Raw genomic sequence first — 56,592 nt, forward strand, 5'->3', positions numbered from 1 at the left:
CTGGTGAGCGAATCGGCTGATCCCACCGCCTGGAAAACCTCTGACCTGCACGTCAAGCCCGGCGGCCCCGCGGCAGGCACTGGCACGCCGTTGCCCCAGGACGTCGCCGATGCGCTCGGGCTCAGTGCGGGTGGTGCAGTCGATCGCGGCGCCCTGGTCAACGCCGCTTGGCGGGATGGCTCCCAGAACCAGAGCGCCCCGACTGCTGCGCAGAGCGCTGCGCCGTCCTCTCAGCCCGACGGCAAGGCTGACGCATCTGAGACATCCCAGACGGCCGAGACATCCCAGACAGCCGCCGCCGAGCAGCCGACGCAGGGTGTCCTCACACCCTCCGGGGCCGACGGCGTCGCGGTGTCGCAGGATGGGCAGAACGGATCGCTGCGGCAACCCGCTGCTTCCGGCGACAAATCCCTGACGCTGAAGCAGATCGCCGGTCGCACCGCTGCCGGCCTGGGCGTGACTGCGACGATCGTGAGTGCGGCCGTCTATCTGTTCCGCGCGCGGCTGTTCTAGGGCTCGGTCTTGCTCGTTGCGGTTCTCACCCGGGGGCTGTGCGATGCAGAGGAATGGTGATGACGTCCACGCAGCGAGCCGACTCGGCACAGGTCGCGCAGGGTGAGGCCGGAGACGACTCGAAGGCCTTCTCACAGGCCTTGGCCCTGGTCGTCGGCGAGCGCTATCCGGTCGGGGAGCGGATGGTTACCGTCACGCCTCATCTCGCGGAGGCGACCGTGCGTGCCCGGGAGGTGCTGATCGATGTGGCGGCGCACCGCGAAGTCATCACCTACGGCGAGCTCAGTGAGGCGATCGATGGTCTCGTCTTGCCTCGGCACATGGGCCCGCTGCTCCACATGCTCGGTCATGACTGCCGTCTGCGCGATGAGCCGCTCCTGCCGGCGCTCGTCGTCAGTGCCGCCACGGGTGAGGTCGGCACGTCCGACAGCGCCTGGGCCTCTCCGGCTCGGCGGGCCTGCTGGATGCGATGGAGGTTGTGAAGGTCATGATGCAGCCAACCGGGCGCCATCGCCTCATAACGAGTTGGAAACGAACTAGCGAGGGCGATGGCATTCTTTTCCGTGTCGTGGTAAATTTAACTCGCTTTTTATCCATTTGTCCCTGTGAGAAATGCACAACATGACATGTTCAGTTGTGCATCTCGATTGGTGATGGCGGTATGACATTCGAGGAACTTCTCAAGCTCACTCGCCGGCAGGTTGTTGCCATTGCCGTTGGTCTTCTTGCGGCTCTCCTGCTGTCTCTTGTGGCGGCCTTATTGACTCCCGTCTCGTACAAGGCGTCCGCGGATGCTTATGTTCGCGTCGCAGTGCAAACGGACTCGGCTCTGCCGCAGCAGACGGACTCCTACTTCGCGGCTTCTCAGATCGCTGCGAAGAAGACCGAGGCACTCGTCCCCGTGTTCACGTCTGAAGTTGTGGCGCAGGCGGTCATCGATTCCCTGGGACTCGACATGAACTCGACTGAATTGGCCCGGTCCCTGTCGGTGACCAACAAGACCAACACGTTGACGATCAACGTCACCGCGACCGCGCCGACCGCCTCTGAGGCTCGAAGTATTGCTGATGAGACCGTGCGTCAATCTGGAGAGCAGGTCAAGCTCCTGGAGGGAGAGGACTCGCCGGTCGAGGTCGTGCTGATGTCGCCCTCGAGCGTATCCGGCACGACCCGTTCGCCCTCGATTCTGACGTATCTCGGCGTCGGCCTCGTGGGTGGCGTTCTGCTCGGCTATGCGCTCGCGCTCGGGCGTGAGGCATGGGATAAGCGCATCCGCTCCGCGGCGGATGTCGCCAACATCATTGATCGGCCTGTTCTCGGCGTCATTCCCGTGTCTCATGCCATTGCAGATGGACAAGTGACGACGGATGGCGGTTCCGGAGCGGAGGAGGCATTCCGCAAACTGCGCACTAATATGCGCTATGCCAATGTTGATAAGGGCGTCCGCACGTTCGTGGTGACGTCGGGAGTGCAAGGCGATGGCAAGTCCACCGTCGCCTGCAATCTGGCCCGCGTCATGGCGCTGGCGGGCCGATCGGTCGTTCTCATCGATGGTGATCTGCGCCGTCACAGGTCCCACGATGACTCCAAAGCCGGCCGTCGTCGTCCTGGATTGACTCAGCTTCTTGTTGGAGCGACCTCCCTCGACAGTGTGCTCGTGCAAACCGCGGTGCCCGGTTTGCAGATCATTCCCGCAGGTGATCCTCCCCCCAATCCATCTGAGCTTCTCGGCTCCGAGCGCATGTCGGACCTCGTGGGTTACCTCGCGTCATCTCATGTCGTGATCATTGATGCGCCGGCAGCGCTGCCGGTCACCGATGCGGTGGCTCTTGGCGCGCACACGGATGGGGTCCTTCTGGTGGTCCGCGCTGGCCATACCACGGACGAGCAGTTGGAGCAGGTGACCGAGGCGATTCGCCAAGGGGGCGGGTCCGTGTTCGGTGTTGTTCTCAATCAGACGCCATCATCGGATCGTCGTCGCGTTGAGATCGGAGAAGCGGCTACTGCTCCGCTCTCTACGTCCCCCGTGCGAGCTTCCTCTCGTCAGGGGGCCGAGCCGACGGGGCAGCGCGCGGTCGGGTGGTCCGCGGGTGCGGCCGCCGCCGGACAGATGCCCGTCAGGGCCAGGTGAGTTCACATCTGGCGCCTAATGAACATGTCGAACCCACGGCAGAAATCTCCGGATTCGCACATCGCTTGTTCCAAGAGCAGCGTTTCCCGTTTCCGATCGGTTGGCAACCGATATCGCGTTCGCTTTTTCGACGGGGCGTGCTGCACTTCTTGTGCTCAGCATGAACCTGGAATGAGCGCCGGTCTTTGGCGAGAATATGCGGCTCGGCGCGGTCCGCCGAGTCAGGGAAAGGCGACGAAGAAACTCGAAAGATGGTGCGGGCGCTTGATCGCCACGTCGATGCGCGTGACCGCCGAACCTCTTCATCAGTGCCGCAGCTCTCCCTGAGGTCGCCGCTCTGCGCTGCCTCGACGCCCTTTTTAACCCTGGAAAGACCATGTCTCGCACCTACACCGCTCCCTATGACGCATCGAATATCTCCGGCGCCCGCGTCATAACTGGATTTCAGCACTCGCTCCGCGTTGGCGACTTCATCATCATTTCTTTCGGCATTATGGCCAGTCACCTCGTGGGGCTTGATGGTGAAGGGGCTCTGATCGCTCCGAATGCCGGCCATGCCCTGCCCAACGACATGTCGCTTGATATCGCCGTTGGCATCAGTTGGTGGTTTCTGCTGACGGCCATGAGTTCGTACCGTGAACGTATTCTCGGGTATGGGCCCGACGAGTACCATCGCGTGCTTCAGGCGTCCGCCGTCGAATTCGGGAGTCTCACTGTGCTGGCCTTCCTGACCGACGCGCAACTGCCCGGGGCCTACTTCCTAGTCACCCTTCCCGGCGGTGTCGCGCTGCTTCTGGCCTGGCGCTGGGTCGCGCGTCAATACTTTGTGAGGGCTAGAAGAAGGGGCGCCTTCACGCAGCCTGCGTTCGTTATCGGCTCATATAGGTCAGTCTCGGCGGTGATTGCGACCATCAGTCGGCGTCCCGAGCTCGGTCTGAACCCCTGCGGCGCCTTTCTCTCAGATGACGAACCGCCGCGCCTTGAGGAGACGCACCTGCCCGTCCCCGTTATTGGAGGCGTTGAGAATATCGACGAGGCCATGGACGGGGCGGACGGGATCGCCTTGCTGGTCGCTCCAGCCTCGGGGCTCACCTCGCGGGCCCTGCGCAGGATCGGCTGCTCTCTGGGAGCCACGAGCCGGCTCATGGTGGTCCACTCTGTTCTTGACGCGTCCGTTTCGAGCCGTCATCTGCGATCAATCGGCGGCATGGCTCTGCACGAGATCCAGTTCGGCACGTTCGGCAGAGTGAGGCTGAGCATGAAAAGGCTGATCGATATTCTGGTGTCCACTCTGCTGATCGTCCTTCTGATCCCGATGTGGATCGTCATACCGGCGATCATCTGGTGCGACGACCGCGGACCGGCCTTCTTCCGTCAGACCAGGGTCGGCAGGAATGGCCGGGAGTTCAGAATATGGAAGTTCCGTACAATGCGCGTGAACGCCGATGCCGAACTCACTACCCTGCTCAGCCAGCAGGGGGCGGGCGACAAGCCCCTGTTCAAAGTGGCCGGAGATCCCCGCATCACCAGGATCGGTCAATGGCTGCGACGCACGTCATTGGACGAGTTCCCGCAGTTGTTCAACGTCTTCGAGGGCTCGATGAGCCTGGTGGGGCCGAGGCCCCAGGTGCCCAAGGAGGTTGAGCTGTACGACGAGAATGCTGCGCGTCGGCTGCTGGTCAAACCTGGGATGACGGGGCTGTGGCAGGTCAATGGACGATCCTCGCTGAGCTGGGAAGAAGCACTCCGTTTCGACTTGTTCTACGTGGAGAACTGGACATTCCTCATGGACCTGGTCATCCTGCTCAGGACCGTCAAGGTCGTCCTCGCCCAGGAGGGCTCCGCCTGATCCCGTCGTATGCAGCCGCTCAGTGCCGCCTGACGTCGAGGCCGTGCAGTCCTCGGAGAAGCGCTCAGCACCGGACGGGTCCTCAATCTTTGTAAGCCCTCGTAGTCAGTGGTCGTCAGGCAGCGTCAGCGACTATCGGGGAGCGTCAGTGATTACTGTCCGGTGAGCTTCACGCGGATCCGGTGCGCCCACGTACTCCAGCGCCGCGGCGTCGCCATCTGGCCGATGGCCCTGAGAAGCCCGTAAACCGCCATCGGGTGCCCGTCGAAGTGCTTGAGGAGGATCCTGCAACGGGAAACCAGCTGCGTCCTGCGCTTCTTATCGGAAATGCCGCCGTCGCCGGTCCGGCAGCGCACGAGGGATTGCGGGATGTTTGCAGCGTCTGCCTGCTTGAGCATCTGCGCGAAGAGGGCATAGTCCTCGGCCGCCGGGTAGGCCGTCGGATAGCCGCCGGCATGGTCATAAGCCTCTCTGCGGAAGATCGCTGCGGGATGGGTGATGGCGCAGTTGACTCGCATGCGCTTGCGAACCGCAGTCGGATCGACTGGTTGCTCCAGCCGGTAGAGGAAGGAGCCGTCGGGCGAGACGAAGTCCACCCACGAGCCCACCAAGACGATATCGGGATGCCTGGAGAGGAAGTCCCGCTGCGTGGAGAAGCGCTCTGGATGGCAGGTGTCACCGCAATCGAGACGCGCGATGAACGCGAAATCCGCGGGTGCGCTTGAAATCCCGGTGCGCAGCGCCACGGTGATCCCGCTGTTCTTCTCCAACTCGATAAGCCGGACCGGCGTGTCTGCGACCTTTGGGGGAATGAAGTCCCGCGCAGGGTGCTGTTGCGATCCGTCATCGACGACGATGATCAAGTCGGTCCGCCTCATTCTCACGCTCGTCAGAGACACGACAAGGTCATCACCCGCCTCGTAGTAGGGGATCACCAGGCAGATTCTGTCTGTAATCCCAGTACCCCCCAGACTCCCTGTACGCCCAGTACTCCTGCCGGCGGCACGGTCCGCAGACTGCATCATGCCGCCAGGGCCTTCGAATACAGCATGGTCAGGGCGTCGGTGAGCCGCTGCGGAGAGTAGGCGCGCAGAAGGGGCGTGTTCCGGGCTCTGGCGTCGGCGAGTGCGTCGGCGGATCCGAGCATGTCGGTGACAAGCGCTGCGACGCCCCGGGGGGTCGACGACATGAGAAGGTCAGTGTGCTCCACGGCGGCGATCCGTCGGGCGACGATCGGGGCCCGGCAGGCGGCTGCGTCCAGAATGCTCAATGGAAACCCCTCGTAACGGGCCGAATGGACGTAGACGGATCCGCGGAGAAGCTCCTCCACTCCGGATGGACTCAACCAGCCTGTCACACGGATTCTCGCCTCAGTCAGTAGCCGACGCAGGTCGCCGTCGCCATCGCCGATCCATACGGCCTCAAGGGGCACGTCGTCCTTTCTGAGTTCAGCGACCACATCGGCGAAGAATTTCGGGTCCTTCTGCGGAGCGATCCTTCCCACCATCGCCACGCGCCGGACATCGATCGGCCCGGAGTCCGATTGCCCTGGCGGTGTTGGCGATGGTGTCGGCATTGTCGGCATTGTCGGTATGTTCGGGATCTCGACAGCCGGTAAACGCCGTGACATCGTTCTTACAACGGCGCGTTCATGGGGGGACAGGATTCCGATGGCCGCCGTCCTGGCCATGAGAAGGCGCTCGGCGAGCCGGAATGCACCGCTTACCGGGCGTCGAAGGGATGGGTCGTCGAACTTGAAGCAGTGCGGCTCGTACACCACCGGCCGACCGAATACGCCGACCCGTGCATACACTCCGGCCCAACTCGAATGCGCATGGACGATATCTGGATTCACCTGCCGTGTTGTGAGGGTTGTCGCCCTGATGCGAGACAGGTCGGATGCCGGGAGCTCGGTCGTGGATGCCCACTGGGAACTCGCCGGCGTCTCCTCGCCGGTCCACAGGAGGTGGTGCTCCGCTTGCGGCAGTGCCTGCGCTCTCAGCTTGACGGCCCTGCCAACACCGGCCCCGAAGCACTCGGTGACATGGAGAATCCTCAGCGGTCGTTTCGTGCCGTCGGCCTCCCGGACCAGGCCGGGGGCCAGTACTGTCGCCCTCATGAGAAAAAATCACCTCCACATCCGGCCGTCGCCGAGGCGCCGGACCGCATTATCCGAATCTCCGGATCCACTGATCGAAGTCGTAGTGCTCCAGCAGCTCTTGACTCGCGGGCGGGGAGTCTACCCGCATGAAATCCTCGATCCTCTCGATATCGAGATGATCGAGGGTGAGGACCCGGCCCGGATCGTAGAGGGGCTCTGACGATATCTCGTCGGAGAAGCTTAATATTTTCTTGCCCATCATGAAGGCTTCGATCGGGCGCAGGGACATCCCGTTCTGGCCGGCCTGGGGGAGCTCGACAATCGCGCGAGACCTCCCCGTCAGCCGGAGAATCTCCTCGTATGGAATCGGATTGATCGGCTCTAGGAGGGGGTATGAGGATATTTCTTCCTTGCTGAGGCCGGTGACGCGGAAACAGAAGCTGAATCCATGGTCCCTGAGACTCTCCGCCAGTCGAGACAGGCTGCGGGCTCGCCCCTTGTTGGTGCCGACGAAAAGAAAGTCGTAGTCATCCTCGGAGCGGAAACGGGCGATCTCTCTGAAAGAATAGTTCGTATTGTACTTGAGTCCGAATCGGTCGCAGTCATGGCGGTCGAACGACCATGACTCGCAGACATCGGACGGCAGCTTCGCCGGGTCGGTGCCCGGGCCGGATGGGTTCCAGTACCAGCAGATGATGCGTTTCTTGGGCCAGCGCGAGCGAATATACCGGGTGGCTGGAATCGTGAGATCGGCACCCTCGATCAGTACGATGTCGGCATCGTCGACCAGGTGCTCCCAGGGCTCGAACCAGATAGATTCCTTGGGCAGCCGTGTCCGGAAGTGAATGCGTCTGGCTACCCGCATGAGGAGATGCGGCTGCGGCTTCAGAGAGTGCGCGACGAAAACGCCGCGGTCGATGAGACGGCTGCTGTAGTAGTCGTCTCCTGCGAAGAAACCTGCGTTGAGTATGAGCGTTCTAGTCATCGAGCGGCGTCAGTCCTCCGATGAGGGATTGGTTGGTGCGGCTTGAGTGCGTGGTCGGATGTGCGTCTCCCATGTGTCTTCTCGATCGACCGATGGCGAGAGCGGAGAAGGCGATCTTCGTGGCATTGGCGGTTGCTGCAGCCGTCGTCCCCGCCCAGAGCGCCGGCGCGTTCGCCAAATAGCATACGAGAATGCATACCACTGTGAAGGTCAGTGACCATGCGACCACCAGGAATTGATTACGGTACTCGTTGAGCGCCAGCAGACCTGCATTGAGCACGTAGGTGCCGGGGTCGAGAATGGCGGCTGCGGTCAGGGCCGCGATGAGCCAGGGCGAGAATGTGAAACTGTGGCCGTACACGGATTCAAGCAGGAATGGCCCGATGAGGAATGCCAGGGTCGAGAGCAGAATGCCGACCAGGCCGATTCGGATAGTGGTCTGTTTGAGGCGGTGCAGCAGCGGTTGGAATCCTTGATCTGAGGCAATGGATTGGTACTCTCCGATGAACATCGAGTTGAGTGACGAACCCAGGAGCGATCCGAGCGTCAGAATGTATGCCGCAGCTGCGAATCGGCCGACGTCGGCGTTATCGCCCAGGGCGGCGACGGTCCAGGTCGGGATATTCGTGATGATGACGGCCAGCATCTGGGCGAATGCGATGGGAGCGGAGATCCTGAGCAGGGCTCGGGCCGATTCGGATGTTCTTCCGGCGGCGGGCTCCGATGCGGGGCGGCGCTTCAGAACGATGATCGCCAGGATCATCGTGACCGTCGATCCCACTGATGAGCCGAAGACGATCATGGATGCGTTGGTGCACAGCGCCGCCATCAGGACGGACATGAGTGCGGAGACAAGGCCGTTGGCGATCATGATCAGGCCGTACGGAGCAAGGGCCTGCTGGCGTTGCAGAGGTCCGTAGAGGAGATCGGTGATGCCGTCGGTCACTTTCATGACCAGGACCGCCCACAGCATCGTCGGGTCGGCCTGCGTCCATGCGCCGATCCCGATAAGCAGGAGAGCCGCCGCACCCAGAAGAAGTATCCGGAGTTTCAGATAGAGGGCGAAGGAGTAGTTCCGCCTCAGGGTGATGAGGGTGTTCCTGAGCCCCCAGCCGGCCGCGATGAACAATGGGGTCGAGTAGGCCAGAAGCGCCGCGAACACTCCGGATTGCGCAACGCTTCCGTAGCGCGCGAGCAGCCAGAAGACGAACCATTGCGATATCGGTGCGATGAAGGTTCCGGCCAGAACGAGGGAGCGTGCTCCTGCTTTGGAGCTCATCGCTCCACCCGGTGAGTCTGCTTCTGCTGCTCCGCCATTCCCGGGCATCTACTGCCTCTACGGGGGGAGCGAGTCACCGCGCGTCTCCTGTGCGCCGGTGCGGCGTCGAGGAATGGGGCGCTCCAGAGGCGGAAAAGCGGGCCGCTGCAGGGAGAGGCGGTCGTCATGACAGGGTCCATTCGTAAGGAATCAGGTCTCCGTAGTGGGTGAGACTGATGAAGAAGTATGTGATGATGCCGAGCCAGAGCACTATATGTCGAGCCCGGGATCCATGAGCGAGCAGGAAGCAGATGAACATCGGCAGAGACGCCACGAAGTACAGCGTGACTCTGTCGAGAACGGCGAGTTGGAGCCCCACCACCTGTGCGCCTAGACCGAGGGAGTAGAAGCGGGTGGCGCAGCGGAGCTCGTTGGGCAGCTCTGTGGACTGGAGGAACCAGACGACCATGAGCATGAGGGCGAGGTGGATGAGGCGGCCCCGCCCGGACCCCATGTTCTGGTCCAGGTAGGAGCCGTACTTGTCGCCGACCAGGTCCGTCAGGAAGGTCGCGAGTGCGGTGCTGATGAGCAGGAGCGCAAGAAAAACTCCCCCGGACAGCAGCACAATACGGATATTGAATGTATTGCGCTGCTGGAAACGGCGCGACAGGATAAAAGCCGGCAGGACGATCAGGGTTGAGCTGTGGATGAGGGCGGCTGTGAGGAGGAATACCCATCCGAAACGGTGGCCCCGCAGGATGAGTGCCACGCCGAAGACGAATATCGATATCGCCATCGCCTGCCTCATGCCGTTGAACTGGAAGAGGTAGAGGCCGGAAACGGCGTAGGCGCTGATCGCCGGGAGCATCTTGGGGGAGATCATCCGGATCGCCTCGTACTGCAGGCCGTTGGTGACCAGGGCCGTGATGGCCAGGAACCAGTGCGTGCTCAGGCCGAAAGACCTCCAGATGAACTCCCACAGGGCGTATCCCGGTTCCACGATCGCCTGTTGCAGGGTATTGCTCCATGAGCTGGAGTCGATGGTGATGTTGTACATCGCCACGTACATCACCGTGTCGGTTCCCACATGCCAGGCGCGAAAACCCGGAGCGGCCGCAAGAACGACGATGCAGGCGCAATCGATGCCGCGCTGCACCATGGAGATCCTGCGCGGCTGTCCGTCTGTGGTGTCGAGAGCAGCCCGGAACAGCTGAAGGAGAATCGTGGCGACAATGGTCGCGAGATAGATGATCACTGGTTCCTCTGGATGGTCGCGGGCCGATCAAGGAGGAGGATGGAGGTGCGGCCGCCTGCGGCGCCGGCTCGGGGCCCTCGACATCGCGCGATGCCGATGGGGCGACGCCGGGAAGCGATGCCGCCCGGCTCTGCGGACGTTGATAGTCGGTGGGCATGTGTCCTTCTCGCAGGGTTGTTCCGGTGGAACGCGGACGCGCTTAGAAGGCCGGCTCTGGGGCGGGTGACGGAGCACCAGGCTGCCACGGCGGTGACGCGTGGGTGACAGGCGGGTGGCATGCGATGGCAGGGCGCTCGTCGACGGGCCTGATCAGAGGCGACGTGATGTCAGGGCAGCGGAATGCATCTCGGAAGTATATCGTCGGCTGCGCTTGTGCGGCGATCGGCCCGACCGGGGGCGTCGGGCAGGTCGTCGTCGACGCTCTGGATGCTGTGGATTCTGTGGATGCTGCAGACGCCGTGCACACTGTGAGCGCCGGCGCCTACGCCTTCCCCCGATGCCCGATCCCCGCCAGCGCTGTGCTGCGCCCCAGAGATCGCAGGTCTGCGGCGCGCCGCGGCTGGGAGTCGCTACCCGCAGGGAGTCCATGGATCTTCGCCTCCCATTCGGCCGGGACCGCGGCGGCGCCGAGGTAGCTGCCCGCCACGGCGCCGGCGATTGCGGCCACGGTGTCCGAGTCGTCGCTGGAACGCACTGCCCGGGCCAGAATGAGCCGCATCCATGTGCTGGCCAGCTCTGGCCGACTGGCGCGGAGGGCGACGCGAGCGTTCGGAGCCGCATGATTGGCGGCGATGAAGGACAGACAGGCCTTCCCCAGGGCGTCCACGGTGAACCCGTCGGTGGGAGGGAGTCCGGACCAGTTCCAGTTCCCGGGGTCGTAGGTGCCGCCGTCGAAGAGGTCGTGCCAGTAGCGCCGTCGTTCCTGACTCGTCTGCCCGAGGGCGGCGAGGGCGGCGAGCGGATTGGCTCCGTTGAAGGGCATGTTCTCCCAAGCCGGTGAGGTGACATTAGCGCGGATCATCTCGGCCTGAATGACGCAGGAATCGGCCGCCAGGGGATCGGCGTGCGTGAGCGAAGCCACGGCGCGTGCCGCTGCTGCCGTGGTGCGCGGGTCGTGCAGGCGGGTCAGTCCCACGATGCCGTTGCGCATGAGCGCGCCGTTTCCAGCGCTGCGTCCGCCCGAGGTCTCGTGGTAGTCCAGCGCAGCCTGACGCATCCTCTCCGAGACGCCGGGCTCGCCGCGGTGATGGGCGACGGCTTTCAGGATCGCGCGCGTCTGAATGCCGATGTCGGAGGCCGTCGAGGCGTACCAGTCGATGAAGCCGTCCGCGATGGCGTCCAGAGCCGGCCTGCTCGTCAAGTCCGCACCGGTAGCCGCTACCCGGGCGACGATCACTGACATCTGGGTGTCGTCGCTCCACTCTCCGGGTGCGTAGGGGCCCAGTCCTCCGCCTTGCATGAAGCCCTCGCTCGCCTCGGCTCCGCAGCCGGAGTCAGTGGGGGAGTGTCCGAGTTCCCAGGGCACGCCGAGTGCGTCGCCGCAGGCCTGAACCAGGAGGACGCCTTCGGCGCGGTCGAGCTGAGAGGGGGACAGCGCCGCGAGAGCACCTGTAGTTCCTGTGGTCATGCCGGCAGCCTACGTCTCAGTCTCACTGCTGTTCACTACTTCACTACTGCGCCCAACCGTGCTCAACCGTGCTCAACTGCGGCTCAGCGGGGCCCTGACCGCTCGGCTGGTCGGAGTCCCCTGCTGAGCAGCTGAACATCGCCTGTGAGCTAACCCATGGAGCTGGCGTGACCTTTTCGTTACATTTGACGCATGCTTCCAGTTAGCATGAAGATGTATGGCGTCCGGCTGTTCTGAATACGGCCTGGCGTCCCTGTGCGAGAGTCACGGCGTCCTAACTTGGCGCGCCGCTCTCCGTTTATCACCGAGTGCCGATTGGCAACAACATGTATATCCCTGAATTCATCGACGCAGGACGCGTGCTGTCAGGCTCCGCCCAACAGCACCTCGATCTGATCCCCCGGCTGCTTCTGGACGCCGCTGGGGTGGCTTTCGTGGTCATCATCCTGCTCTTCATCGGGTTGAACCTCTACGGCGTCATCTACCGCGCGCGCCCTCTGCGCGGTGCTGCCTACCGGCCGCGCCATGCACGGCCCCGGCCCCTTCGCGGAGCCGCTTCCTACGATCAGCGGCGCTTCCTGGGCGCCGGCCCTCACCACCTGACTGCGGGGAAATCATGAACACCCTCTTCCTGATCGATCTGATCGATCGCATCGCCTGGTTCGGTGCATTGGGAATGGTCATCGTGGCTCTCGTCTACGCCCTGACCCTCCTCGTCATCTCCCGACGCCGGCCCCGTCGCTCAGCCGACGAACAGCAAGTCGCCTTCGATCCCGGTATGCACATAATCGTTCTCATGCCGTGCCTCAACGAGGCCGAGGTCATCGCCGCCTCTGTGCAGCGCCTGCTCGACATCAACGATCCCGGGCTGCATGTCATGGTCGTCGATGACGGCAGCGATGACGGAACCGGTGATGTCGTCGAGTCGATCGGGGATCCTCGGGCCGAAGTACTGCGACGCATTCTGCCCAACGCCCGCAAGGGCAAGGGTGAGGCCCTCAACAACGCCCTCGCCGTCGTCCGTCAGCGCTTCTCCGGCTTCGATCCGAACTCGATCATCATCGGCGTGGTCGATGCCGATGGTCGCCTGGACCCCCATGCGATCGCCGAAGCGCGCCGGGCGTTCGCCTCGGCGGAGGTCGGCGCCGTGCAGATGGGGGTGCGGATCAACAACCGCTTCAACTCGCTGCTGGCCCGCATGCAGGACATGGAGTTCGTCGTATTCACCTCTGTCTTCCAAGAGGGGCGCAGGCATCTGGGCAGTGTCGGGATGGGCGGGAACGCCCAGTTCGCCCGCCTGTCCGCGCTCAACGCCCTGGGGCGCAAGCCGTGGACGCGCTCGCTCACCGAGGACTTCGATCTGGGAGTGCGCCTCAACGGCGCCGGCTGGACCAATGAGTACTGGGGCAGGGCTGCTGTTCATCAGCAGGGCGTGACCAATAGCCGTCGCCTGCTGCGTCAGCGCACCCGATGGTTTCAGGGCAATCTCCAATCTGCTCACCTCCTGGGGAAAGTCGCGCGTGAGCAGCGCGGACTGTCCCGGGCGGACTCCTTGTGGCAGATCCTCACGCCCTCGGTGCTCCTGGCGGGATCCTTCCTGGCCGCCTCGTTCCTGTCCGCTCTCGCTCTGACGATCGTCGCCGCAGTGCGCGGTGTGCCTCAGTCCTGGCTCTGGGTTCTGAGCGCCTACCTTCTGGCGTTCGGCCCGGGCCTCATCTTCGGGTTGCTGTACTGGCGCGTTGAGCGCAGCGAGGGGCTGGGTCTGCTGCGCACCTTCGTATATTCGCACCTGTTCGTCCTCTATGGGCTCATGCCCTGCCTCATAGGCTGGCGAGCACTGGCTCGACAGGTCACCGGCCGCACCGGTTGGGCCAAGACGGCGCGCGAGACCGAGTCGGAGGAGGAGCAGCCCGCTGTGCTGTCCGCTCTGCCTGGGGCCGCGGCCGGCGTGCCGGGATCCGTTCCGGCTCTGCCGGGGGCGCAGCCTCTGCCCGGCCCGGTCGACACCCTGGTTCCGGCGTGGCGGACGGCAGTCGTGAAGGCGGCCGGATGAGAGGGGTGAGCAAGTGGGTACTCCGTCTGACTCGACGACGCATCGTCATCGCGGTTCTTGTTGGCGCGCTCGTTCTGAGTGGAGCCGTCGCCACTGTTGTCTACGCCATGACTGATCGCTGCGAGTGGACGACGGTCCACCACGGGTATGGAAAGGTCTCCTGCACCCGGGGGACCGTGCGTCTGAGTCCGAAGACATCCACCAGCTCCGACGAGACGCACGCCGCTCTTGCGACGGTTGACGGCGTCAATATCGAGGAGAACGCCACGCAGACGATCTCGGCCACTATGCGCACCGACACCCAGCTGCGCACAGGGGATGATCCCAATCCCTGGGAGGTCGCCTGGTTCTTGTGGAACTACACGGATGACCAGCACTTCTACGCGGTCGTCCTCAAACCCAACGGCTGGGAGATCAGCAAGGAGGATCCGGCTTACCCCGGGGCTCAGCGCTTTCTCGCCTCGGGGGACTCTCCCACCTTCCCGATCGGCAGCGCCTTCGACATCACGGTGACGATCACCACTGCAGAGGATGCCGTGACCATGACGGTGAGTGTGGGCGGGGCTGAACTCGCGACCGTCACCGATCGCGAGAGTCCGTACCCGTCCGGGGCCGTTGCGGCCTACACAGAGGATGCCACCATCACCGTCGGCCCGGTCGCGGTGGAGTCCGGGCCCGTGCCCAACTGAGAGTAACAACCGACTACAAGAAGAGATGATCCCATGACTGCGCCTGACACGTCTCTGACCGCCATGCTCATCTACGGCACTCGTCCCGAGGCCATTAAGATGGCGCCCCTCGTGAGGGCAATGAGAGACGATGATCGATTCCGGCCTATTGTCGTGGTGACCGGCCAGCACCGCGAGATGCTTGATCAGGTCAACGACTTCTTCGGCATCACTCCCGATGTTGATCTCGACATCCATGCTCCCGGACAGTCCCTGACTCAGGTGACCACGAGGACGCTCACGGGCGTGGGGGAGCAGATCGAGGCGCTTTCGCCCGATGTCATCCTCGCCCAGGGGGACACCACCTCCGCTTTCGCAGCAGGGCTGGCCGCGTTCTACCACGAGGTGCCCGTCGCGCACGTCGAGGCCGGCCTGCGCACCGGCTCCATCGCCTCGCCCTTCCCGGAGGAGGCCAATCGACGCCTGCTCGGCCAGATCACCTCGCTGCACTTGTGCCCGACCGGGCGCAGTCGGGACAATCTTCTGCGGGAGGCTTTCGATCCGACCACAATCCTGGTCACTGGCAACACGGTGATCGACGCCCTTCTCGATGCGGTCACCCGACCGGTGCCGCCGAGTGATCCGGCGCTGGCGGAGGCGCTGTCCGAACCGGACCGACGGGTCGTCCTGGTCACTGCGCACCGGCGGGAGTCGTGGGGCGAGCCGATGGAGCGCATAGGGCGTGCCATCGCGCGTCTGGCGCAGAGTCACCCGGACACCCTCTTCGTCCTGCCGGCTCATCGCAACCCGCGTGTGCGCGAGGCGCTCCTGCCGAATATCGCCGGCTGTGACAACGTCGTGATCACGGAGCCCCTCGAGTACGGCCAGTTCTGCACCCTCATGAATCGGGCGGACGTCGTGCTCACCGATTCCGGCGGCGTTCAGGAGGAGGCGCCCGCCCTGTCCAAACCGGTCCTGGTCATGCGTGAGAACACTGAGCGCCCCGAGGCGATCGCTTTCGGAGTCGCTCGTCTTGTGGGCACCGACGAGGAACGGATCGTGACGGAGGTCTCCCGTCTCTTGGACGATGCGGAGGCCTACGGCGCCATGGCCAGGGCGGCCAATCCGTATGGCGACGGCCGAGCCGCTGCCCGTATCCTGGCCGCGCTGGCGGCGGCCTTCGGCCGTGGCGAGCGTCTGCCCGATTTCGATCCGGCCGGTCGCTGAGCTCCCCTGCAACTGCGCGCGGACGGACGACAGGCGGGCCCGTTCGCTCCGGCTAGCATGTCCGTGTGCTGACTCGAATCGACCTGCGTGACCAGGATCTGTCCGCCCGCGAGCTCGCCGAGGCCCTGCCTCGCGCCCGCCTGGACGTCGCCACCGCCCTGGCCGCGGTGACGCCCGTCATCGAGGATGTGCGGGTTCGAGGCGCTGCTGCTGTGCGTGATGCTGCTGAGCGCTTCGACGCCGTGCGTCCGGAGCATCTGCGCGTACCCGCAGCGGCCATCAAGGCGGCTCTGGCCGACCTTGACCCGGCGGTGCGTGAGGGCCTCGAGCTGTGCATTGCGCACAACCGCGCCGGTCATGCCGCCCAGCTCCCCGCCGAGGCCGTGACCGAGGTCGTCCCGGGAGGACGGATCACGCAGCGGTGGATCCCGGTGCGCCGAGTCGGGTTGTATGTCCCCGGAGGGCTCGCGGTCTACCCGAGCTCGGTCGTCATGAACGCGGTGGCCGCGCAGGTCGCCGGTGTTGAGCAGATCGCGCTCGCCTCTCCGCCGCAGGCCGCTCACCATGGTCTGCCCCACCCCACGATCCTGGCGGCGTGCGCTCTGCTGGAGGTCACGGAGGTCTACGCGGCCGGAGGGGCCCAGGCGATCGCCATGCTGGCCTATGGCATCCAGGCGGATGAGGCTGTTGATCGAGCCGATCTCGCGGGGGCAGCAGGTTCCGGAGGCATGCTGTGCGAGCCAGTCGACGTCGTGACAGGACCCGGAAATATCTATGTGGCGGCAGCAAAACGAGCTGTGCGCGGTGTGGTCGGTATAGATGCGGAGGCCGGGCCCACTGAGATCGCCATCCTCGCCGACGAGGGCGCGGACCCCGAGTATGCGGCCGCCGATCTGCTTTCCCAGGCCGAGCACGATCCGAATGCCGGGAGTGTGCTGATCACGGATTCTCCGGTCCTGGCCGACGCCGTCGATGCGGCGCTGGTGCGCCGTCTGGGGCAGACCAAGCATGCCGAGCGGGCCGGTACCGCCCTGAGCGGGAAGCAGTCCGGGATCGTCCTGGTGCGCGACCTCGAGCAGGGCATCGCCGTCGCCGACGCCTATGCGGCCGAGCACCTGGAGATCCATACGGCTCGTGCGCCTGAGGTCGCGCGTCGCATCCGCAGTGCTGGGGCGATCTTCGTCGGCCCCTACAGCCCCGTGCCGTTGGGGGACTATCTGGCGGGCTCCAACCATGTGCTGCCCACTGGTGGCACGGCGCGCTTCAGTTCGGGGTTGAGTGTGATGGCCTATCTCAAGGCAGTCCAACTCGTCCACTATGACGCCGCGGCGCTGAAGGCGCTGAGTGAACCGCTCGCAGCCCTGGCGGACTGCGAAGACCTGCCGGCACACGCTGAGGCTGCTCGAGCTCGTCAGGACTGAATGAGCCGTATGAGCTGAATTATTGGATTCTCTCCTGTTGGGAGGCCGGTAGATCCGTTGCGGACGCCGGCCCAGAAGTGTGCTCGCCGCGTTGCCCGATTTCATTGTGAGTCAGCTATGTGTGCGCTGTGACACATACAAGAGATGTCGTGCATGATAGCGTCGTTATCGGATCGTGACCTTGGGTGTATTGACGTTCACTTCTAAGGCTGTTTGTCCCTGTATGCGCAGTCTCTGAACGCACACGTTTCTCGATCGTCCGGCCACTGTGCCGGCACCTGGGACGCAGCAACTCATGAAGAGGACGAGCTGACATCGGAGTGCAGGATCCTTCACAACTGATAGCGAACCCTGATGGAGGTACACCATGTCCCTTCCTTTCCCTGACAGATCATGGACTCGACGCAAGTTCCCCATGCTGGCGATGTGCATTGCGGCTCTCGCCCTGGCGGTGCCGGGCGCACGCGCGATGCCTGCAGCCGTGCCCGTCGTCGCCGAGCCGGCGCCGGCGGCGGCACCCGCAGATCTCGCCGGCGATGTCGCCGATGCGGCCGCTGTCGGAGTGCCGGCTCCCGACGCCGCTAAGCAGGAGGCCCTGCCTCTCGCTCTCGATCCGGACGCGCAGGTGAACCTCAATGAGCCTGCCGATCAAGCCGGCGCCCCCGCACAGCCGCGGGACCTCGCTGCACAGGCGCCCGAGGCGCCCGCTAGTGCCCGCAGCTTCTCCAGCCAGGCCAACGGCCCGGCCAATACCCTGGTCGTGTTCGACACCGGGGGCGAATGGGGCAGGCTCGGCGAGTACTACGCGCTGGAGGCCGGCATGCTCGCCTCTCACAGCGGGGCCGTGACAACCCTGCCGGTGAACGACTATGTTGCCGGCCTCGCGGGGCGGTACACAGCGGTGGTGTACGTCGGATCCACCTATGACGGTGAGTTGCCCCAGGCGTTCCGTGACGATGTGCTGACCGGGAACGTGCCCGTGCTGTGGATGGGCTTCAATATCTGGCAGCTGGCCTCGACCCAGGCCGATCGGAACGCCTTCACCGCCCGTTACGGGTGGGATGCTGCGACGTCCTACATCGACGCGACCGACACGGTGGCGAAGGTGAGCTACAACGGTCAGGATCTGACCCGCAACACCTCGAACGCCGCTGGGATTCTCTCGCCTCACATCACCGACGCCGCGGCGGTCAACGTGCTCGGGCAGGCTCGCTGCTCGGGGGCCGATGGTGCGGAGACGACCTGCGCCTCCGTGTCGCAGTCGTCCGGCACGACTTTCCCGTGGGCGGTGCAGTCGGGCAACCTGACCTACATCGGTGAGATTCCCATGACCTACATGAGCGAATCTGATCGTTATCTGGCGGCTGCCGACATCATTCTCGACACTCTCCAACCAGGGGCGGCTGCTACGCGCACCGCGGCCGTCCGCATTGAGGACGTCAATCCGGACACCGATCCCGAGCAGTTGCGCGCCCAGGTCGATTACCTCATCGGTGAGCAGGTCCCCTTCCAGTTGGCCGTTGTGCCCATCTATACCAATCCTCTGGGTGTCGATAACAACGGGACTCCCGAGGGGCCAGTCGCGCTGGCCGACAGGCCTGAGCTCGTCGACGTGCTCAAGCACGCGGTTGATAACGGAGGGACCCTGGTTCAGCACGGCACGACTCACCAGTACGGAGAGCTCAACAACCCGTATTCGGCCGTGAGCACAGACGATTTCGAGTTCGTCCGCTCCTGGTGCACAGCCGCCCCTGAGCGAACCGCCGAACCCGTGCCATGCACGAAGACGACCTACGTGCAGATCGGTGGAGAACTGCCGAACATGTCGGCCGATGAGACCGCCGACCGAGTGGCCCGCGGACGCGACCTCTTCGCCCAGGCGGGCCTGCCCACTCCAACGATCTTCGAGACCCCCCACTACGCGGCCACTGACGATGCGTACCAAGGGATATCGCGGGTCTACTCCACTCGCTACGAGCGCTCTCTGTTCTACGCGGGCACGCTCACCGGCCAGCGCGGCGGTCCCTACGATTATGTCGGGCAGTTCTTCCCCTACAAAGTCAGCGACCCCTACGGGATGAACATCCTGCCGGAGAATCTGGGCAACTACGAGCCCGAGGCCTACAGCCAGCATCCGGCTCGCACCGCGCAGGACATCGTCGCCGCGGCGCAGGCGAATACGGTGCTCACCCATGCCAACGCGTCCTTCTTCTTCCACCCCTTCTATGACATCAATGCATTGAAGGATACTGTCGCCGGTATCAAGAGGGCCGGATACACCTTTGTGCCGGCGACCGACATGGGTTGAGCGAGCGTCCGTCCGGGTTGGCGAGGGCACGGGCTCGCCAACCCGGACGGGCAGGAGGAGACATGACGCACCATGCGGGCGATCTCAGCAGGCGCCATGTCCTGGCCTGGACGACCAGCGCCGCGGCTGTGGCCGCCACAGCCACGGTGGCAACGGTCATGGCCGCCTGCACGGGCGGGGAGAGACCCGACTCCGATGAAGAGGCGGGCGTCGCGCGCCTCGACGTCGTCGACTCCACCGGCGCTCTGCTCGATTTCGATGGCCTGCGCGAGATCCAGTCCAACGGCGCGGGGGAGGACGGCTGGGACGACCAGCTCTTGGACCCCGATACCTTGGAGGTTCTGGTCCACGCGCCCCTGTACGAGGATGACGAGTCCAGCGCCGCAGTCGACCTGCCCGACGGTGGTGCTGCGACGCTGACGATGTCATGGCCAACCAGCCACGGCTACTCCGCCCTCCTGGCGGACATCCCCGGTCCGGGTCGCTACTCCCTGGCCGAGCTCGCCGCCCGTGCCCTGCACGAGCGTCAGCAGTCACGACTCGACGCCGTCGATTCCGTCGATTCTGCGGCATCCGCTGAGGTGCGGGCTTTGCGGGATGATGCCGCTGCCGCCTTGGCTGCATGTTCCGCGGCCTCCGACCCGGCGCAGCGCGCGGCCCGCGGGGCCGAGGCGCTGGAGGCGGCGGCCGGCGCTCAGCTCGCCCTCGACGAGGCGTGCCAGGCTCTCGCGCCGGCCGACGCGGTCATCGGCGTCACCTTCACCCAGCCGCCTGATACTGCTCAGATCTCGCAAGCCGTCGGCATCGGCGACGGACAGCGGCAGATGGCGGCCAGGATCGTTGTTGATGACGCCTCGGACCCCGCTGAGATGGATGCGTGGCGCCAAACCATCACGGCTCTGCACGCCGCCGGTGCGCTGGCCCTGGTTCAGGTCTGCGACTCCCAGACGATGACGAGTTTCAATGCCCATGCCTGGGATGAGCGAGTGGCGGCGCTGGTCGCCGGGCTGCCCGAGGCGGATGCCTGGGAGGTCGGCAACGAGCTGGGCGGATCGTGGCTCGGGGATGACGCTGTCGACAAGACTCTGCGGGCAGCTCGAGCGGTGCGCGACGATCCGGCGACGGCCGCCACCATCGTGGTGACCCTCTACTACCAACTCGGTCAGGAGTCGGCCGAGAACTCCGTTCTGACGTGGGCGCGCAATGAACTCCCCTCTGAACTGCTCGATGTCACCGACGTGCTCGGCCTGTCCGTCTACCCTCAATTGCATCCACTGGGCACGGGGGCTGACCGTGTCCTGTCCGCCCTCGCCGAGGCCTTTCCAGATCAGCGCGTGGCCCTGACCGAGCTCGGCTACGGTGCTGAGGATCTCGACTCCGGTCCCTGGTGGTTCGGCTCCCAGCAGGACACGGCCTCCGCTCGTACCGCCACCGCCCGCCATCTGACCAGTGCGGCCCTGGGGCGCGAGAGGTCGTGGGGCGCCCCCTTCTGGTGGTACTACCTTCAGGATGAGAAGCCCGGGGCGCCGGGAGGCCCTGTGGGCGACGTGCTCAGCGATGTCGCCACCGGCTCGCAGGGCCAGTAGCCCAGGGGAGGCCGGGCACGCGTCAGCGCTGAGCCAGCACGAAGGGATGCACCGCCGTCGCCCCGGCCCGCCGCAGTATCGAGGCGGCGACCGTGAGCGTCCACCCCGAGTTGGTCCAGTCGTCGACGAGGATCACCCGCGCCCCGTGGAGTCGGGCCCGGGCGTCATCCGACCACTCGTCCAGGGTCAGGGAGCGCGCCACCTCGGCGAGCCGGTGGGCGCTGCCGACGTCGTGACGGCCCGGATCGCCGCGAACTCCGATTATTCCCAAGGGCATGGCGGCGAGGTGATGGGCGAGTGCCCGACCTATGTGGCGCACGAGTCGGGGGCGGCGCCGCGACTCGATGAGAACGATGCACAGCGGTAGGCCGTCCGGCTGTGAGGACGAGTCTGCAGGGATGGTTCTGGCATCTTCGTCATTCTCTCCCGTCGTGTCCTCAATGAGGGCCGCCAGGCGTTCGGCTACCTGAAGTACCGGGGCCCGCAGTGCGTTGGGAACCTCGGCATCAGAGCCCGGCTCGATCAGCTCGCGCAGTGCCCCGGCCACGCCCAGGCCGTCCATCCTCCCCACGGCCATGCCCGTTCCGGCGCGCTCGGACTCCTTGATCCGTCCGCGTAGAGCGGGCAGTCCGAGTCTGTCCATCCCGGTGGGCCACTGCCGGCGGGGTGTCAGGGCGACCCCCACCTGGGACAGTGAGGCGCGGGCCGCTCTCAATTCCTCCTCCTGCGGCTCTCGGGCCAATGTGAGACCGCCGCACAGGTCGCACGCCCCGCAGCGCCAGCCTGCGCGCATCGTCGGGTCGTCGAGGGCCGAGCGCAGGAAGGCCATCCGGCACTCGGGCGCCTCCAGCGACTCATAGCGGAGCATCGCCTCCTGCTCGTGGACTCGAGCGGCCTCGACGCGCGCGTACCGCTCGGCATCGTAGACCCAGGGCCGGCCAGTGGACGTCCAGCCTCCCCGCACCCGCCGCACCGCGCCGTCGACGTCCAGGACCTTGAGCATGGACTCCAGTCGTGTGCGGCGCAGACTCGTGACGGTCTCCAGCACATTCGTGCTCAACGATCCCCCGCCCTCCTCGGCGGCGTCATCGAGAGCCGCCAGGACCTCACGGACCGCGGGCTCGGGCGGGAATCCCTGAGCACCGAACCAGTCCCAGATGGAGCGGTCCTCGGCTCCCGGCAGTAGCACCACCTCGGCGCGATCGACGCCCCGACCGGCTCGTCCGACCTGCTGGTAGTAGGACACCGGTGAGCTCGGCGCCCCCATATGGACCACGAATGCCAAGTCGGGCTTGTCGAAACCCATGCCCAGGGCCGAGGTCGCCACAAGCGCCTTGACTCGGTTCTCCTTGAGGTCCTCCTCAAGGCGCTCCCGTTCCGCCGCGTCGGTCTGCCCGGTGTAGACGGCCGCTTTCACACCCGCGTCGCGTAGACGTTCGCTCACCTCCCCGGCTGCTGAGACCGTCAGGCAGTACACGATTCCCGAACCGGGAGCGTCGCGAAGATATGCGGTCAGCCATGCCAGGCGCGACGCGGCATCGGGCAGGCGGCGCACGCCCAGGTGAAGGGAGTCCCGCTCCAAGGACCCTCTCATGACGAGGACCTGTGCGTCCGGGGGCTCCGATGCGTTACCGGCGAGCTGCTCGGCGACGTCGGCCGTGACACGGGCGTTGGCCGTCGCCGTGGTGGCCAGGACCGGCGTGCGCGGGGGCAGATCCGCCAGCAGGGTGCGGATCCGCCGATAGTCGGGACGGAAATCATGGCCCCAGTCCGATATGCAGTGCGCTTCGTCGATGACCACCAGGCCGGCGTCAGCGGCCAGGTGGGGGAGGACCTCGTCCCGGAAGGCCGGGTTGTTGAGCCGTTCGGGGGACACCAGTAGGACGTCGACGGCGCCGTCGCGAACCTGGGCCTCGATCTCCTGCCACTGCGCGGCGTTGGCGGAGTTTATGGTGACGGCATTGATGCCCGCGCGGCGGGCGGCTGAGACCTGGTCGCGCATGAGGGCCAGCAGCGGGGAGATGATGACCGTCGGTCCGGATGCGGGGCCGGGCTGCCTGGCGGGCGGCGGAGTGGGCGGTGCCCATGCGCCTCCCGCAGCACCTTCGGCGCTGTGCGCCCCGGCACCTGAGTCGAACCGCTCGGGTCCCCAGCCCTCGCGCAGCAGGACTGTCGCCACGAAGTAGACGGCAGACTTCCCCCAACCGGTGCGCTGGACCACCAGGGCTCGACGGCGCTGGACCACCAGGGCGCGGATGGCTCGCCACTGGTCCTCCCGCAGGTGGGCATCGCTGCGCCCGACGAGCTCGCGCAGGACCGCCTCGGCGCGCTCGCGGAGCGGAGAAGCGGAGGACATCTCGAGGGGGTCGTCGATTTCGTCGATGCCGTTGATGTCATCAGGGGGAGTGTCGGCGGCGGGCGGGCTCATGCGACCACGCTAACCCGGGCCTGTGACGCTTTCAGCGCGCCGATAAGAAGTGGCCCATTTCATACAGGTACCGTGTGGAGATGATTGACTTTATTTGGAAGGCGCCTGTAGTTTCGGGGCGTCAGAAATCAACAGGTGCCTGTCTATTGGGTGCCTCTGGACACCAGGAGATTCTCATGAACACCACACGTACAGGACTTCACGAGCGGCTACGCCGCCTTCATCGGCTCATGCGTCGTCGTCACGTCGCCACCCATGCCCATGCCGGCCCCTTGGCCGACACCACTCGCGGACGCGGCCGGGTGCTCGCCGCCCTGAAGATGCAGAGCCCCATCCCCACTCGCGAGCTCGCCTACCTCCTCGACATCCGCCAGCAGTCCCTCAACGAGCTGCTCAAGAAGCTCCAGGCCGACGGGCTCATCGAGCGCGCCCCTTCCGAGACCGACCGGCGCATCATGATGGTTGCCCTGACCGAGGCCGGCCGAGCCGTCGAGATCGGTCGGGAGGACGCCGACTACCTCGACGCCTTGACCGACGAGGAGGTCGAGACCCTGGTCGGGCTCCTCGATAAGCTCATCAATGCGCTGGAGGCAGAGCTCGGGGTCGACGGCGATGATGACCTGTTCGACTGGATGGCCGAGGCTCGACGCCGCATGGGTGACGAGCCCTTCGAAGCCATGATGCGCATGCGCGAGCAGGGCTTCGGGTCCGGCCCCTTCGGTGGAGGCCGGGGGCGGGGCGGCCGCGGTGAGCACAGTGGTCGCGGCGGCCGCAGTGGTCGCAGTGGGCACGGCGGCCCCGGCGGACATGACAGACGCGGCGGTCGTCGCGGGCCTTGGTCCGATGACTTCGGCCCCGGCTTCCCCGGTGATGACGCCCCGGAGCCTGAGGGGCGACGATTCCGGCGCCATCGCGGCGGAGCCGCTCCGTCTGAGGGTGAGGCATTCCCGGGTCGCTCCCGCGGAGGCCGGAGGTGCTGAATCCGTTGCCCGCAGACTCATCGAGTCCTGGTTCAGTTGTGAACCAGGACTCGATGCTTGATCCCCCCCGGATCTCCCCGGATCAGATCCAGTCGTTCTTCCGCATGAGCGCATACACGGCGACCGCGGGAACGACCACCAGGATTACTGCGGATATCAGCCCGGAGTTCTCGCCGACCCCCGGGTAGGGCACATTGATACCGAACCATCCGGTGACGAGCGTGGGCACGGAGATGACCGCCGCCCAGCCGGCCAGCTTCTTCATCACATTGTTGAGCCGCTGGTCTTGCAGCGACAGGTGGGTCTCGAAGACGCTGGTGATCATGTCGCGCAGCGACTCCGTCCACTCCGTCGCCCGCAGGACGTGATCGTTGAGGTCGGCGTAGAACGGATCCAGCTCGCTCAGCGAGTCCTCGCGATGTCGCCACAGCACGTTGACGACCTCCCTCATCGGTCGGACCGCGTGACGCAGGGTGACGAGTTTGGTGCGTACGTCATAGGCGGTGCGCTGGAACTCCGTGGAGCGCGAATCCGGTGAGAACAACTCGTCCTCCAGGGCCTCGATGGCGTCGTCGAGCTCCTGCACAGTAGTGAGGTAACCGTCCACGACGAGATCCAGTACTGCGTGCACGATGGCGGGGGAGCCCAGTCGCAGGAACTCCCGGTTGGAATTGATGCGCCGCGTGAGCGTGGAGGTGTCGATGCGGTCGGAGGCCCGGATCGTCACGAGCCCTCCGGGGAAGGAGAATCCCGCGATCTTGCTCAGCTGATCCTCCTCATCCCCCTCGGTGGAGGCGAAGCCGGGCAGTGTCGCATAGGTGATGAAGAAGATGTATCCCTCGTGCTGAGCTGCTTTGGCGCGCTCGTGCGGTGCGACCGCATCCTCCACTGCGTTGGGGTCGAGGTCCAGCTCGGAGGCCAGGAGCTCCAGCTCGTCGCGCGTAGGGCTCACCAGATCGGCCCACACGAGTAGCTCCGGCGAGGCGATGGCCGCGCTCAGGCCCTCCAGCTCCGCGGGGGCCTCGTCAGTGGGGCGGCCATCGCGCCAGGCCAGGGCTCGGAAGGTCATGGGCCAATCCTGCCACTCCTGCTGCTGTACGGTTCGTCGCCGCATCGGGGCGGCCGACTGTCGACGCGCCTTGGCCTGACAATCCTCTAGAGCAAGACCTTCACTGGTGGACGCACATCATTTCAGGACCGATCTCGAGCCGGAAGTGAACCGATCTCGAGGCGGAATACGACCGATCTCGGCGATGGGGGCGGTGTCCGTCCAGGGATCGTTCGCGCCGGGGCTCGCGCACTCGCGGAATCGTAGGCTTGCCTCCATGGATCTCCTCATGATCGCCGTGCTGGGCGTGCTGGGTATCGCGGCCGCATCGCAGTTGAGCCATCGCATCGGCGTCGCCCCGGCCCTCATCCTGCTGGCCGCCGGTATCGGCGTCGGCTTCCTGCCCTTCGTCCCGGCCGTCGAGTTGGAGCCCGGGGTGGTCCTCGAGGGCATCCTGCCGCCGCTGCTGTTCTCCACCGCAGTGAGCATCTCCACCATCAATTTCCGTCGGGAGATCGCCTCGGTCGCCATCCTGGCCGTCCTCCTCGTGGCCCTGTCCGCCGGGGCCATCGGATTCGCCCTGACCCTTCTGGTGCCCGGCCTGTCCTTGGCCTGGGCCGTGGCCATGGGCGCCATCCTGAGCCCCACCGACGCCGTGGCCATCTCCATCGCCCGGCGCCTTGGAGTCTCACAGCGCATCATCACCGTCCTGGAGGGGGAAGGGCTCCTCAATGACGCCACCGCTCTGGTGGTCCTCTCCTCCGCCGTCACCGCGGCCACCTCGGGCAACGTGAGCGTGGGCGGGGTCCTGGGCGGATTCGCGCTGGCCGTCCTCGTGGCTCTCGGGGTCGGCGTGGTGGTGGGCGAGACCAGCCTGCACGTGCGCTCGCGCATCACCGACCCCACGGTGGACACGGTGGTCTCCTTCACCGTCCCCTTCCTCGCCGCCATCCCCGCTGAGCACATGCATGGCTCGGGCCTGGTGGCGGCCGTCGTCGCCGGGCTCATCACCGGGCACCGGGGCCCGCGCATGCTCCCGCCCGCTCACCGAGTGGCGGCCCGCACCAACTGGCACACCGTGGAGCTCACCCTGGAAGGCCTCATCTTCCTGGTGATGGGCCTGGAGTTCTTCGGCATCGTGGAGGAAGTCGACTCCGCCGACCTCGGCCTGTGGCGCGCCGGGGAGGTCGCGGTCATCGCCGGGTTCCTCACCGTCGTCATCCGCGCCATCGTCGTGGCCCCCATGCTGACGTTCCTGCGGCGCCGCACCGCCCGCCGGACCAGGCTCTGGGAGGAGAACCAGGAGGCCATCCACCAGTTCCAGGACCGCTGCTCGGCCATTATGCGCGGCAAGGCCGAGATGCCCCACGTTCCGTGGGACCGGCGCCGCTTCTCCAGAGTCCAGGGCAAACTCAAGCGCGAGCCCAGTCGGGAGCGCATGGTCCGCCGCGCGCGCATGCTCTCCACCCGCGTGCGCCGCCGGGGCGCCGACCTGGAGTACTTCGCGGCCGAGCCCCTGCGCGCCCGCGAGGGTGTCATCATCGTGTGGGCGGGCATGCGCGGCGCCGTCACCCTGGCCGCCGCCCAGACCCTGCCCACCACCGCCCCTCACCGGCCGTTCCTCCTGCTGGTCGCCATGCTGGTGGCCGCCGGGTCCCTGACCATCCAGGGGCTCACCCTGTCTGCTCTGGTGCGCCTGGCCAAGCCGGCCATGGCGGGGCGGGCCGACGACGAGGAGAAGGCCGCCGTCATCTCCCTCCTCGTCGACGCCGCCAAGGATGTTGTGGTGAGCATGGAAGGCCACGATGGCGCCCAGTCCGCGGAGCCCCACCCAGTCGATGCCCCAGTGCCCGCCGACTCCGGCCAGTCGGCGCTGCAGGCGCCCGTTGATGGTCTGGAACAGGATCGGGCCGGCGGAGTCTGGCCGGGCGAGAATCGGGCGACGGAGAACTCGGAGGGGGCGGAGAACGCGGCCGTCTCCAGGTTCCTGCGGCGCCAGGGCACTGATCTGGTGCTTTCGACAACACGGGTCGCCAGAGCCTGGACCGACCCCACCTGGCGTCATGAGGACCTCGCCATGCTGCGGGACAAGACCCTGGACATCATCCGTGCCCAGCGCGAGGCGCTCCTGGACGCCGGTGACGACGGACTTTACTCGGCCGCCTCCCTGGAGTACGCCCTGGGCCGCCTGGACATGCAGGAGATCATGCTGACCTCCGATCCTCACTGAACCGCAGAGCCGCGCCCGCAGTTTCGGCCTCGGAACAGGGCTGGATCGGCAAACGTGTCCAAAACGGAGGAGATTAACTTGGGGCGCCGGAGCAAGCGGATCCGAATCCCCAGGCCGGAGAACGGTTTCCTCCGGACATCGAGCCTGAGGGCCCGCTGATCTCCTCCGTTTTGGACACGTCTTCCCGGTGAAAGCGCTGCATGAGCATCTCCGGCCGCTCCGCCTCGTAGACTTGCGGGCGTGAGTATCTCGCTACCCCTGCGCCCCGGCCTTGAGGGCGAGACGCCCTACGGAGCACCTGAACTCGACGTGCCTGTACGGCTCAACGTCAACGAGAACCCCTACCCGCCCTCGCCCGCGGTCATCGAGTCCATCGCCACTGCTGTGGCCCAGGCCGCCACCGGCCTGAACCGCTACCCCGAGCGCGACTTCCCGGACCTGCGCGCCGCCCTGGCCGACTACCTGGCCGCCGAGTCCGGTGTGCGGCTGGACCCCACGCGGATCTGGGCCGCCAACGGCTCCAACGAGGTCATGCTCCACATCCTCCAGGCCTTCGGCGGCCCGGGGCGCACCTGCCTGACCTTCACCCCCACGTACTCCATGTACCCCGAGTACGCCCGGGACACCCTCACCGAGTACGCCACCCGTCCCCGCCGCGCGGACTTCACGATCGATGCCGAGGGGGCCGCAGCCGCGATCAAGGAGGTGCACCCGGCCGTCGTCATCCTGGCCAGCCCCAACAACCCTACGGGCACCGCGCTGCCCCTGGCCGACATCCAGTCCATCCTCGACGCCGCCCGCGGCAACGGCCCGATTATCCCTGTGGGAACGGGCAGCGGTGGCGACGGTCGGCCCGGCCGGGCCGACTGCGTCGTGGTCATCGACGAGGCCTACGCCGAGTTCCGCCGTCCCGGCGTACCCAGCGCGCTGGAGCTGCTCGCGGATGGTACCAACCCCCACCTGGCCGTGACCCGAACCATGTCCAAGGCCTTCGGCGCCGCCGGGCTGCGCCTGGGCTACCTGGCCGCGTCCCGCGAGCTTGTCGACGCCCTGCGCGTGGTGCGCCTGCCCTACCACCTCTCGGCCATCACCCAGGCCGCCGCCCTGGCCGCTCTGTCCCACCGCGAGGAGCTCATGGCGCAGGTCGCCGGCCTGCGCGAGGAGCGCGATGTCCTGGTGGACTGGCTGCGCGCCCAGGGGCTCACCGCGTACGACTCCGACGCCAACTTCGTCCTCTTCGGCCCCTTCGCCGACCGCGACGCTATCTGGGAGCAGCTGGTGGCGGCGGGAGTCCTCATCCGGGTGGTCGGCCCCGAGGGCTACCTGCGCGCCAGCATCGGCACGCCTCAGGAGATGGACCGCCTGCGCGCCGAACTGCTGCGCGCCATGCGATTCGGGTGATGAGCGCCAGGCCGACGGCGCCCAACCGGTGCCCGCCCCGGTGGCTCAGCAGCGGGTCTTACGAGCGGCTATCGGCCTCCGGCTCATGCCCCGAACCGTTCGGCAGTCTTCGACGTGCCTCCGGCGGCCCCGGTCCCCGGTAGGCTCGGTACCGGCAGCGCTTGGAGCGCGCCGACCGGCCGCTGCCCGTATGGCCCAGCAGGTGCACTCCAACGCCCCGATCGGCCCGCGCGCCGACCGGCCGGATCATCACCCCACCCGTCTCCAGGAAGCCGACATGAGCCGCACCGCGCGCATCGAGCGCACCACGAGCGAATCCAGCGTTGTCGTCGAGATCGATCTCGACGGCGCCGGCGCCACGGACATCTCCACCACCGTGCCCTTCTACGACCACATGCTCACCGCTCTGGGCAAGCACTCGCTGATCGACCTGACGGTGCGCGCTACCGGCGACACCCACATCGACGTCCACCACACCGTGGAGGACACCGCCATCTGCATCGGCGAGGCCCTGCGCATCGCCCTGGGGGACAAGCGCGGCATCCGCCGTTTCGGCGAGGCCACCGTCCCCCTGGACGAGGCCCTGGCGCAGGCGGTCGTGGACGTCTCCGGGCGCCCCTACCTGGTCCACACCGGGGAGTCCGAGGCCTTCGCCCACCATCTCATCGGCGGACACTTCACCGGATCCATGGTCCGCCACGTCCTGGAGGCCATCGCCTACCATGCGGGCATCTGCCTGCACGTGCGCGTCATCTCCGGGCGCGACCCCCACCACATCGCCGAGGCCGAGTTCAAGGCCCTCGCCCGGGCACTGCGCACTGCCGTCGAATCCGACCCGCGCGTTGACGGAATCCCCTCGACCAAGGGAGCACTGTGATGCACGACTCCAATACCACTCCCGGACACGAACCCGACGATCGTGATCGGCCCGAAGCTGATCACGACTCTGCCGATGGCATCGGCACCGATGCGGCCGGTACCGGCGGGGCTGCGCCCCAGCATGACATTGATGCCGAGTTCGCCGCGATGATGGAGGGCCTGGCACTGCCGAGCGAGATGCAGGCGGACTTGGAGTCCATGGATTCACTGGATTCACTGGACTCGCTGGAATCCCTGGAGTCGCTCGACGAGCCCGGGCCGTCGGTCGTCTCCGTGGATGACGTGCCCCATAACACCTACACGGCTCCGAAAGAGCCGCTGACCGGTGGCGGGCAGTCGGATCAGCGGATCGATCGGGACGGCCCGGACTCGGATCAGGGCGCTGATGCTGAGTCCCCTGCGTCTTCTGCATCCCCTGCAACATCCCCTTCAACTGCATCGGACGCCGGACCGGCAGAGCCCGCATCGTCCGCACCTCCGCGGGCGGTGAAGGTCGCCGTCGTGCTCACGCCCCTGGCGAGCGCTGACGCACTGGCCGCCATGTGCGCCATGAGCGACCTGGAATGCACCGTCGTACCCGCGCGCTCCGGGGCCTTCGCGGTCAAGGAGTTCGTGTCCGCCCACGCCGAGTGGGATGTCTCCGAGTTGCTCGGAGGAGCGGACACCGAGCCCGCCGAAGCGGCTGATCTCGCCTCGGCCCTCTCGCGTCTCAGCCGTGCGGGCGTCGTGCTGCTGACAGCGGATCTGGCCACTGACGTCGGCATCGAGTCCGGCCTGTCCGGCACCATCACCGCCCGCCGGTATGTGGATGGCAAGGCCGGCGAGGACGCCGCTGCGGGACTGCTGCTGGCCTCGGTGGACCAGGAGGTCGAAGATGTCCTGCTGGGCATCGCTAGCGCTGATGGCATCGAAGGTGCGCTGAAGTCCTCCGAGGTCAAGACCTCCAGGGCCATGCGATGGCTCGCGCGCGGGCTGCGCCGCCCTCGCGGTGGCAAGAGCTGAATTCCTCTCAGGCTGCTTCTGCCATTTCTCGTTCCTGCCATGTCCATCATCGTCTGTCATGTCTGTCGTCGTCTGTGATAACCGGTGCGGGAGCGCTATCGCCGGATCAGGGGACTCGCTTGAATCGACTTGCGAGACAAGCGCGGCGCGAGGGCCGTTCCCCGGTATTGTGAGCGCATGAACCAGCCCAGCGTCGTCGTCCTGTCCTACGGCAGCGGCAACGTCCATTCCGCTGTGCGCGCCCTGGAACGGGTGGGAGCCGCCGTCGAGCTGACCGCCGACCGGGCCGCTGTCGAGGCCGCCGACGGGCTCGTGGTTCCCGGTGTCGGGGCTTTCGGCGCCGTCATGGACCAGTTGCGGGCCGTCGACGCTCCGCGACTCATTGAACGCCGGTTGGCCGGGGGCAGGCCCGTGCTCGGCATCTGCGTGGGCATGCAGGTGATGTTCGAGTCCTCCACCGAGCACGCTGCGGGGCGGAGCGATGACGTTCTCCCCGCGGGGCTCGCCCAATGGCCCGGGACCGTGGCACGGCTGCAGGCCGATGTGGTTCCCCATATGGGATGGAGCGAGGTCCGCCCGCCGCATGACACCGTGCTCCTGGACGGCGTAGCCGACCAGCGCTTCTACTTCGTCCATTCCTATGCCGCCAAGACCGACCCGGCAGCACTGCTGGAACCCGGACGCACGCGGCTCCCAGCAACCACCTGGGCCACCCATGGTGAGGATTTCGTGGCCGCCATCGAGAACGGCCCCCTGTCCGCGACTCAGTTCCATCCCGAGAAATCCGGCGATGCCGGAGCCCAACTGCTCCGCAACTGGCTGTCCACCCTGTAACCGCCCTGTCACCACACTCTGCAACCAGGCGCCCAGCAGCACCGCGGCTGCGGCCATCGCACCACCGAAGGGACCCACTATGCTCACTCTCCTGCCGGCCATCGATGTCTCCGACGGCAAGGCCGTCCGCCTGCTCAAAGGAGAGGCTGGTAGCGAGAGCGACTACGGCAGCCCCGTTGACGCCGCCCGCGACTGGGTCGAGGCCGGCGCCGAGTGGATCCACCTCGTGGACCTCGATGCCGCCTTCGGCCGTGGGTCCAACGCTCCGCTGCTGGCCCGCATCGTGGGCGAGGTCGGCATCAAGGTCGAACTGTCCGGAGGAATCCGCGACGACGCCTCGTTGCGGCGCGCTCTGAACGTCGGGGCCGCTCGGGTCAACCTGGGCACCGCCGCCCTGGAGAACCCCGAATGGACCGAGCGCGTCATCGCCGAGTACGGCGAAAGGATCGCCGTGGGCCTCGACGTGCGCGGCACTACTCTGGCGGCCCGCGGATGGACCAAGGAGGGCGGCGACCTGTGGGAGACGCTGGCGCGCCTCGACGCCGCCGGTTGCGCCCGCTATGTCGTCACCGACGTCACCAAGGACGGCACTCTGACCGGCCCCAACACCGAGCTCCTGCGCCAGGTCTGCGCCCGTACGAGTGCCCCCGTGGTCGCCTCCGGAGGCATTGCTCAGCTCGATGACCTGCGTGTGCTGGTCCGGCTCGTGCCCGAGGGCATTGAGGGCGCGATCGTGGGCAAGGCGCTGTACAACGGCAACTTCACGCTTCCGGAGGCGCTCGCGGTGGCCAGCGGTGAAGAGGGGGATCGCATGCCCCGCTGATCGCGGATCGCCTCAGCCCTGACGGCGCTTCCAGTGCTTGACCACGGCTCGCAGCGCCGTGGCGAAGACGATCCCGGTGGTGATCAGGTAGGGGCCGTAGTGCTGGCGGGTGATCGGTCCCAACGGCTTCGCCAGGGCCGATACGACGGCGGTGGATCCGGCCATTCGGGCGGCGCGCTCCCCGGCGGCGTGGGCCAGTACCGAGGGCAGGGGCAGGTCGCGGCGCCCCGACTCGGCGGCGAAGAGCTTGACCGGGATGCCGGTGAGCGCTTGCTTCCAGTAGCCGACCGGCCCCCGGCTCAGGTAGCGGGAGGCGGCCGCCTCCATGGACGGCGTCGTCCAGGGCGCCGGCGGGCGGTGACCGGCGCGGGTGAGCAGGTGGGTCACGGCCACGCCGGTGACCGATCCGGCCACTACGAATGCGGATCGGCGCCACATGCGTTCAGGGTGGGTCAGTCCCAGCCAGACTTGGCTCATCTCCGCCATGATCGGGAAGGAGATCGCCTCGGCCAGTCCCCAGGCGAACATGACGGCGTCACCCCGGTGCCCTTCCATGGCCGTGCGCAGCACGGTGTGGATGTCGGAGACGGGGTAGGGCCTGCGGGGTCGCTTGAGCATGTCCATGATCTGTGCGCGGGCCTGCTCGCTGACGGATTCCACATCGTCGCAAGGAGCGATCGGACGACCTACTCGCACCTCCACCGGGGAATAGCTTGGCAGGCCTCTCTTCTTGGGCATCATCTCCCGGGTGCCCACGAGAGCCACTGGTAGGACCGGGATGCCGAAGTCCCGGGCCAGGCGGGCGGCACCCGAGTGGAAGCGTCCGATCCGACCGTCCCGGCTGCGGGTGCCCTCGGGGAAGATGAGGACGCTCATGGACTCGGCCACCCGGTGCGCCAGTGCTCCGCGCAGCTCCTCGTATGCACCCTCGCCGTCGCGCCGCACCGGATAGGCGCCCAGCAGGCCTCGTGCCACGGCGCGCCGTGAGCGCCGGGTGAACCAGTAGTCCTGAGCGGCCACGGTCACCACCCGCATGAGGGTGGGGGAGGCGCTCATCATGGCGATCGTGTCCGCGTGCGAGCCGTGGTTGGCGACGACGACGTAGGGGCCGTCGGCCTCGAACTCGCCCTCGACGTGAACGCCCCCGAACGGAGCGATGACCGCGGACCAGAACCTCTGGCGCAGCACCGCCCGCCAGGTCACCTTCTGGGGGGTGCGCACGATCGAGCGCAGTCGTCGCCCGGCGGAGGCGATGTCGGCCGACCCGGGCAGTGGCGGCAGCGATGGCAGCGCGGGCAGTGGCGGCATGACGGCGGGCCTTTCCGTACGGGGTGGTGTCGGGCGTGAAAGGCAGAGCCTATCCAAGGTCTCCCAGGACGGCGGCCAGCGGCAGCACCAGGAGGAGGGAGTCGACGCGGTCCAGTAGGCCGCCGAATCCGGGCAGCCAGGAGCCGGCGTCCTTGACTCCGGCAGTGCGTTTGACCAGGGACTCCAGCAGGTCGCCGAGCACGCCTCCCAGGCCGACGGCGATCACCAGCCCGGGCGTGATCCTTCCCAGGAGGGTGAGGATGAGAGCCGCCCCCAGCACCGCGCCGACCAGTCCGCCGAGCGTTTTGTTCGGGGACAACGGTGATAGGGGACGGCGGGCCCATGCAGCCCATGGCATGCGGCGCAGGAAGGTGCCCCCGGTCCAGGCCGCCACGTCCGCGGCGGCTGCCGCGAAGGCGATGAGAAAGGCGTCCTGCCACAGGACCACCAGGTGGGCCAGGGACCAGGGGATCCACACCGAGGCGAAGCCGGCTACCGTTGCCCGCCTCATCCCGCCCTCGACATCCCCGGCCAGGACTGCGGGCACGGCGCACACCAGCACCATGAGGGGTGCGATGCCCAGCACCCCGGGGCGCAGCCAGGCCATCAGGGGATAGGCGACGGACAGGATGGCCAGGAGCGCGGTCTCGGCTCGTGGCAGGTGCGTGAGCCGGGCCAGTTCCCGCACCGCTTGGAGGCCCAGGAGCGCGGCCAGCAGTGCTGTTGTCGCCCGGCCCATCCAGATCGGAATGCCCACGGCCGGAATGATGATGGCCCAGGTGACCCAGCGGCGACGCAGCTCCGCCTTCCCGGACAGGGCCACGCCGATGCCTGCCAGGAGCAGAATGGTCACAGCCGCCGCGGCCAGGAACACGGCTCGGCCGGTGAGCACCCAGCCGACTCCGGGCACGGTGATGGTCCAGGAGCGGTCCCATCCCAGGAACCAGTCCAAGAATCCTCCCCGCGCGCCGGCAATGCCCACGAGACCCGCTGCGCTCATGATCGCGGCGCTCACTGCCGGCCATCCTGGTCCGGGGGCGCCTGGCCGGAACCCTGCGCGGTGGAGGGGCTGGGGGAGTCGGGGGAGCCTCCGATGTCTGAAGAGCGATGCGCGCGGTCGGTGTGGTCGTGTCCCAGTCCCAGGCGGGCAATGTCCTCCGGCGGTGCGGGCGCCATCGTGTCGGCCATGGCGGGGCCCGTGCGCCCCGTGAGCGCCCTGCGGGTGCGCGCCAGGCGGATGGCCGCCGTCAGCAGGGAGCCGATCACGATGATCCAAGCGATGGCGGTCAGATACTGGGGCAGGGCCGCGGCCACCACGGCGGCCAGACACCTCTCCGTTTTGCCGAAGGGGCCGCCATTGAGCCGCGCAGCCCCCGCCCCGGCCGCCGCCAGGGAGATGAAGGTGGGCAGCGTCGCCGCGGTCAGCGCGATCAGGGTGAGGGCCACTGTGGAGGGAGGGGCTCCTATGCGCAGGGCCAAGCCCACCAGGCCTGCCATGATGAACAGGTCCGAGACTCGATCCCCGATCTCATTGAGGACGAAGCCGAAGGGACGCGAGACTCCGCGGGCGCGGGCGACGGCCCCATCGAGGTTGGCTCCACCGAGCCTGGCCGCCAGCAGGATCAGGGCCGGAACCCACCAGCCCATGACCAGGGCCCCGCAGCCGAGAGCGGCCGACAGGACGCCGACGGCCGTCCATGCGTCGGGTGAGATGCCGCGGCGCACCGAGCCCTGGATGAGGAAGCCCAGGCGCCGGGTATACCAGTACTTCAGCGAGTAGAGCGAGGCCACGGCGAACAGGCTATCGGCGCTGTGCGTCCGGGAGAACATTCGAGGACGGGGAGTCCTGCCTATTCCTGCCGCTTCAGTGCATGCGGTTCACGGGTGGTCCACCGCTGGTTCCCGGGCGATTCACTGGGCTCCAGGGCTTCGAGGCACTACCGTGAGGCGCGTGAGCGAATCACGTCCAGGTCCCCGGTCTGATGACATGTCCGATGCCCGCCCGGGCATTCGCTTGGATGCGGCGTCGCCCTCCGCCCCTGCTGCCTCCGCGGGGCGTGCTTCTTCAGCGGATGCTCCGGGGGGCGGCCATGCAGGGAAGTCAGGCGGTTCGCCCTCCGATGCGGCGGCGTCTGCCCGGTCTCGCCAGTCGCCCCAAGTGGCCGCGGCCATGGCGGCCAGGGCCAAACTCGAGCGGCTTCTGGCCGCCCCCACCCCGTTCGCTGCGGACGACGGTGCTGTCCGCCCCGAGGTGAGCGCGGCCCTGGAAGCGGACGACCTGCCTCGTCATGAGTACCTGGACCGGTTGTGGACCGCCTTGGCCGCTGGGCGCCTCATCGTGCCGGTAGCCGCGCACGCCCTGCCTTCCATGCCCTCTATGCCCTCCAAGGCCTCCCGCCTTTCGGAGGGCGCGGGCGGTCCGCAGCGCGTCAGTCTCTCGCGGGGCGGTGCCAAGCCCGAGGTTCCCGACCATGAGGTTCATACGGCCGACGCCTGCCAGGATGCGGCCACCCTGGCCGTGAGCCTTCCCGACGGGCACGTGGCGCTGCCGGTCTTCACCAGTGCGCAGGCCATGTCCGCCTGGCGCAGCGACGTGCGCCCGGTCCCGGTGGAGCCCCAGCGGGCCGCCCAGGTGGCCTGCCTGTCCACCGACCAGCTGTGGGTGCTGGACCCCGGCAGTCGCGACCTGCGTCTGCCCCGGCCCGCTGTGGTGGCCCTGGCCGGGGGAGAGGACTGGGTGCCCTCGTGGCGCAACGAGCCGGTCCAGGCTGAGGTCAGTGCTCAGCTGGAACAGATCGACGGCGTCACCGGCGTGGCCTTCGCTCCCGGTCAGGACGCCGAACTGCGGGTCTTCATCCGCATCGACGCCGCCCAGGGCCGCAGTGCCGTGGCCAGGACCTTGGAGGGCTGCCAGCACATCATGGTCAATCCCGCCTGGGGGGAGCTGATCGACACCGTCGAGCTGTGCCCGCTGCCCGCGTGATCGTCTGCCCGCCGACTCTCGCCGAGATCGGTCCACTTCCGGCTCGAGATCGGTCGAGTTCCGCGCCGAGATCGGTCCACTTCCGCATTGAAATCGGTCTGGTGTCCGGGGTCACCGCTATGCCGTCATCGTGGTCCTGGGCAAGAGAAGGGCAACCTGGTACTGTCTTCCCGACCGGCCGGAGTTCCTTACTTCGGCACGCAAGCGGAGAAATCCCACCTGGGTCCCTGATGGGGTCGGGTCATGCGAGGAGAGATCCTCGGCGGCGTCGGGCGCTTTTGCTCGGGCCGCGCTCGGGTGAGCACATGTAAGGCCTTCGCGCGTATTCGCGGCGAAGGCCTTTTCGCTGCGGCGGTCACCATCACTGAGAGTGAGGAAAAGCCATCAGCGAGCCCCGTATCAACGAACGGATCCGCGTCCCGGAGGTGCGCCTCGTCGGCCCCAGTGGCGAGCAGGTCGGCGTCGTCCGCGTCGAGGATGCTCTGCGCCTGGCCGAGGAGGCGGGCCTCGACCTGGTTGAGGTGGCGCCTGACGCACGCCCTCCGGTGTGCAAGCTCATGGACTACGGCAAGTTCAAGTACGAGTCGGCCATGAAGGCGCGTGATGCCCGCCGCAACCAGGCGAACACGCAGCTCAAGGAGATCCAGTTCCGCCCCAAGATCGACCAGCACGATTACGCCACCAAGATGGGGCACATCGAGCGGTTCCTCAAGGGCGGGGACAAGGTCAAGTGCATCGTCCGCTTCCGCGGCCGTGAGCAGTCCCGTCCCGAGTTGGGAATCCGGCTGCTCCAGCGCGTGGCGGAGGAGATGGACGAGCTGGGCACCGTCGAGTCCCACCCCCGTCAGGATGGTCGCAACATGGTCATGGTTCTGGCGCCCACCCGCAAGAAGGCCGAGGTCAAGTCCGACCAGCGCCGTCGTCGTGAGGAGGCCCGCGCCAACAGACGTGCTGAGAAGCATGCGGGCAAGGCCCGGAACGCGCCCGTCGCCAGCTCTGGTGAACAGGCATGAGGCCGGGCAGAGCCTGACACAGTCCATCACCCACCCCGACGGCAGTCCGTCAGGGGTCCACAGCCCGGGCCACCCGGTCAGGGCCGAGAAGAGGAAATCCACAATGCCGAAGAACAAGACGCACTCCGGTGCCAAGAAGCGCTTCCGGGTCACCGGCAGCGGCAAGCTCATGCGTGAGCAGACCAATAAGCGCCACCTGCTCGAGGTCAAGTCCTCTCGCCGGAAGCGTCGGCTCGCGCAGGACCAGTCTGTCGCCAAGGCCGATGTCCGCCAGGTCAAGAAGCTGCTCGGCCGCTGAGCGGTCCCGTCACGTAAAAGGAGTCATCGCATGGCACGTGTGAAGCGGGCTGTCAACGCCCAGAAGAAGCGTCGTAGCGTTCTTGATAAGGCCTCGGGCTACCGCGGTCAGCGCTCCCGTCTCTACCGCAAGGCCAAGGAGCAGGTCACTCATTCCGGCGTCTACGCGTTCCGGGACCGCCGCGCCCGCAAGGGCGACTTCCGGCGCCTGTGGATCCAGCGCATCAATGCCGCTGCCCGCGCCGAGGGCCTGACCTACAACCGGTTCATCCAGGGGCTTGGATTGGCCGGAGTGGAGGTCGACCGCCGCATGCTGGCCGAGCTGGCCGTGAACGAGCCCGAGGCGTTCAAGGCTCTTATCGAGGTTGCTCGTGGAGCCCTGCCCGAGGACGTCAACGCCCCCAAGGCCTGAGGCTTTCAGGAGTTTCGGGAGTATTAGCCCGGATGGCCGGTATGGCCAGTATGAGCTGCGCGACGGCGCCGTGCCCGCATCGGGTGCGGCGTCGTCGTGGTGTGCGAGGCCACTGCGGAGGGTGGAGAAGAGGCGGGAGGCCCCGGGAAAGACTGCGACGATACTCGCTCTTGGGGTGCGAACGATCGAGAGGGCAGTGTCCCGCTGCCGTACGCTGACTCCATGAGTCCCGCTGCTTCGGCTGACGCCTCCGGTCCCCCTCCGCATGAGGGTGCGATGCACTCCGCTCCGCAGGGGCCGGGACGGGGGCATGGACGAGGACAGGGGCGTCGCGCCGGCGCCAGGGGAGCGGCGGCCGGCCGCGAGGTGCTCGCCAATCCGGCCTCGACTCGCGTCTCTCGCGTGGCGGGCCTGGCCCGCAAGAATGTGAGAGCCAGATACCGCAGATTCCTGGTGGAGGGCCCGCAGGCAGTGCGTGAGGCGGTCAGGCACGCCTCTGATCGGGTTCTGGACGTCTACATCACCGAGGCTTCGCAGGATCGCTACAGCGAGATCTGGGAGGAGGCGCTGGCCGCGGGCCTGTACAGCCATCTTGTCAGCGAGCGGGTCATGGCGGCCATGAGTACGGGCTCCCAGGGAGTGCTCGCCGTCGTCGCCATGGATGAAAGCACGGGATCCGAGGCTCTGACCTCCGCGCTGGAGGGGGCGTCGCTCGTCGCCGTCCTCACTGAAGCTCAGGACCCCGGCAACGCGGGAGCCATGATCCGTGCGGCCGATGCCGCCGGGGCGGATGCGGTGGTGCTCGTACGGGGAAGTGTGGATGCCACGTCCCCCAAGGTGGTCCGCTCGACCGCAGGCAGCCTGTTCCACCTGCCCGTAGTGACCGATGCGGCGCTCGATGACGTCGTCGCCGCCCTGCACGGGGCCGGAATGACTGTCCTGGCTGCCGATGCCCGAGGAGATCTCGACCTGTTCGGGGCGGAATCCCTACTTGAGGCGCCGACCGCCTGGCTGCTGGGCAACGAGGCGCACGGACTATCACCGGAGGCGCTGAGCCGTGCTGATGCCGTCGTCTCCATTCCCGTCTACGGCAGGGCCGAGTCCCTCAACGTGGCCACTGCCGCGGCAGTGTGCCTCTACGCCAGCGCCCGGGCGCAACGATAGGCGGCTGCGGCGATGAGTGCCGGACAGGGCGTTCTCACCGGCATCCTCACCGATCCGGGCCTGCGATCGCTGCGCTGGACGATGTGGACGGGGCTCATGCTCCTGGTTCTGGTCAGCAGCATCCCGGAGGTATGGAACGCTGTTGCGCACCCGGTCGCAGTGGTTGCGCTGATCGTCGTGTGGGCGGTCACCTGGTGGCGCCCTCTGGATGCCGATGCGGCCGGCGCCATGGTCTTCCTCATCGGCGGTCTTCAGGTCGTTCTGCTCGATGGTGCGCTGATGGCCGACGTCATCGTGCTGTTCGCTCTGTTCCGACTGGGTGAGCAGGGGCGCAGACGGCTTCAACCGGTCTGGCTGCTGCTTCTGGTTGCAGGATGTACTGCGGCCGCCGTCAGCTGGACGCAGGACGAGCGAGGTGAGCAGACCTACCGGCAGAGCCTTGTCATGCTCCTCCTGCTCACCTCGACCATGGGGCTGCTGGCGTGGGCCGGGGGCCGGATGATCGGACAGGGCCGCAACATCGTCCGGGCCCGCGCCGGTGAGGAGAAGGCGCGCCGGGCGGAGCGGGAGCAGCGCCGGCAGGCCGAGGCCGCAGCCCTGCGCACGGAGATCGCCGGCGAGGTGCACGACGTCGTCGGGCATGCTCTCGCGCTCATCGCCGTCCAGGCCGAGGCCGCCCGCCACCTGGCCACGGTTGATGCGGGAGAGACGGATCTCAGTGACGAGCAGCGCCTGGCCCAGGTGGGCGGGGCCGTGGAGACGGTACTGGTGACGGCGCGCGGCGCCCTGGCGGAGACCCGTGCGCTGACGCGCTCCCTGGTGGCCGCCCCCGATGACGCGTCTTCGACCTCGACGGCCTTGCTGCACCCGACTCCGGGGCTTGCCGACCTGTCCGCTCTGGTGCGCTCGGCCGCCGACGCCGGGGCGCCCGTGGAGCTGGAGCTCCGGGCCGGGCCAGGCGGCTGCTCCGATGCGGCCACCGGCCTCGGAGCCCAGGCGCAGCTGGCCCTCTACCGGGTTGCCCAGGAGGGGATCACCAACGCGGTCCGGCACGCCCCCGGCGCCGACAGCATCATCGTGGAGCTCATCCATGGCCTCGACGACGTCGTTCTGCGAGTCAGTGATGACGACCCGCATGGCGGCCTCCCCGTGGACGAGTGCCGGGGCCAGGGCTTGCGCACCCTGAGACGGCGGGTCGAGGCCGCGGGCGGAGACCTGCGGATCAGCTCGCGCTCGGGAGGGGGCGTGCTCCTTGAGGCGCGGATGCCCGCAGGAACGGACAGCGCCGTTGATGAGGACGGTGTTGCGAGCGGGCGCGAGGGAGCCGCGTCATGACTGATCCGATCCGCGTGCTGCTTGTGGACGACCAGAGCCTGGTGCGATCCGGATTCCGCATGATCCTTGGAACTCGCAAGGACATCGTCGTCGTGGGGGAGGCCGAGGACGGCGATCAGGTCCTTGCTGCCGTTGACGCCCGCGTCCCCGATGTCGTTCTCATGGACGTGCGCATGCCCCGTATGGATGGGATCGCGGCCACGCGCGAGCTGATCCGCAGGCACTCGCGGGTGCGGGTGCTCATTCTGACCACCTTCGACCTCGACGAGTACGTCGTCGAGGCGCTGCGCAGCGGGGCCTCGGGATTCCTGCTCAAGGACAGCACTGCTCCCGAGCTCATCGCCGGGGTCAAGGCCGTGGCCCGTGGAGACAGCGTGGTGGCGCCCTCAGCCACCCGACGGCTTCTGCGCCATTGGATCTCCCAGGAGGACAGAGCGGCCGGGGCCGTGAGCGGTCGCCGCGAGGCTCTTGCGGCGGGCTCTGGTGCGGGACGGGGCGCCGATGCTGAGCGGCTGGCTCTCCTGACCACCAGGGAGAAGGAGATTCTGACGCTGGTGGGCCGCGCCTTGAGCAACCGGGAGATCGCCGAGACGGTGGTACTGGCGGAATCCACCGTCAAGACCTACATCAACCGCCTCCTGCGCAAGCTCTCCATGAGAGATCGTGCCGGGCTGATCGTGCTCGCCTACGAGACCGGCCTCATCCGACCGGGGCAGGACGAGTAACGCCCGTGGCGGTTGCCGCGGGTCCACCCGTGGGTGGAAAAGTGTTTCTGGAGGTCCATCCCGGGTTGGAATGAAGCGGTTTCCTCTGGGCTCGTGCGGAGACGGCCCGTAGCGTCAAGGATATGAGCACTCCGCCTTCGCCCCATGTTCCCCCGATTCCCCCGATCGGTTCTGGTCAGCGCGTCAACAAGCGTTTTCGCAGCGACGAGCGCGTGGAGCCGGCGGCGAGCGTTCCTCCGCTACCGGTACGGGAGAGACCGGCGCCCCGCTACCAAGTTCTCGATACGCTGCGGGGCTTCGCCATCTGCGGCATCCTCCTGGTCAATATCGGTGATATCACCCATTTGGGAATGGGGCTGCCATTCGTGCCCCGCAGTCCATCCATCGCGGAGAACACCCTCTACTACCTGGTCTCCACCCGTTTTGTGCCGATCTTCGCCTTCATGTTCGGCATGAGCCTGCGCTTCGTCTCCGACTCGGCACTCAAGCGTGGCCAGTCCCCGTGGAAGGTGGTGGGACGGCGGATGATCGCACTCCTGGCGATCGGATTCCTGCACTCCCTGGTGTACTCGGGCGAGGTGCTTACGGAATACGCCGTGATCGGGCTCCTCATGCTGCCAATCGTGCTGAAGGCGCCGCGTCTGCTGGTGGCGATCCTGGGCGTTGCCGGGACTGTGGCATCCTTCGCATGGGGCGGCTCCGGCGTGATCAATGTTCCCGGGCTGTTTCTGCTGGGTGCGGCAGCAGTGGCCTATGGCCTGCCCGCCTACCTCGAGCACCCCGACCGCCGCCTGGTGATGACCACCGCCGCCCTGGCGCTGGCAGCCGTTCCGGCCGTCATCGCCCAGACGCACGAAACCGGCGACCCCCGTTTCGAGTATGTCGGCGGCATTGCCGGCGGGATCCAGGCCGCGGTCTACATCTGCCTGGTGGCGTTGGCCTGCTCCTGGCGGATCCGCAAGCCCATCCAGACCTGCTTCGAGCCCCTAGGGAGAATGGCACTGACCTGCTATGTCAGCGCGAGCTTCATCGTGGCCCCTATAGGGGTGGCCCTGCACTGGAAGGAGAGTCGCGATGTCGCGCCGCTCCTGGCCGTGGCCGCACTGGTGCTCGCGGTCCAGTCCATCGCTGCGCGCCTGTGGCTGAGGCGCTTCCGCTACGGCCCCCTGGAGTGGGTGTGGAGGTGCCTGACCTGGTGGACGCTGGTGGACATCCGCCGGGCAACGGCTGCTGACAGCCCCGGCCACGCGGACGCGGCCCAGGTCCGTGTCCGCTGACTGTGCCGATCTGCCGCGGCCGTGTGCCTCTACGCCAGCGCCCGGGCGCAGCGGTGACTCGATGCCCTGAGAAACGTCAGAGCAGTTCGCAGATGGCCGCCGCGGCCCGGCCCGGTCCGTCCAGGCCCTTCATGAGCACGGCCATGCGACGGGCGCGACTGCGCATCGCCTCGTCGGCCAAGGCATCGTGCACCAGGGCGGGCCAGTTCACGGTGCCGGCCTCCTTCTGGCTCACCAGCCGGGCCGATCCGAAAGCGACGCACCGCTGCACGTTGAAACGCTGTTCCAGCTGCAGAGGGATTCCGATGAAGGGCCATCCCTGAACGCAACTGGTTTGCACAGTTCCCTCACCGCCATGGGTGATCGCCAGGTCCACCGCATCCCCGAGGCGATTGGCCGGAAGCCAGTCGGTGACATGGATGTTCGCCGGCAGGCCCGGAACATCCTCGGGTTGCAGGTGGGACCGCACCGGCGCCAGCACCTGGCACTTGGCCTGCCCCAGCCCGCGGAGGACCTGAAGCACGAGCTCACGGTTCCCCGAAGAGCCCACGGCGAAATAGACCAGCGGCTCAGGAACCGCGGCCAGCTCGTTGACGATCTCGGGGACCTCTCCCGGCAGCTGGGCGTAGACCGGACCGACCACCTGATGCCCTTGCGGCATGCTCACCCATGCGGGCAGCAGTTGCCGTGCCGCGGCGATGAGGTTGAGATCGGCCGTCAGAGCAGTGAACACTCCGTGGGGCAGGGCCACCCCGTTATCTCGGGCCACCTGGTAGAACGGGCGCGGTAGGGGAAATCGCCTGCCCACCGTATGCAGCAACCGGGAGGCGGCATTGTCGAGCAGGCATTCGCCAGCGGTACGACGGGGTAGGAACCCGGTGGCGCCGACTTGCCTCGCCGCCTGAAGGTGGGCCAGGGAGTAGGCGAAGGGCCGTACGAAGACCAGGGGCACGCCCTCTGCACGCGCGGAGATGAACTGACTCGGAGTCACTCCGATCACCACAGCGCTCGGGCGCAGGCGGCGAATCAGCTCGCGTTCGCTGGCGACCCGCTGGGTGAGCACTTTTCTGGTGAAGGGCTGACGCAGAGTGCGTCCCTGGTCGAAGGCCAGAGCTAACTTGCCCTCCTCATCACTGAGGTGGGGGAGGAGAAGGTGGAATTCGAAACCGGCCGCCCGAATATGCTCGGAGTTGCGCGGTGAGAAGCCTGCGAATACGCACTCCACATCAGCGGGCATGCGCCGGGCCACTTCGATGGCGCGTGTGACCTCTGCAAAGTTGAAGGTTTCCGGGGCGAAGAGCACACATGGTCTTTCGCCGGATTCGAGGGGCCCGCCAGGGCTGTTGAATTCGGAGCGCTCGTTCCCCGTACTCTCCGCGGCCGACTCACTGCATTGTGTCGGAAGGTGATGATTCGGCGGAGGTGTGGGCGTACGGTTCATGTGACTGAGCCTACAGCTGACCTGCAGCTGATCTGCAGCCGATCTGCAGCCGGGCAGGCTGATCGGGTACACGGCGGACAACCCGCATCGAAGCGGGATCTGAACGATCGGAATGACTCGTGCATGACTCGTGCCGGCCCCTCGTCTCAACCAGCGGGCACTTCTTGGGTCTGCGTGTGACAGCGGTGTTATTGTCCTCGCGTTGCAGGGCGGCCCCGGAGTCCTCGGGAGCCGCGATCGAATGAGCACAGGAGGAATGCGATGCGCATGTGGATGTGTTGCTGTCAGTGTCGTTGAGACACCTCTGCACCCATCCAACCCCCTGACCGAGACGAGGTCCTCGTGTCCGCTCCCGCATCCTCCTCCGACTTCCCCGAGCAGCCCACCGGCAGTGCCGACGGCGCAAACAGCGCAGGCGATGTCAGTGATGTCAACGACGTCAGCAACGACGCCCGCCCCCTGGTGCGCATTGATCACGTGAGCAAGTACTACGGCGACTTCAAAGCGCTCGACGACGTCTCGCTCGACATCCATCCCGGCCAGGTCGTAGCCGTCATCGGGGCCTCCGGCTCGGGCAAGTCCACTCTGTGCCGCACCATCAACCGCCTGGAGACGATCCAGGAGGGCTCGATAGAGATCGACGGCGAGCTCCTTCCGGAGGAGGGTCGGGATCTGACCCGCTTGCGCGCCGAGGTCGGCATGGTCTTCCAGTCCTTCAATCTCTTCCCGCACCGCACGGTGCTGGACAACATCACGCTCGCCCCGATCAAGGTTCGCGGCATCTCCCGCAGCGAGGCGGAGGCGACTGCGCGCAGCCTCCTGGAGCGGGTCGGCCTGGCCGATCAGGCGGACAAGCGCCCGCCCCAGCTGTCCGGCGGCCAGCAGCAGCGCGTGGCGATTGCCCGTGCCCTGGCCATGGATCCCAAGATCATGCTCTTCGATGAGCCCACATCCGCCCTCGACCCGGAGATGATCACCGAGGTCCTCGACGTCATCAAGGGCTTGGCTGCGGAGGGGATGACCATGCTCGTGGTCACCCATGAGATGGGTTTCGCCCGCTCTGTGGCCGACCGCGTCGTGTTCATGGACTCCGGCCAGATCGTCGAGTCCGGCGCGCCGTCCGAGTTCTTCGCCGCTCCCACCACTGACCGGGCCCGCGACTTCCTGTCCAAGGTACTGAGCCATTGAGCTGTCATTGATCCGCCATGAGGCCGTTGCTGAGCTCGCTTCGCCGAGCTCGAAGCAGCGAAATGCCCGTGGAGATCTTAAAGATATTGCACTGCGCCTCGATAGGGGCGCGTCCCAGACCTCCGATGTCGACTGATAGACCCGAATCGTCGTGACGAAAGGAACCCCACCATGACGACTCTTTCGCGCCGCGCACTGCTGTCCGCCACCGGTGCCGTCTCCCTGACGGCGATTCTGGCCGCATGTGCCGACACAGGCGCTGATGGGCAGGCCGTCTCAGGCGGCGGGGACGCCGACTACGACACGGTCATCAACTCGGGCCCGGTCGCTGCAGCCGACGTCGTGGCCGCCTCGAGCTGGGCTTCGGCGATCAAGGAGGCCGGTGTTCTCAAGACCGGCGGGACGAAGACCGCGGCGGTCTTCTCCTCGGAGGATGCGACCACCGGCAAGGTCACCGGGTTCGACGCCGCCATCGCCCAGACCCTGGCCCGCTACATCATCGGCGGCGATGATGCCCGTGCGCTGCTGGACATCACACAGGTCACATCGGACACCCGTGAGACCACGCTCGAGAACGGCAGCGTGCAGGCCGTGATCGCCACCTACTCGATCACCCCCGAGCGCGCTCAGAAGATCGATTATGCGGGCCCCTATTACTCCTCCGGTCAGGCAGTGCTCGTACGGGATGACGAGGACAGAATCACCGGCGTGGGCGACCTGGCGGGCGTCAAGGTCGCCGTCCAGTCCGGTTCCTCCTCGGTCACGGCGCTAAATAAAGCGGCCCCCGAGGCTCAGCAGGTTCCGTTCGATGACCAGCCTGCCTGCCTCAATGGGCTCAAGACCAAGCAAGTCGATGCCTACGTTGTTGACTACACCCTTCTGCTCAGTGCGCTCCAGTCCAATGAGGGCCTCAAGATTGTGGGGGACCCCTTCACGGAGGACCCCTACGGCATCGGCCTGCCCCATAAGTCGGACGCCAAGGCCTTCGTCGATACGTTCCTCCAGACGATCTACGACGACGGCACCTGGGCATCCATCTGGAAGGCAACCATTGGCGCGGTAGCAGGCGGAGACGCCCCCGAACCGCCCGCTATCGGTTCGGTGCCCGGCTCGGAGACCGATGGCGCCTCGGCGCCTGCGGGTCAGGATGATTCCGGGTCGGGCGACAGCAGTTCCGCCGAGGCATCCGCCTCACCGGCCGCCTGACTCTGCACGCGTCGGGCGCTGCGATCCCCGGCGTCATCGGTACGACAACCTCAGGAGACGGCCATGTCAGTGATTGCGCACAACCTCGGAGCCATCGGGGCCGGTCTGGGGACCACCCTCGTCATCGCCCTACTCGCCTACGCCGGCGCGCTCCTTGCCGGCACGCTCATCGCCGTGTGCCGCGTCAGCCCGATACCGCCCCTGCGGGCTGTGAGCACCGTGTGGGTGACGCTCGCCTGCAATATCCCGACCCTGTGCCTCATGATCCTGCTGGCCTTCGCCGCGCCGCAGGCGGGTGTCCACTTCTCCCTGTTCGCCGCGGCGGTGAGCGCGATCCTCTTCGCCGGTTCCGGGTTCGTGTGCGAGGCGGTCCGCTCGGGCATCAACTCCGTCGCCAAGGGGCAGATCGAGGCGGCCAGAGCTTTGGGAATGCCTTTCGGGCTCATTATCCGCGCAGTCGTGCTTCCCCAGGCCCTGGCTCGCACCGTCCAGCCGCTTGTCAATATCTTCATCGCCTGCCTCATCGGCTCGGCTCTGGCTGCAACCATCGGGGTGCGCGAGCTCACCAGCGTCACCCAGCAGCTCAATTTGCAATCCGGGGAGGCCGTTCTCATGTTCCTGCTGTCGGGTCTGATCTATCTTGCGCTGGCTTTCGGCGCGGCGAAGCTCGGCGGTCTGCTTGAACACCGTCTGGCAGATGGACGGGGGGTACGAGCATGAGCGCTGCACCAAGTTCCATCGGCGGTTCCATCGGCGGTTCCATCGGCGGTTCCATCGGCGGCACCATCCGCACGTTGAGAAGCGCCCGCCCGGGGCGGGCGACGGACGCTGATCTCCTCTTCGATGCTCCCGGTCCCAGGGGGCGACGGCGCATCACCATCATCTCCGGCGTCGTCACTCTTCTGGCGGTGGTGCTGATCGCCGCAGCGCTCTACCAGCTCGCCCGCGAAGACCAGCTCGCCTATCCCAAATGGCGCTACTTCCTGGGGCAGTCGATTGTGATCTTCCTGGGTAAGGCGCTGGGGAGCACTTTGGCCGTGACAGCGGTGTCTGCGCTCATCTCCTTCCCCCTGGGCATTCTTCTGGGCTGGGCGAGGCTGGGGGCCGGCCTGGTCGGTCGGACGATCGTGGGGCTGTGGATCGACATGATGCGCGCCGTTCCCATGCTGCTGCTCATCTACTTCTTCCTGCTGGCCGTACCCCGCTTCGGTCCCACCCTGCCGGCGTTCTGGATGCTCACCATTCCCATCGTCATGTGCACCTCGGCGACGACGGCGGAGGTCTTCCGCTCCGGGGTCCTGGCGCTGGACAAGGGGCAGACCGAGGCGGCTCAGGCCCTGGGGCTGAGCCGATGGCGGACCATGCGCTTCATTCTTGCGCCGCAGGCCCTGCGGCTCATGCTGCCGACTCTCCTCACCCAGCTCGTGACGATTCTCAAGGACTCCTCACTGGGATATGCCGTCTCCTACGCCGAACTCATGTACGCCGGGAAGGTCCTCATCGCCAGCACCGCGAGCAACTACAACCTTGACATCTACGTGCCCACCTACATCATCATCGCGTTGCTCTACGTGATCATGAACTGGTCCCTGGGCGCGCTGGCCCGCAACATTGAGGCGCGCACTCGCTAATGCCCCCGAGATCGGTCGAGTTCCGCATCGAGATCGGTAGCAATCCGTGCCGAGATCGGTCCGCTTCCGCGTCGAGATCGGTCGAGTTCCGCGTCGAGATCGGTTCGGCTACGTGCGCAGAGAGCCCGAGGCCGTCCACAGGCCGAGCGCCACCAGGGTCGTCCCCAGCGCCAGCAGGCTCACGCCCCAGAACGAGGGCAGGGCCGCGAGCAGCGGGCCGCCCAGGACTCCCGCGAGGGTCGAGCCGGCGTACATGAGGACGTTGGCGAGTGCCGACACCGTCCCGCGCACCGACGTCGTCAGCGCCTGCAGCAGGTTCATCATGACCGGGAAGAGCACGCCGCCGACGACGAAGGCGCCGGCGAGCAGCCCGATTCCTGCCCAACGGGTCGCACTGGCCGCAACCACCGAGTAGATGAGGAGGTAGCAGATCAGGCCGCCCATCAGCGTGCGTCCCTGCCCCAGGTGCCGCACGATCCGGGGCCCCACCAGGGCGCCGACAGTGTTGCCCGCTCCGAGCACGATCATCGCCCTGGCAATACCCGCCTGGTCCAGGTGGAAGTCCTGTGCGAACCAGGTCGCAGCGAAGGACAGGACCGCGAAGTTGCCCAGCTGGAACACGAAGTAGGCCCCGAAGCGCCCCAGGGCGTGCGGCGCGCGGATCAGGGCCGCGTACTGGGAGAGGACGCCCGTGCGCCCGCCATGCGGACGCGCGGCGGGCACCGCGGGGAACCATCGCCACAGTGCCGCGGTCACCAGGGCGGCGATGACCCCGACGACGACGAAGGGATCGGAGGTCGATCGCACCGCCAGCAGGCTCCCGGCCGGCACCCCGAGGAGCTGGGCGATCGTCAGCCCCGCCGTCGCCGTCGCCATGGCGGGGACGATCCGCTCCTTCGGCATGACCTGGGCGATCGCCGCCCAGACCTGCGGTGCGGCGACAGCTGCGGCGACACCGGCAGCCAGACGCAGCGCCAGCATCGAGGTGAAGGACCATGCCAGTCCGGTCGTGGCGGTGGCTGCGGAGAACCCCGCCATACCGGTGATCAGGACACGACGGCGGTCGAGCCGGTCCGATACCGGTCCCGCGACCAGGGCCGTCAGGCAGTAACCGATCGCGTAGGCCGAGACCATCCAGCCGGCGCGCGCAGAGGGGACGCCGAAGCGGGCGGACAGGGCGGGCAGCAGCGGGGCAACCAGGAACGTGTCCGTCCCCACCAGGAGCATGACGGCGAAGGACAGGACGGGAACTCGTTTCATGAGGGCCTTTCCGCACAGGCCGGGCGGCCCGTGCGGCAGGACGCTAAACTTTGACACCAGTGTCAAGGTCAAGGTCGGAGCAACACTGGGCGGGGCGCATGAGAATCAGCGACTTCGCGGCCCGCGCAGGCCTGACGCCGCGCCAGGTCCGCCACTACACCGACGTCGGCCTTCTGTCGGCGACCCGGCTGGGCAACGGCTACCGCGACTACGACCCGGCCCACGTCGAGCAGGCCCGCCGCGTGCACGCCCTCATCGCGGTGGGCCTGAGCTGCGAGCAGGTACTGCCACTGATCGGCTGTCTCGGCAGCGAGGAGACCGCCGCCTGTCCGGCGGCGAGCTCCGCCCTGGCCGCTCAGCTCGCCAGCATTGAGGAACGGATCGAGCGGCTCGAGGACACGCGTCGGCTTCTGCGCGACCGGCTCGCCGTCTCCTCCCCGGCATCCGGGCCGGGTGCGAGGCGGGGCGCGGGTGGAACCGCGAATCTGCCTGCCGACGAGCGCCTCGGCAACGGCTCTGATCGTCCCTGATCCGCATCGATAGGACCGGATAGAGTTCGTTCATGGTGCGCGAGCGGGTGCTGCTGTCGGAGGGGTCGAGTCTGACGGCCCGCGAGACCATGACGATACTGGGCTCCCGCGGGATCGGTGTTGACGTGGCCTCCGCGAGTGGCTGGCCGTTGGCCTCCTTCAGCACCTGGTGCCGGGGAGTGCGCCGGGTCCCGTCCGCGGAACGCGACCCCGTGGGCTACCTGCGGGCCATCGACGCTCTACTGGCCTCGGGCAGGTACCGGGCGCTGCTGGCCACGCACGAGCAGGCGTGGCTGCTGGCCGCCGGCAGGGAGCATCTTCCGCACGCCTCCGGCCGGCTCGCCGTCGCCGAGGTGTCGGCTTTCGAGCAGGTGCAGTCCAAGATCGCCTTCGCGGGCCTGTGCGACGAGTTGGGCATTCCTCAGCCTGCCTGGCACGAGGTGCGCTGCGAGGCGGACCTGGATCGGGTCGGATACCCGGCGTGGATCAAGGCCGCCTACTCGACGGCCGGCCGTGGAGTGAAGCGGGTTGGAACGCATGCCGAGGCGGCCTCGGCCTGGAGGGCCTTGGGGGCCGACGGCGCAGCGGTCATGGTGCAGGCCCCAGCCCGGGGCGCCTACCGGCAGGTGGCCGCACTGTTCGACCGCGGTCGGCTCATCGCGGCCGCGTGCAGCGAGCGCATCGGCCTCGGTGTGGGCGGATCTGCGGCGGCGCGCCTGTCGGTGAGTGACCCGACGGCGGTCGATGCCGTTCACCGCCTCGGTAGGCGGCTGTCCTGGCATGGCGGCCTGACCTGCGACTACTTCGCCGATGATCTCGGCCGGAACCGGTTCATCGAGTGCAATCCGCGCACTACTGAGCCGGGCAATGCCGCGGCAGCCGGAGTCAACCTGCCGCTCCTGAGCATCGCGCTCGCGACCGGTGGACGACTGCCCCGAGCGCCGCTCATCGCCAGAGCGGGGGTGCGTACTCGCTCGACCGTGGCACTCGCACTGGGTGCTGCCGAGAGGCGGGGGAGCCGCCGTGCGGTGCTCCGTTCGCTGGCGCGGGCCCTGAGGCACCGTCCGCCTCTTCAGGGCAGCTGCGAGGTTCTCACCCCTGTGGGCGGGGATCCGCTCAGCCTTGCCCCGGCCCTGGTCGTCGTCGGCTCCCTGCTCGCACGGCCCCGCTCTGTGACCGCTCTGGCCGACAGCGCCGTCAGCGCCTATGCGGTCACGCCTCGTATCATAGACCGGCTACGGAGCTGACCTGCGCTCACTTGCGGCTTGGTCAGCCCTCCGGTTGGCGGCGCATTGAAGCCGTCCACTGCGTCGTCCGAGCCCATTCCTCAGCGATGTCGTATGCGCGGTCGAACCAGAAGTCCTTCGCACGCGCGTAATCGTCGAAGTGCGAGTCGTTGGCATGCATCTCGGCAAGGTGCACTTTCGTGGTGGCGTAATCATCGCGCCACGAATCATTCGCTCGCAGCCAATCGCGGAAAAGCAGCGCGTAGCGCCAGTTTGCGGCGCCTGTTCGCCTCACGTGCACGATCCGCGCTGTGCTTCGTCGACGCCGGCATAGAGCCGCTTCTGCCACTGATCCGGAGAGGTGGTCGGTCCGCGCGCATTGTCATGCGAGACTCCGGGTGAATCGGGTGCGAGCTCTTGTACGTTCACAAATCCCACATTCCGCAGATCGATGTCGCATAAATTGATCATGTCCAGATCGGCTACCGATACCTGAAGGTCGATAATGTTCTTGGCCGCGAGCCCGGGAACGGACGTCGAGCCGATATGGTCCACCACCGCATTGATACTATGGTCGGCGAATATGCGCGCGACGCGAGCACCGATGCGTGCGGCGGTTGAGGCCCACGTGGGCGACCATGGTGACATGACGGGGGCGATGTCGGGTGGCAGTTGGTGGGTGCGACGACGTCTCTCAAAATTCTTGGCGCGTGCGAGGAAGCGATTGAGATCGTCGTCCGTGGTGATCACTGCATCGAAAAGTGAATGCAGATTCTCGAGAGAGTGATCCGTCCCGTCAACTATGGCGAAATGTGATTCTGCGGAGGCGCCTGATATACCTTCTATATCCGCGCCGTCGTGACCCGAGGCTACTCGCGTCCGCAGCGAGATGCCCGGTAGTCCGGTCTCCAGGACCTGCCGATAGCGCTCCTGCTCATCCAGCCCGCCTGCGACGAGCACGGCCAGCGGTGTCTGGGGAGGTTTCACTGGCATGCGTGCGAGTGTAGTTTGCGCCCGTGGCGTCGCGGCGGCCTCGCACACGAATGGGGGCAGGGGCGGGGCGCCAGATCTCTGTCCTTCCCCTGTGGAAACAGCTAGAGTTGCCTCACCTTAGTTCATGGAGTCGGGCTGTGCCGGTGTGGCACGCGTGCCCGAGCCCGGATCGGGATAGCGAAGGGATTACGGGTGTCACTCGCCACTATCCTCCTTGCCTGTGACGTGCTTGCCACCGGCATGATCGCCGGCTTTCTCGCCATGTACTGCCTGACGATCGGCAGCTACTTCACCTTCATGGTGCGCACCGGACGGGCCGACGAGCTGCAGCGCACCTATCCCGTGTTCCGTCGCCGCACCCACCTGAAGCCGGTCTACGGCCTGACCATGCTCCTGCAGCTTCTCATCGCCTTGGTAGCGCTGGTTGCCGCCTGGAGTACCGGAGCCCTCAGCCTCATCCCGGCCGTCTGCTGTCTGCCGTTCCTTCTCCTGGTGCACGGGCTCACGGGGTTCACCCGTTCCGAGGAGCGGCTGCTCAGCGGCCAGAGCCTGACCGACGCCGAGCTCTCCCGCTACCTGCGTCTCAACATCCCCTTGCACGCGGTCGACGCATGCGTCTACGCGGCGGCGATGCTCGCCCTGCTCATCCCGAGGCTCCCCTGACGCCCGGCCCCGCGGTCAGGCGCCCAGGTCCCGACGGCGGTAGGCGAGCAGCCCGACGGCGGCGCCCGCCAGGCCCACCGCTGCCTGGAGCGCCAGCGGCTTCCAGCTCGCCGGGCCGACGACGTCGAGGTAGTGGCCCAGAACGCTCAGGTCCCGGGCCCGCTCGGGCAGCTCGACGAGCCCGCCGAGGAACCGGGCGAAGGCGCTCCAGGCCACCACCGCCCACACCAGCGCCACTCGTCGCGGAGCCAGGCCCACGAGGGCCAGGGCGATCCCGACCGCCGCGAGCAGCCCCGGCAGCTGGCTGACCGTGTAGACGACGGCGCGCGCCACCGCGTGGTCCGCGGTGACCTGGGTGGCCGTGACCGCCGCGAGCACGCCTCCTGAGACGAGGAGCAGGACCACCCCCTCGACCACCGCGGCGCCTGCCTGTACGACGAATAACCGTGTTCTGGAGACTCCCGCCGCCACCTGCGCCTCCACCAGCCCCGCCCGCTCGGAGCGGGCCAGGGCGCCGGCTCGGCCGACTGCCGCCACCACAACGAGCAGGACGGTGAAGACCGTGAGCAGGCCCATGAACTGCGCCACCGGGCTGCCCGGGGCCATCTTGTCCACCATCTGCGCCGTCGCCGATCCCGGTCTCAGCAGGTCTGTGACACCGCCGGCCATGGTGCCGAACAGCGTGGACAGACACACGGCGGCCACCGTCCAGGCGGCCAGCGGGCGCAGGCACAGGCGCGCCAGCAGACCGGCGCGCCCGTGAACCCGCCACCGCCGCCGGCTCGCCGAACGATCAGGAAGGTAGCCGCCCAGGTACTCCCGGCGCGCGTACAGCGCCCCGGCCACCGCCACCAGCACCGGGCAGCAGGCGGCGCACACCGCCAGGAGCGCCACCCGGTCGCGGGTGTACGGCTCCACGAGGTCCCGCCACGCCAGGGGGCTGAGCCGGCGCGCCCAGGGCGCGTCGGCCTCGTCGGCCAGGACCCGCAGCGCGAAGGCCGTCCCGAGAAGTCCCAGGGACAGGCCTCGCGCGGCCCCCGCGCTGCGGGCCAGCTGGCTCGCAGCGGCGCCCGCGCCCGCGAAGGCCCAGCCCACCACCGCCACGGTGCCCGCTAGGGCCCACGCGCCCGAGACGGTCAGCTCCTTCACGCGTCCGGTCAGCGCCGTCATGACGACGCCCGTGCCGGCCGCGTGCACCGCCACGACCCCGAACACGACGAGGACCGGGGCCAGAAAAGGCACCCACCGTCCCGCCCCCGCGCCCCGGAGCACCTCCACCAGGCCCTCGTCCTCATCGGTCCGCAGCATCCGGCACGTCATGAGCACCGCCATGAGACCGGTACACACCAGCAGGTAGGTGCCGATCTCCCACTGGGCGAGCTGCCCGATCGTCCCGGGCAGCGGCAGAACTCCGTAGAGCAGACGAGTGCCGGGGGTCTGTCGCATCGCCGCGATGAGCGCGGCTCGCGAGCTCAACGAGGGGTAGACGCTCGCATAGCTCGGCGTCGCGGCCGCCAGCGCCCACAAGGGCAGGACCCAGGCGAGTGCCTGAAGACGCAGTCGCCGCAGCGTCAGCCTCACCGCCTGCCCCAGCCCGCGCAGCCGGGAGGAGCGCGGCCGCGGTCCGACGCCGTTCACCGTGCGTCCTCGTAGTGGCGCAGGAACAGGTCCTCCAGGCTCGCCGGCTCGCAGACCACGTCGGTGATCCGCTGCTCCGCCACGAGCCCCAGCACCGCGGGTACCCGTTGCGAGCCCACCTGCAGCGTCAGCCGGTCCTCGTCGCGGTCGAAGGCGATGCCCAGGGATGTCAGCGCGGCGGTCAGCGGCTCCAGCCGTTCGGGAGCAGCGCGCAGCGCGATGCGGGTGGCCGCCAGGGACCGCAGGTGCTCTAGGCCGCCGTCCTCGACGACCCGCCCGTCCTTGATGATGGTCACGGCGTCGCACAGGTGCTGCACCTCGGCCAGGACGTGGCTGGAGAGCAGAACGGTGCGCCCCGCGCTCGCGGCTGCGGCGACCTCCTCGGTGAAGACCCGTTCCATGAGCGGGTCGAGGCCCGAGGTCGGCTCGTCGAGGATGAGCAGGCGGGTGGGCGCGGCCAGGGCGGCGACCAGCGCCACCTTCTGTCGGTTGCCCTTGGAGTAGGTGCGCACCTTCTTACTGGGGTCCAGCTCGAAGCGCTCCGTGAGTTCCTTCTCCCGGGTCCGGTCACGTGAGCCACGCAGGCCCGCCATAGCGTCCAGGACCTGCCCACCGGTCAGGTTCGGCCACAGGGCGACGTCCCCGGGCACGTAGGAGACCTCCCGGTTGATGGTCGAGGCCTCACGCGCCGGGTCGCGGCCAAGGACGCGCACGCTCCCGGCGTCGGGCCGGTACAGGCCCAGCAGGGTCCGGATGGCGGTGGACTTGCCGGCGCCGTTGGGGCCGAGGAAGCCGTGGACGGAGCCGGCGGCGACGGTGAGGTCGAGCCCGTTGAGGGCGGTGACGCGCCCGAAGCGCTTGGTCAGGCCGCGCACCCGGACGGGCGCCTGCCCGGTGCCGGACGTGGCGGCGGGGACGGGCGCGGCGCCACGTGCCGCCGGTGCGGACATGCTCATCGTCCGGGGTCCTCTCCCACCGAACGGCGGAACGTGGCGGCGAGGTCGGGGCTGGTGAGCAGGAGCTCTAGGAGCCGGGCGGCGAAGGCCTGCTGGGCGGGGTCCGGGTAGCCGGATGCGAACAGGACACGGGTCAGGTGCCACAGGGTGCGTCCAGCCACCCCGCCCGGCAGGTCGTCGAGGACCGCCAGGGCCAGGTCCTTGTGGCGCAGGGACAGCTCAACGGTGCGCTCGGCCAGGGCGTGCGCGGCCTGCCGCGCCTCCTCGCCGTGCAGCCGCGGCAGGCGGGAGAAGCCGATGACCTGCTGCGCGCACAGCTCGATCTCTTTCTCGTCTAAGGCCTCGACGAAGGGGACGGCGCTGTCGGGGACCATGCCCAGGGACCCCAGGACCTGAAGTATCTGGCGCTCTGTGCGCAGGATCTCCGGGTCCTCCTCCAGGGCCCGGACCCGGGCCTCGATCGCGTCGTAGAAACGGGTCAGGGCCACCGGCACCGGGGCCAGGGCCTGTCCGGCCTCCACGCGGGCGATGAGCTCGTCGACCCGCTGCGCCTGCTCGTCCAGGCTGCGGCGCTGGGCCTCGATCGTGCCCCGGGCGGCGCGCAGGTCGTGCAGCACCCTTCGGCGGCGCGCCTCGGCGGGCGAGACGGGCGGCTCGTCCGAAGCGGGGTCGGAGGCGAGGATCTCGGCGACCTGGCGCAGCGACAGGCCGCCGTCGGCGAGCCAGCGGATGCGCAGGA

Annotated in this window: 51 protein-coding genes and 1 pseudogene (2 of these 52 running past the window's edge); 33 read left to right on the top strand and 19 right to left on the bottom strand. The window is 67.3% G+C overall.

The features are described from left to right. The 4 genes from W5W_RS0108100 to W5W_RS0108115 all read left to right on the top strand — a co-directional run. Nucleotides 1-513, top strand: partial view of a NosD domain-containing protein gene (locus tag W5W_RS0108100; protein WP_008731539.1) — the 3' portion only. The gene continues 1,818 nt to the left of window position 1, outside the view; only the last 513 of its 2,331 coding nucleotides appear in the window; the start codon falls outside the window, past its left edge; its stop codon occupies nucleotides 511-513. Nucleotides 514-572: 59 nt separating this feature from the next. Continuing rightward, a complete protein-coding gene (locus W5W_RS0108105) occupies nucleotides 573-995 on the top strand; it encodes a hypothetical protein (RefSeq protein WP_008731522.1) in 423 nt (140 codons plus the stop codon). 179 nt (nucleotides 996-1,174) lie between these two features. Next, entirely contained in the window at nucleotides 1,175-2,644 is a 1,470-nt protein-coding gene (locus W5W_RS0108110; protein ID WP_008731518.1) for a tyrosine-protein kinase domain-containing protein, read from the top strand. A gap of 376 nt (nucleotides 2,645-3,020) precedes the next feature. After that, nucleotides 3,021-4,493, top strand: coding sequence for a sugar transferase (locus W5W_RS0108115; protein ID WP_017195051.1), 1,473 nt, complete (start codon nucleotides 3,021-3,023; stop codon nucleotides 4,491-4,493). A 152-nt stretch (nucleotides 4,494-4,645) separates the two neighbouring features. Here W5W_RS0108115 and W5W_RS0108120 read toward each other — a convergent pair whose 3' ends face one another. From W5W_RS0108120 to W5W_RS0108145, 7 genes and pseudogenes are all read right to left on the bottom strand, one after another. Beyond that, nucleotides 4,646-5,518, bottom strand: a complete 873-nt coding sequence (locus tag W5W_RS0108120) for a glycosyltransferase (RefSeq protein WP_008731598.1) — start codon at nucleotides 5,516-5,518, stop codon at nucleotides 4,646-4,648. Further along, complete coding sequence (locus tag W5W_RS16685) at nucleotides 5,515-6,069, bottom strand: glycosyltransferase family 4 protein (RefSeq protein WP_232611657.1); 555 nt, start codon at nucleotides 6,067-6,069, stop codon at nucleotides 5,515-5,517. The genes W5W_RS0108120 and W5W_RS16685 overlap by 4 nt, the downstream gene beginning before the upstream one ends. Before the next feature lie 36 nt (nucleotides 6,070-6,105). Then, a pseudogene (locus W5W_RS16690) lies at nucleotides 6,106-6,612 on the bottom strand (glycosyltransferase); the annotation flags it as partial. 49 nt (nucleotides 6,613-6,661) lie between these two features. Then, a complete protein-coding gene (locus W5W_RS0108130) occupies nucleotides 6,662-7,579 on the bottom strand; it encodes a WaaS/CpsH family glycosyltransferase (RefSeq protein WP_008731603.1) in 918 nt (305 codons plus the stop codon). Next, nucleotides 7,572-8,858, bottom strand: a complete 1,287-nt coding sequence (locus tag W5W_RS0108135; RefSeq protein WP_017195054.1) for a lipopolysaccharide biosynthesis protein — start codon at nucleotides 8,856-8,858, stop codon at nucleotides 7,572-7,574. Before W5W_RS0108135 ends, W5W_RS0108130 begins: the two co-directional genes overlap by 8 nt. A 163-nt stretch (nucleotides 8,859-9,021) precedes the next feature. Next, nucleotides 9,022-10,092: an EpsG family protein gene (locus tag W5W_RS0108140; protein ID WP_008731552.1), complete on the bottom strand. Its 1,071-nt coding sequence runs from the start codon at nucleotides 10,090-10,092 to the stop codon at nucleotides 9,022-9,024. Between the two features lie 481 nt (nucleotides 10,093-10,573). After that, nucleotides 10,574-11,719, bottom strand: coding sequence for an ADP-ribosylglycohydrolase family protein (locus W5W_RS0108145; protein ID WP_017195055.1), 1,146 nt, complete (start codon nucleotides 11,717-11,719; stop codon nucleotides 10,574-10,576). Between the two features lie 326 nt (nucleotides 11,720-12,045). Between W5W_RS0108145 and W5W_RS0108150 the strand changes: the two genes are divergently transcribed. The 7 genes from W5W_RS0108150 to W5W_RS0108180 all read left to right on the top strand — a co-directional run bounded on the left by W5W_RS0108150 (nucleotide 12,046) and on the right by W5W_RS0108180 (nucleotide 20,982). Next, nucleotides 12,046-12,339 (top strand): hypothetical protein, encoded by a 294-nt coding sequence (locus W5W_RS0108150; protein ID WP_017195056.1) that lies wholly within the window; start codon nucleotides 12,046-12,048, stop codon nucleotides 12,337-12,339. Next, complete coding sequence (locus tag W5W_RS0108155) at nucleotides 12,336-13,772, top strand: glycosyltransferase family 2 protein (protein WP_017195057.1); 1,437 nt, start codon at nucleotides 12,336-12,338, stop codon at nucleotides 13,770-13,772. The genes W5W_RS0108150 and W5W_RS0108155 overlap by 4 nt, the downstream gene beginning before the upstream one ends. A 5-nt stretch (nucleotides 13,773-13,777) precedes the next feature. Then, nucleotides 13,778-14,461, top strand: a complete 684-nt coding sequence (locus W5W_RS0108160; RefSeq protein WP_017195058.1) for a hypothetical protein — start codon at nucleotides 13,778-13,780, stop codon at nucleotides 14,459-14,461. Nucleotides 14,462-14,494: 33 nt separating this feature from the next. Beyond that, on the top strand, nucleotides 14,495-15,667 hold the full coding sequence (gene wecB, locus W5W_RS0108165; protein WP_008731545.1) for a non-hydrolyzing UDP-N-acetylglucosamine 2-epimerase: 1,173 nt from the start codon (nucleotides 14,495-14,497) through the stop codon (nucleotides 15,665-15,667). 65 nt (nucleotides 15,668-15,732) lie between these two features. After that, nucleotides 15,733-17,088 carry a histidinol dehydrogenase gene (gene hisD, locus W5W_RS0108170; RefSeq protein ID WP_008731605.1) on the top strand — a complete coding sequence of 452 codons (1,356 nt, stop codon included), beginning with the start codon at nucleotides 15,733-15,735 and terminating at the stop codon, nucleotides 17,086-17,088. 367 nt (nucleotides 17,089-17,455) lie between these two features. Next, nucleotides 17,456-19,396, top strand: a complete 1,941-nt coding sequence (locus W5W_RS0108175) for a DUF2334 domain-containing protein (protein WP_029574178.1) — start codon at nucleotides 17,456-17,458, stop codon at nucleotides 19,394-19,396. 62 nt (nucleotides 19,397-19,458) lie between these two features. Beyond that, entirely contained in the window at nucleotides 19,459-20,982 is a 1,524-nt protein-coding gene (locus tag W5W_RS0108180) for a hypothetical protein (protein ID WP_017195060.1), read from the top strand. A gap of 22 nt (nucleotides 20,983-21,004) precedes the next feature. On the opposite strand, the gene W5W_RS0108185 is transcribed toward W5W_RS0108180, so the two are convergent. After that, complete coding sequence (locus W5W_RS0108185; protein WP_008731532.1) at nucleotides 21,005-23,410, bottom strand: RecQ family ATP-dependent DNA helicase; 2,406 nt, start codon at nucleotides 23,408-23,410, stop codon at nucleotides 21,005-21,007. A 176-nt stretch (nucleotides 23,411-23,586) separates the two neighbouring features. Between W5W_RS0108185 and W5W_RS0108190 the strand changes: the two genes are divergently transcribed. Beyond that, nucleotides 23,587-24,390, top strand: a complete 804-nt coding sequence (locus tag W5W_RS0108190; protein WP_017195061.1) for a MarR family winged helix-turn-helix transcriptional regulator — start codon at nucleotides 23,587-23,589, stop codon at nucleotides 24,388-24,390. Nucleotides 24,391-24,472: 82 nt separating this feature from the next. Here the strand turns inward: W5W_RS0108190 and W5W_RS0108195 are convergent, their stop codons facing one another. Further along, complete coding sequence (locus tag W5W_RS0108195) at nucleotides 24,473-25,459, bottom strand: magnesium transporter CorA family protein (protein ID WP_017195062.1); 987 nt, start codon at nucleotides 25,457-25,459, stop codon at nucleotides 24,473-24,475. A gap of 256 nt (nucleotides 25,460-25,715) precedes the next feature. Between W5W_RS0108195 and W5W_RS0108200 the strand changes: the two genes are divergently transcribed. The 6 genes from W5W_RS0108200 (at nucleotide 25,716) to priA (ending at nucleotide 32,607) form a co-directional block, all read left to right on the top strand. Further along, complete coding sequence (locus W5W_RS0108200) at nucleotides 25,716-27,668, top strand: cation:proton antiporter (RefSeq protein WP_017195063.1); 1,953 nt, start codon at nucleotides 25,716-25,718, stop codon at nucleotides 27,666-27,668. Between the two features lie 240 nt (nucleotides 27,669-27,908). After that, complete coding sequence (locus W5W_RS0108205; RefSeq protein ID WP_017195064.1) at nucleotides 27,909-29,069, top strand: histidinol-phosphate transaminase; 1,161 nt, start codon at nucleotides 27,909-27,911, stop codon at nucleotides 29,067-29,069. A 277-nt stretch (nucleotides 29,070-29,346) separates the two neighbouring features. Next, nucleotides 29,347-29,946, top strand: coding sequence for an imidazoleglycerol-phosphate dehydratase HisB (hisB, locus tag W5W_RS0108210; protein WP_008731584.1), 600 nt, complete (start codon nucleotides 29,347-29,349; stop codon nucleotides 29,944-29,946). Beyond that, the gene (locus W5W_RS0108215) at nucleotides 29,946-30,950 is read left to right on the top strand and encodes a hypothetical protein (protein ID WP_017195066.1); all 1,005 of its coding nucleotides are present in this window, start codon (nucleotides 29,946-29,948) and stop codon (nucleotides 30,948-30,950) included. The genes hisB and W5W_RS0108215 overlap by 1 nt, the downstream gene beginning before the upstream one ends. A gap of 177 nt (nucleotides 30,951-31,127) precedes the next feature. Continuing rightward, complete coding sequence (gene hisH / locus W5W_RS0108220) at nucleotides 31,128-31,784, top strand: imidazole glycerol phosphate synthase subunit HisH (protein WP_017195067.1); 657 nt, start codon at nucleotides 31,128-31,130, stop codon at nucleotides 31,782-31,784. 79 nt (nucleotides 31,785-31,863) lie between these two features. Further along, a complete protein-coding gene (priA, locus tag W5W_RS0108225; RefSeq protein ID WP_017195068.1) occupies nucleotides 31,864-32,607 on the top strand; it encodes a bifunctional 1-(5-phosphoribosyl)-5-((5-phosphoribosylamino)methylideneamino)imidazole-4-carboxamide isomerase/phosphoribosylanthranilate isomerase PriA in 744 nt (247 codons plus the stop codon). 12 nt (nucleotides 32,608-32,619) lie between these two features. Here the strand turns inward: priA and W5W_RS0108230 are convergent, their stop codons facing one another. The 3 genes from W5W_RS0108230 to W5W_RS0108240 are packed head-to-tail and all read right to left on the bottom strand — an operon-like array spanning nucleotide 32,620 to nucleotide 35,745. Further along, nucleotides 32,620-33,915 carry a lysophospholipid acyltransferase family protein gene (locus W5W_RS0108230; protein ID WP_017195069.1) on the bottom strand — a complete coding sequence of 432 codons (1,296 nt, stop codon included), beginning with the start codon at nucleotides 33,913-33,915 and terminating at the stop codon, nucleotides 32,620-32,622. Nucleotides 33,916-33,964: 49 nt separating this feature from the next. Further along, nucleotides 33,965-34,915 (bottom strand): phosphatidate cytidylyltransferase, encoded by a 951-nt coding sequence (locus W5W_RS0108235; RefSeq protein ID WP_034498728.1) that lies wholly within the window; start codon nucleotides 34,913-34,915, stop codon nucleotides 33,965-33,967. An 11-nt stretch (nucleotides 34,916-34,926) separates the two neighbouring features. Next, nucleotides 34,927-35,745 (bottom strand): CDP-alcohol phosphatidyltransferase family protein, encoded by an 819-nt coding sequence (locus tag W5W_RS0108240; RefSeq protein WP_017195071.1) that lies wholly within the window; start codon nucleotides 35,743-35,745, stop codon nucleotides 34,927-34,929. Between the two features lie 340 nt (nucleotides 35,746-36,085). Between W5W_RS0108240 and W5W_RS0108245 the strand changes: the two genes are divergently transcribed. The 8 genes from W5W_RS0108245 to W5W_RS0108280 all read left to right on the top strand — a co-directional run bounded on the left by W5W_RS0108245 (nucleotide 36,086) and on the right by W5W_RS0108280 (nucleotide 43,121). Beyond that, nucleotides 36,086-36,898, top strand: a complete 813-nt coding sequence (locus W5W_RS0108245; protein WP_193760062.1) for an SseB family protein — start codon at nucleotides 36,086-36,088, stop codon at nucleotides 36,896-36,898. 398 nt (nucleotides 36,899-37,296) lie between these two features. Further along, nucleotides 37,297-37,911 carry a translation initiation factor IF-3 gene (infC, locus tag W5W_RS0108250; protein ID WP_269771073.1) on the top strand — a complete coding sequence of 205 codons (615 nt, stop codon included), beginning with the start codon at nucleotides 37,297-37,299 and terminating at the stop codon, nucleotides 37,909-37,911. A gap of 103 nt (nucleotides 37,912-38,014) precedes the next feature. Continuing rightward, nucleotides 38,015-38,209 carry a 50S ribosomal protein L35 gene (gene rpmI / locus W5W_RS0108255; RefSeq protein ID WP_008731612.1) on the top strand — a complete coding sequence of 65 codons (195 nt, stop codon included), beginning with the start codon at nucleotides 38,015-38,017 and terminating at the stop codon, nucleotides 38,207-38,209. Nucleotides 38,210-38,239: 30 nt separating this feature from the next. Further along, entirely contained in the window at nucleotides 38,240-38,620 is a 381-nt protein-coding gene (gene rplT / locus W5W_RS0108260; protein WP_008731534.1) for a 50S ribosomal protein L20, read from the top strand. Nucleotides 38,621-38,842: 222 nt separating this feature from the next. Then, nucleotides 38,843-39,784, top strand: coding sequence for a TrmH family RNA methyltransferase (locus W5W_RS0108265; protein ID WP_029574180.1), 942 nt, complete (start codon nucleotides 38,843-38,845; stop codon nucleotides 39,782-39,784). A gap of 12 nt (nucleotides 39,785-39,796) precedes the next feature. Continuing rightward, a complete protein-coding gene (locus tag W5W_RS0108270; protein WP_017195074.1) occupies nucleotides 39,797-41,119 on the top strand; it encodes a sensor histidine kinase in 1,323 nt (440 codons plus the stop codon). Beyond that, nucleotides 41,116-41,844: a response regulator transcription factor gene (locus W5W_RS0108275; protein ID WP_017195075.1), complete on the top strand. Its 729-nt coding sequence runs from the start codon at nucleotides 41,116-41,118 to the stop codon at nucleotides 41,842-41,844. Before W5W_RS0108270 ends, W5W_RS0108275 begins: the two co-directional genes overlap by 4 nt. Nucleotides 41,845-41,966: 122 nt before the next feature. Further along, on the top strand, nucleotides 41,967-43,121 hold the full coding sequence (locus W5W_RS0108280; RefSeq protein WP_029574181.1) for a DUF418 domain-containing protein: 1,155 nt from the start codon (nucleotides 41,967-41,969) through the stop codon (nucleotides 43,119-43,121). A gap of 76 nt (nucleotides 43,122-43,197) precedes the next feature. On the opposite strand, the gene W5W_RS0108285 is transcribed toward W5W_RS0108280, so the two are convergent. Further along, a complete protein-coding gene (locus W5W_RS0108285; protein WP_017195077.1) occupies nucleotides 43,198-44,424 on the bottom strand; it encodes a glycosyltransferase in 1,227 nt (408 codons plus the stop codon). Nucleotides 44,425-45,021: 597 nt separating this feature from the next. On the opposite strand from W5W_RS0108285, the gene W5W_RS0108290 reads away from it, so the two are divergent. The 4 genes from W5W_RS0108290 (at nucleotide 45,022) to W5W_RS0108305 (ending at nucleotide 48,587) form a co-directional block, all read left to right on the top strand. Further along, a complete protein-coding gene (locus W5W_RS0108290) occupies nucleotides 45,022-45,750 on the top strand; it encodes an amino acid ABC transporter ATP-binding protein (RefSeq protein WP_162829723.1) in 729 nt (242 codons plus the stop codon). A gap of 171 nt (nucleotides 45,751-45,921) precedes the next feature. Continuing rightward, entirely contained in the window at nucleotides 45,922-46,956 is a 1,035-nt protein-coding gene (locus W5W_RS0108295) for a glutamate ABC transporter substrate-binding protein (RefSeq protein ID WP_017195079.1), read from the top strand. A gap of 63 nt (nucleotides 46,957-47,019) precedes the next feature. Next, on the top strand, nucleotides 47,020-47,676 hold the full coding sequence (locus W5W_RS0108300; RefSeq protein ID WP_017195080.1) for an amino acid ABC transporter permease: 657 nt from the start codon (nucleotides 47,020-47,022) through the stop codon (nucleotides 47,674-47,676). After that, nucleotides 47,673-48,587: an amino acid ABC transporter permease gene (locus W5W_RS0108305; protein WP_017195081.1), complete on the top strand. Its 915-nt coding sequence runs from the start codon at nucleotides 47,673-47,675 to the stop codon at nucleotides 48,585-48,587. The genes W5W_RS0108300 and W5W_RS0108305 overlap by 4 nt, the downstream gene beginning before the upstream one ends. A 108-nt stretch (nucleotides 48,588-48,695) precedes the next feature. Here W5W_RS0108305 and W5W_RS0108310 read toward each other — a convergent pair whose 3' ends face one another. Beyond that, entirely contained in the window at nucleotides 48,696-49,847 is a 1,152-nt protein-coding gene (locus W5W_RS0108310) for an MFS transporter (RefSeq protein WP_017195082.1), read from the bottom strand. A 98-nt stretch (nucleotides 49,848-49,945) separates the two neighbouring features. On the opposite strand from W5W_RS0108310, the gene W5W_RS0108315 reads away from it, so the two are divergent. Both W5W_RS0108315 and W5W_RS0108320 read left to right on the top strand, forming a co-directional pair. Further along, nucleotides 49,946-50,377 (top strand): MerR family transcriptional regulator, encoded by a 432-nt coding sequence (locus tag W5W_RS0108315; RefSeq protein ID WP_017195083.1) that lies wholly within the window; start codon nucleotides 49,946-49,948, stop codon nucleotides 50,375-50,377. Nucleotides 50,378-50,409: 32 nt separating this feature from the next. Further along, complete coding sequence (locus W5W_RS0108320) at nucleotides 50,410-51,624, top strand: ATP-grasp domain-containing protein (RefSeq protein ID WP_017195084.1); 1,215 nt, start codon at nucleotides 50,410-50,412, stop codon at nucleotides 51,622-51,624. A 22-nt stretch (nucleotides 51,625-51,646) separates the two neighbouring features. Here W5W_RS0108320 and W5W_RS15260 read toward each other — a convergent pair whose 3' ends face one another. Both W5W_RS15260 and W5W_RS15265 read right to left on the bottom strand, forming a co-directional pair. Then, nucleotides 51,647-51,898, bottom strand: coding sequence for a GrpB family protein (locus tag W5W_RS15260; RefSeq protein WP_029574184.1), 252 nt, complete (start codon nucleotides 51,896-51,898; stop codon nucleotides 51,647-51,649). Continuing rightward, nucleotides 51,895-52,590, bottom strand: coding sequence for a GrpB family protein (locus W5W_RS15265; protein ID WP_161603442.1), 696 nt, complete (start codon nucleotides 52,588-52,590; stop codon nucleotides 51,895-51,897). The genes W5W_RS15260 and W5W_RS15265 overlap by 4 nt, the downstream gene beginning before the upstream one ends. 198 nt (nucleotides 52,591-52,788) lie before the next feature. On the opposite strand from W5W_RS15265, the gene W5W_RS0108335 reads away from it, so the two are divergent. Further along, nucleotides 52,789-53,259, top strand: a complete 471-nt coding sequence (locus tag W5W_RS0108335; RefSeq protein WP_008731525.1) for a hypothetical protein — start codon at nucleotides 52,789-52,791, stop codon at nucleotides 53,257-53,259. Nucleotides 53,260-53,274: 15 nt separating this feature from the next. Here W5W_RS0108335 and W5W_RS0108340 read toward each other — a convergent pair whose 3' ends face one another. The 3 genes in view from W5W_RS0108340 to W5W_RS0108350 are tightly spaced (each overlapping or abutting the next) and all read right to left on the bottom strand, a layout consistent with a single transcriptional unit that may run on beyond the window. Then, a complete protein-coding gene (locus tag W5W_RS0108340) occupies nucleotides 53,275-54,897 on the bottom strand; it encodes a hypothetical protein (protein ID WP_017195085.1) in 1,623 nt (540 codons plus the stop codon). Continuing rightward, nucleotides 54,894-55,853 (bottom strand): ABC transporter ATP-binding protein, encoded by a 960-nt coding sequence (locus W5W_RS0108345; RefSeq protein ID WP_008729454.1) that lies wholly within the window; start codon nucleotides 55,851-55,853, stop codon nucleotides 54,894-54,896. The genes W5W_RS0108340 and W5W_RS0108345 overlap by 4 nt, the downstream gene beginning before the upstream one ends. Continuing rightward, nucleotides 55,850-56,592 carry the 3' portion of a MerR family transcriptional regulator gene (locus tag W5W_RS0108350; protein WP_008729458.1) on the bottom strand. Its footprint extends 136 nt past the window's final position, so the window shows 743 of its 879 coding nt (coding positions 137-879); its start codon lies beyond the right edge, outside the window; it ends in the stop codon at nucleotides 55,850-55,852. Before W5W_RS0108350 ends, W5W_RS0108345 begins: the two co-directional genes overlap by 4 nt.

Source organism: Actinomyces massiliensis 4401292 (assembly GCF_000269805.1).
GTDB lineage: Bacteria > Actinomycetota > Actinomycetes > Actinomycetales > Actinomycetaceae > Actinomyces > Actinomyces massiliensis.

What these genes read in the sequence shown, in the direction of transcription:
- W5W_RS0108200 (WP_017195063.1), top strand. Translation starts at nt 25,716, where the DNA reads ATGGATCTCCTCATGATCGCCGTGCTGGGCGTGCTGGGTATCGCGGCC.
- W5W_RS0108265 (WP_029574180.1), top strand. Translation starts at nt 38,843, where the DNA reads ATGAGTCCCGCTGCTTCGGCTGACGCCTCCGGTCCCCCTCCGCATGAG.
- W5W_RS0108320 (WP_017195084.1), top strand. Translation starts at nt 50,410, where the DNA reads ATGGTGCGCGAGCGGGTGCTGCTGTCGGAGGGGTCGAGTCTGACGGCC.
- hisB (WP_008731584.1), top strand. Translation starts at nt 29,347, where the DNA reads ATGAGCCGCACCGCGCGCATCGAGCGCACCACGAGCGAATCCAGCGTT.
- W5W_RS0108310 (WP_017195082.1), bottom strand. Translation starts at nt 49,847, where the DNA reads ATGAAACGAGTTCCCGTCCTGTCCTTCGCCGTCATGCTCCTGGTGGGG.
- rplT (WP_008731534.1), top strand. Translation starts at nt 38,240, where the DNA reads ATGGCACGTGTGAAGCGGGCTGTCAACGCCCAGAAGAAGCGTCGTAGC.
- W5W_RS0108215 (WP_017195066.1), top strand. Translation starts at nt 29,946, where the DNA reads ATGCACGACTCCAATACCACTCCCGGACACGAACCCGACGATCGTGAT.
- W5W_RS0108180 (WP_017195060.1), top strand. Translation starts at nt 19,459, where the DNA reads ATGACGCACCATGCGGGCGATCTCAGCAGGCGCCATGTCCTGGCCTGG.
- W5W_RS0108245 (WP_193760062.1), top strand. Translation starts at nt 36,086, where the DNA reads ATGGCGGCCAGGGCCAAACTCGAGCGGCTTCTGGCCGCCCCCACCCCG.
- W5W_RS0108300 (WP_017195080.1), top strand. Translation starts at nt 47,020, where the DNA reads ATGTCAGTGATTGCGCACAACCTCGGAGCCATCGGGGCCGGTCTGGGG.
- hisH (WP_017195067.1), top strand. Translation starts at nt 31,128, where the DNA reads ATGAACCAGCCCAGCGTCGTCGTCCTGTCCTACGGCAGCGGCAACGTC.
- W5W_RS0108145 (WP_017195055.1), bottom strand. Translation starts at nt 11,719, where the DNA reads ATGACCACAGGAACTACAGGTGCTCTCGCGGCGCTGTCCCCCTCTCAG.
- W5W_RS0108120 (WP_008731598.1), bottom strand. Translation starts at nt 5,518, where the DNA reads ATGATGCAGTCTGCGGACCGTGCCGCCGGCAGGAGTACTGGGCGTACA.
- W5W_RS0108235 (WP_034498728.1), bottom strand. Translation starts at nt 34,915, where the DNA reads ATGAGCGCAGCGGGTCTCGTGGGCATTGCCGGCGCGCGGGGAGGATTC.
- W5W_RS0108150 (WP_017195056.1), top strand. Translation starts at nt 12,046, where the DNA reads ATGTATATCCCTGAATTCATCGACGCAGGACGCGTGCTGTCAGGCTCC.
- W5W_RS0108275 (WP_017195075.1), top strand. Translation starts at nt 41,116, where the DNA reads ATGACTGATCCGATCCGCGTGCTGCTTGTGGACGACCAGAGCCTGGTG.
- W5W_RS0108190 (WP_017195061.1), top strand. Translation starts at nt 23,587, where the DNA reads ATGAACACCACACGTACAGGACTTCACGAGCGGCTACGCCGCCTTCAT.
- W5W_RS0108155 (WP_017195057.1), top strand. Translation starts at nt 12,336, where the DNA reads ATGAACACCCTCTTCCTGATCGATCTGATCGATCGCATCGCCTGGTTC.
- W5W_RS16685 (WP_232611657.1), bottom strand. Translation starts at nt 6,069, where the DNA reads ATGCCGACACCATCGCCAACACCGCCAGGGCAATCGGACTCCGGGCCG.
- priA (WP_017195068.1), top strand. Translation starts at nt 31,864, where the DNA reads ATGCTCACTCTCCTGCCGGCCATCGATGTCTCCGACGGCAAGGCCGTC.
- W5W_RS0108305 (WP_017195081.1), top strand. Translation starts at nt 47,673, where the DNA reads ATGAGCGCTGCACCAAGTTCCATCGGCGGTTCCATCGGCGGTTCCATC.
- W5W_RS0108195 (WP_017195062.1), bottom strand. Translation starts at nt 25,459, where the DNA reads ATGACCTTCCGAGCCCTGGCCTGGCGCGATGGCCGCCCCACTGACGAG.
- W5W_RS0108110 (WP_008731518.1), top strand. Translation starts at nt 1,175, where the DNA reads ATGACATTCGAGGAACTTCTCAAGCTCACTCGCCGGCAGGTTGTTGCC.
- W5W_RS0108345 (WP_008729454.1), bottom strand. Translation starts at nt 55,853, where the DNA reads ATGAGCATGTCCGCACCGGCGGCACGTGGCGCCGCGCCCGTCCCCGCC.
- W5W_RS0108295 (WP_017195079.1), top strand. Translation starts at nt 45,922, where the DNA reads ATGACGACTCTTTCGCGCCGCGCACTGCTGTCCGCCACCGGTGCCGTC.
- W5W_RS0108240 (WP_017195071.1), bottom strand. Translation starts at nt 35,745, where the DNA reads ATGTTCTCCCGGACGCACAGCGCCGATAGCCTGTTCGCCGTGGCCTCG.
- W5W_RS0108175 (WP_029574178.1), top strand. Translation starts at nt 17,456, where the DNA reads ATGTCCCTTCCTTTCCCTGACAGATCATGGACTCGACGCAAGTTCCCC.
- rpmI (WP_008731612.1), top strand. Translation starts at nt 38,015, where the DNA reads ATGCCGAAGAACAAGACGCACTCCGGTGCCAAGAAGCGCTTCCGGGTC.
- W5W_RS0108280 (WP_029574181.1), top strand. Translation starts at nt 41,967, where the DNA reads ATGAGCACTCCGCCTTCGCCCCATGTTCCCCCGATTCCCCCGATCGGT.
- W5W_RS0108315 (WP_017195083.1), top strand. Translation starts at nt 49,946, where the DNA reads ATGAGAATCAGCGACTTCGCGGCCCGCGCAGGCCTGACGCCGCGCCAG.
- W5W_RS0108230 (WP_017195069.1), bottom strand. Translation starts at nt 33,915, where the DNA reads ATGCCGCCACTGCCCGCGCTGCCATCGCTGCCGCCACTGCCCGGGTCG.
- W5W_RS0108105 (WP_008731522.1), top strand. Translation starts at nt 573, where the DNA reads ATGACGTCCACGCAGCGAGCCGACTCGGCACAGGTCGCGCAGGGTGAG.
- W5W_RS0108185 (WP_008731532.1), bottom strand. Translation starts at nt 23,410, where the DNA reads ATGAGCCCGCCCGCCGCCGACACTCCCCCTGATGACATCAACGGCATC.
- W5W_RS0108270 (WP_017195074.1), top strand. Translation starts at nt 39,797, where the DNA reads ATGAGTGCCGGACAGGGCGTTCTCACCGGCATCCTCACCGATCCGGGC.
- W5W_RS0108135 (WP_017195054.1), bottom strand. Translation starts at nt 8,858, where the DNA reads ATGAGCTCCAAAGCAGGAGCACGCTCCCTCGTTCTGGCCGGAACCTTC.
- W5W_RS0108130 (WP_008731603.1), bottom strand. Translation starts at nt 7,579, where the DNA reads ATGACTAGAACGCTCATACTCAACGCAGGTTTCTTCGCAGGAGACGAC.
- wecB (WP_008731545.1), top strand. Translation starts at nt 14,495, where the DNA reads ATGACTGCGCCTGACACGTCTCTGACCGCCATGCTCATCTACGGCACT.
- W5W_RS0108115 (WP_017195051.1), top strand. Translation starts at nt 3,021, where the DNA reads ATGTCTCGCACCTACACCGCTCCCTATGACGCATCGAATATCTCCGGC.